42 protein-coding genes and 1 rRNA gene are annotated in these 49,364 nt (G+C 43.6%); 22 read left to right on the top strand and 21 right to left on the bottom strand.

Annotated elements, in window-relative coordinates; translation table 11 throughout:
* Window positions 1-240 (top strand): hypothetical protein (locus tag A3IK_RS21720; protein ID WP_020559581.1); only part of this gene is annotated, 240 nt, incomplete at its 5' end.
* A gap of 90 nt (window positions 241-330) precedes the next feature.
* On the opposite strand, the gene A3IK_RS18940 is transcribed toward A3IK_RS21720, so the two are convergent.
* Window positions 331-3,678 carry a glycoside hydrolase family 3 protein gene (locus tag A3IK_RS18940; RefSeq protein WP_083915703.1) on the bottom strand — a complete coding sequence of 1,116 codons (3,348 nt, stop codon included), beginning with the start codon at window positions 3,676-3,678 and terminating at the stop codon, window positions 331-333.
* Window positions 3,679-4,042: 364 nt separating this feature from the next.
* Between A3IK_RS18940 and A3IK_RS0108595 the strand changes: the two genes are divergently transcribed.
* The 4 genes from A3IK_RS0108595 (at window position 4,043) to A3IK_RS0108580 (ending at window position 9,108) form a co-directional block, all read left to right on the top strand.
* Complete coding sequence (locus A3IK_RS0108595) at window positions 4,043-5,065, top strand: LacI family DNA-binding transcriptional regulator (protein ID WP_020559578.1); 1,023 nt, start codon at window positions 4,043-4,045, stop codon at window positions 5,063-5,065.
* A gap of 228 nt (window positions 5,066-5,293) precedes the next feature.
* Window positions 5,294-7,501: a ribonuclease R gene (gene rnr, locus A3IK_RS0108590; protein WP_020559577.1), complete on the top strand. Its 2,208-nt coding sequence runs from the start codon at window positions 5,294-5,296 to the stop codon at window positions 7,499-7,501.
* Window positions 7,501-8,250, top strand: a complete 750-nt coding sequence (rlmB, locus tag A3IK_RS0108585) for a 23S rRNA (guanosine(2251)-2'-O)-methyltransferase RlmB (RefSeq protein WP_020559576.1) — start codon at window positions 7,501-7,503, stop codon at window positions 8,248-8,250. Before rnr ends, rlmB begins: the two co-directional genes overlap by 1 nt.
* Window positions 8,251-8,292: 42 nt before the next feature.
* The gene (locus tag A3IK_RS0108580) at window positions 8,293-9,108 is read left to right on the top strand and encodes an aldose epimerase family protein (protein ID WP_020559575.1); all 816 of its coding nucleotides are present in this window, start codon (window positions 8,293-8,295) and stop codon (window positions 9,106-9,108) included.
* A gap of 57 nt (window positions 9,109-9,165) precedes the next feature.
* Here A3IK_RS0108580 and A3IK_RS0108575 read toward each other — a convergent pair whose 3' ends face one another.
* Entirely contained in the window at window positions 9,166-10,011 is an 846-nt protein-coding gene (locus A3IK_RS0108575) for an RpnC/YadD family protein (RefSeq protein ID WP_020559574.1), read from the bottom strand.
* 143 nt (window positions 10,012-10,154) lie between these two features.
* Here A3IK_RS0108575 and A3IK_RS21535 point away from each other — a divergent pair, with 143 nt between their 5' ends.
* The 4 genes from A3IK_RS21535 to A3IK_RS20280 all read left to right on the top strand — a co-directional run bounded on the left by A3IK_RS21535 (window position 10,155) and on the right by A3IK_RS20280 (window position 13,559).
* On the top strand, window positions 10,155-10,451 hold the full coding sequence (locus A3IK_RS21535; RefSeq protein ID WP_020559573.1) for a hypothetical protein: 297 nt from the start codon (window positions 10,155-10,157) through the stop codon (window positions 10,449-10,451).
* Window positions 10,438-10,923 (top strand): hypothetical protein, encoded by a 486-nt coding sequence (locus A3IK_RS21530; protein WP_020559572.1) that lies wholly within the window; start codon window positions 10,438-10,440, stop codon window positions 10,921-10,923. The genes A3IK_RS21535 and A3IK_RS21530 overlap by 14 nt, the downstream gene beginning before the upstream one ends.
* Before the next feature lie 211 nt (window positions 10,924-11,134).
* Window positions 11,135-12,451, top strand: a complete 1,317-nt coding sequence (gene fucP / locus A3IK_RS0108565) for an L-fucose:H+ symporter permease (protein WP_020559571.1) — start codon at window positions 11,135-11,137, stop codon at window positions 12,449-12,451.
* A gap of 187 nt (window positions 12,452-12,638) precedes the next feature.
* Window positions 12,639-13,559, top strand: a complete 921-nt coding sequence (locus A3IK_RS20280; RefSeq protein WP_020559570.1) for a penicillin-binding transpeptidase domain-containing protein — start codon at window positions 12,639-12,641, stop codon at window positions 13,557-13,559.
* Window positions 13,560-13,756: 197 nt separating this feature from the next.
* On the opposite strand, the gene A3IK_RS18925 is transcribed toward A3IK_RS20280, so the two are convergent.
* The gene (locus A3IK_RS18925; RefSeq protein ID WP_020559569.1) at window positions 13,757-14,239 is read right to left on the bottom strand and encodes a PIN domain-containing protein; all 483 of its coding nucleotides are present in this window, start codon (window positions 14,237-14,239) and stop codon (window positions 13,757-13,759) included.
* The gene (locus A3IK_RS0108550) at window positions 14,236-14,565 is read right to left on the bottom strand and encodes a UPF0175 family protein (RefSeq protein ID WP_020559568.1); all 330 of its coding nucleotides are present in this window, start codon (window positions 14,563-14,565) and stop codon (window positions 14,236-14,238) included. Before A3IK_RS0108550 ends, A3IK_RS18925 begins: the two co-directional genes overlap by 4 nt.
* A gap of 161 nt (window positions 14,566-14,726) precedes the next feature.
* Here A3IK_RS0108550 and A3IK_RS0108545 point away from each other — a divergent pair, with 161 nt between their 5' ends.
* Together A3IK_RS0108545 and A3IK_RS0108540 are read left to right on the top strand one after the other, a co-directional pair.
* A complete protein-coding gene (locus A3IK_RS0108545) occupies window positions 14,727-15,392 on the top strand; it encodes a Cj0371 family chemotaxis-regulating polar lipoprotein (RefSeq protein ID WP_020559567.1) in 666 nt (221 codons plus the stop codon).
* 3 nt (window positions 15,393-15,395) lie between these two features.
* A complete protein-coding gene (locus A3IK_RS0108540) occupies window positions 15,396-16,574 on the top strand; it encodes a glutathionylspermidine synthase family protein (protein WP_020559566.1) in 1,179 nt (392 codons plus the stop codon).
* 35 nt (window positions 16,575-16,609) lie between these two features.
* On the opposite strand, the gene A3IK_RS0108535 is transcribed toward A3IK_RS0108540, so the two are convergent.
* On the bottom strand, window positions 16,610-17,197 hold the full coding sequence (locus A3IK_RS0108535) for a Uma2 family endonuclease (RefSeq protein WP_020559565.1): 588 nt from the start codon (window positions 17,195-17,197) through the stop codon (window positions 16,610-16,612).
* A gap of 376 nt (window positions 17,198-17,573) precedes the next feature.
* Between A3IK_RS0108535 and A3IK_RS0108530 the strand changes: the two genes are divergently transcribed.
* Window positions 17,574-18,119: a hypothetical protein gene (locus tag A3IK_RS0108530; protein WP_020559564.1), complete on the top strand. Its 546-nt coding sequence runs from the start codon at window positions 17,574-17,576 to the stop codon at window positions 18,117-18,119.
* A gap of 53 nt (window positions 18,120-18,172) precedes the next feature.
* On the opposite strand, the gene mdoH is transcribed toward A3IK_RS0108530, so the two are convergent.
* The 3 genes from mdoH to A3IK_RS18920 form a co-directional block, all read right to left on the bottom strand.
* Window positions 18,173-20,197: a glucans biosynthesis glucosyltransferase MdoH gene (gene mdoH / locus A3IK_RS0108525; RefSeq protein ID WP_020559563.1), complete on the bottom strand. Its 2,025-nt coding sequence runs from the start codon at window positions 20,195-20,197 to the stop codon at window positions 18,173-18,175.
* A 78-nt stretch (window positions 20,198-20,275) separates the two neighbouring features.
* On the bottom strand, window positions 20,276-20,599 hold the full coding sequence (locus A3IK_RS0108520) for a hypothetical protein (RefSeq protein WP_020559562.1): 324 nt from the start codon (window positions 20,597-20,599) through the stop codon (window positions 20,276-20,278).
* Between the two features lie 43 nt (window positions 20,600-20,642).
* The gene (locus A3IK_RS18920; RefSeq protein ID WP_020559561.1) at window positions 20,643-22,253 is read right to left on the bottom strand and encodes an OpgD/OpgG family glucan biosynthesis protein; all 1,611 of its coding nucleotides are present in this window, start codon (window positions 22,251-22,253) and stop codon (window positions 20,643-20,645) included.
* Between the two features lie 107 nt (window positions 22,254-22,360).
* Between A3IK_RS18920 and opgC the strand changes: the two genes are divergently transcribed.
* Window positions 22,361-23,518 carry an OpgC domain-containing protein gene (gene opgC / locus A3IK_RS0108510; RefSeq protein WP_083915700.1) on the top strand — a complete coding sequence of 386 codons (1,158 nt, stop codon included), beginning with the start codon at window positions 22,361-22,363 and terminating at the stop codon, window positions 23,516-23,518.
* Here opgC and A3IK_RS0108505 read toward each other — a convergent pair.
* The 5 genes from A3IK_RS0108505 to nagZ form a co-directional block, all read right to left on the bottom strand.
* Complete coding sequence (locus A3IK_RS0108505; RefSeq protein ID WP_020559559.1) at window positions 23,509-23,805, bottom strand: YjiS-like domain-containing protein; 297 nt, start codon at window positions 23,803-23,805, stop codon at window positions 23,509-23,511. The genes opgC and A3IK_RS0108505 overlap by 10 nt on opposite strands.
* Window positions 23,806-23,937: 132 nt before the next feature.
* The gene (locus tag A3IK_RS0108500; protein ID WP_020559558.1) at window positions 23,938-24,384 is read right to left on the bottom strand and encodes a protein YgfX; all 447 of its coding nucleotides are present in this window, start codon (window positions 24,382-24,384) and stop codon (window positions 23,938-23,940) included.
* Between the two features lie 28 nt (window positions 24,385-24,412).
* On the bottom strand, window positions 24,413-25,150 hold the full coding sequence (locus A3IK_RS0108495) for an S-methyl-5'-thioinosine phosphorylase (RefSeq protein ID WP_020559557.1): 738 nt from the start codon (window positions 25,148-25,150) through the stop codon (window positions 24,413-24,415).
* 2 nt (window positions 25,151-25,152) lie between these two features.
* Window positions 25,153-25,707, bottom strand: a complete 555-nt coding sequence (locus A3IK_RS0108490) for a hypoxanthine-guanine phosphoribosyltransferase (protein WP_020559556.1) — start codon at window positions 25,705-25,707, stop codon at window positions 25,153-25,155.
* Between the two features lie 68 nt (window positions 25,708-25,775).
* Window positions 25,776-26,795, bottom strand: coding sequence for a beta-N-acetylhexosaminidase (gene nagZ, locus A3IK_RS0108485; RefSeq protein WP_020559555.1), 1,020 nt, complete (start codon window positions 26,793-26,795; stop codon window positions 25,776-25,778).
* 221 nt (window positions 26,796-27,016) lie between these two features.
* Between nagZ and A3IK_RS21110 the strand changes: the two genes are divergently transcribed.
* Window positions 27,017-27,799 (top strand): hypothetical protein, encoded by a 783-nt coding sequence (locus A3IK_RS21110; RefSeq protein ID WP_020559554.1) that lies wholly within the window; start codon window positions 27,017-27,019, stop codon window positions 27,797-27,799.
* A gap of 28 nt (window positions 27,800-27,827) precedes the next feature.
* Here the strand turns inward: A3IK_RS21110 and A3IK_RS0108475 are convergent, their stop codons facing one another.
* Window positions 27,828-33,071, bottom strand: a complete 5,244-nt coding sequence (locus tag A3IK_RS0108475) for a CHAT domain-containing protein (RefSeq protein ID WP_020559553.1) — start codon at window positions 33,069-33,071, stop codon at window positions 27,828-27,830.
* A 178-nt stretch (window positions 33,072-33,249) separates the two neighbouring features.
* Between A3IK_RS0108475 and A3IK_RS0108470 the strand changes: the two genes are divergently transcribed.
* The 4 genes from A3IK_RS0108470 (at window position 33,250) to A3IK_RS0108455 (ending at window position 38,292) form a co-directional block, all read left to right on the top strand.
* A complete protein-coding gene (locus A3IK_RS0108470; RefSeq protein WP_020559552.1) occupies window positions 33,250-34,797 on the top strand; it encodes a hypothetical protein in 1,548 nt (515 codons plus the stop codon).
* Between the two features lie 76 nt (window positions 34,798-34,873).
* Window positions 34,874-37,462, top strand: a complete 2,589-nt coding sequence (locus A3IK_RS0108465) for a hypothetical protein (protein ID WP_020559551.1) — start codon at window positions 34,874-34,876, stop codon at window positions 37,460-37,462.
* 123 nt (window positions 37,463-37,585) lie between these two features.
* Window positions 37,586-38,083, top strand: a complete 498-nt coding sequence (locus tag A3IK_RS0108460; RefSeq protein ID WP_020559550.1) for a hypothetical protein — start codon at window positions 37,586-37,588, stop codon at window positions 38,081-38,083.
* 11 nt (window positions 38,084-38,094) lie between these two features.
* On the top strand, window positions 38,095-38,292 hold the full coding sequence (locus A3IK_RS0108455; RefSeq protein WP_020559549.1) for a hypothetical protein: 198 nt from the start codon (window positions 38,095-38,097) through the stop codon (window positions 38,290-38,292).
* A gap of 69 nt (window positions 38,293-38,361) precedes the next feature.
* Here the strand turns inward: A3IK_RS0108455 and groL are convergent, their stop codons facing one another.
* The 4 genes from groL to A3IK_RS0108435 all read right to left on the bottom strand — a co-directional run bounded on the left by groL (window position 38,362) and on the right by A3IK_RS0108435 (window position 43,042).
* Window positions 38,362-39,999 (bottom strand): chaperonin GroEL, encoded by a 1,638-nt coding sequence (gene groL / locus A3IK_RS0108450; RefSeq protein WP_020559548.1) that lies wholly within the window; start codon window positions 39,997-39,999, stop codon window positions 38,362-38,364.
* 57 nt (window positions 40,000-40,056) lie between these two features.
* Window positions 40,057-40,347, bottom strand: coding sequence for a co-chaperone GroES (gene groES, locus A3IK_RS0108445; protein WP_020559547.1), 291 nt, complete (start codon window positions 40,345-40,347; stop codon window positions 40,057-40,059).
* Between the two features lie 145 nt (window positions 40,348-40,492).
* Window positions 40,493-40,978, bottom strand: a complete 486-nt coding sequence (locus A3IK_RS18915; RefSeq protein ID WP_020559546.1) for an FxsA family protein — start codon at window positions 40,976-40,978, stop codon at window positions 40,493-40,495.
* Between the two features lie 96 nt (window positions 40,979-41,074).
* Window positions 41,075-43,042: a putative bifunctional diguanylate cyclase/phosphodiesterase gene (locus A3IK_RS0108435; protein ID WP_020559545.1), complete on the bottom strand. Its 1,968-nt coding sequence runs from the start codon at window positions 43,040-43,042 to the stop codon at window positions 41,075-41,077.
* 474 nt (window positions 43,043-43,516) lie between these two features.
* Here A3IK_RS0108435 and A3IK_RS0108430 point away from each other — a divergent pair, with 474 nt between their 5' ends.
* The 4 genes from A3IK_RS0108430 to A3IK_RS0108415 all read left to right on the top strand — a co-directional run bounded on the left by A3IK_RS0108430 (window position 43,517) and on the right by A3IK_RS0108415 (window position 47,150).
* Window positions 43,517-43,849, top strand: coding sequence for an H-NS histone family protein (locus A3IK_RS0108430; RefSeq protein ID WP_020559544.1), 333 nt, complete (start codon window positions 43,517-43,519; stop codon window positions 43,847-43,849).
* A gap of 246 nt (window positions 43,850-44,095) precedes the next feature.
* Entirely contained in the window at window positions 44,096-44,416 is a 321-nt protein-coding gene (gene cutA, locus A3IK_RS0108425) for a divalent-cation tolerance protein CutA (RefSeq protein WP_020559543.1), read from the top strand.
* Entirely contained in the window at window positions 44,416-46,773 is a 2,358-nt protein-coding gene (locus A3IK_RS0108420; protein WP_020559542.1) for a protein-disulfide reductase DsbD, read from the top strand. Before cutA ends, A3IK_RS0108420 begins: the two co-directional genes overlap by 1 nt.
* A gap of 191 nt (window positions 46,774-46,964) precedes the next feature.
* The gene (locus A3IK_RS0108415) at window positions 46,965-47,150 is read left to right on the top strand and encodes a PA3496 family putative envelope integrity protein (RefSeq protein WP_020559541.1); all 186 of its coding nucleotides are present in this window, start codon (window positions 46,965-46,967) and stop codon (window positions 47,148-47,150) included.
* Here A3IK_RS0108415 and A3IK_RS0108410 read toward each other — a convergent pair.
* From A3IK_RS0108410 to rrf, 3 genes are all read right to left on the bottom strand, one after another.
* Window positions 47,147-47,845: a DnaA ATPase domain-containing protein gene (locus A3IK_RS0108410; RefSeq protein ID WP_020559540.1), complete on the bottom strand. Its 699-nt coding sequence runs from the start codon at window positions 47,843-47,845 to the stop codon at window positions 47,147-47,149. The two genes, A3IK_RS0108415 and A3IK_RS0108410, sit on opposite strands and share 4 nt — an antisense overlap.
* Window positions 47,842-48,918: an AI-2E family transporter gene (locus tag A3IK_RS0108405; RefSeq protein ID WP_020559539.1), complete on the bottom strand. Its 1,077-nt coding sequence runs from the start codon at window positions 48,916-48,918 to the stop codon at window positions 47,842-47,844. The genes A3IK_RS0108410 and A3IK_RS0108405 overlap by 4 nt, the downstream gene beginning before the upstream one ends.
* A gap of 146 nt (window positions 48,919-49,064) precedes the next feature.
* Window positions 49,065-49,180: ribosomal RNA gene (rrf, locus tag A3IK_RS0108400) — 5S ribosomal RNA — on the bottom strand.
* Window positions 49,181-49,364 lie beyond the last annotated feature (184 nt).

Below are 49,364 nucleotides of genomic sequence, written 5' to 3'. Positions count from 1 at the left end.
CATTGGGGGATTGAGAATCGACTCCATTGGGTCTTGGATGTGCTGATGCGTGAGGATCTGGCACGTAATCGTACCAGCGATGGCGCTCACAATTTCTCCCTCCTGCGCCAGATGGCCACCAACTTACTTCGATACAACCAGACGAATAAGCATAGTCTCAAAGTACGACGAAAGCAGGCCGCTTGGTCAACCGATTATCTCGCCGAACTCTTGGAGCCACTTATTCCTCTACACCAATAAAGATTCAAGCGATTGCCCTGGTAAACAATTAAAACGCTGGGCACTATCAACCATCAATAATGCCCAACTTTACTAAAAGATGCTTAAGTATTATTCAAAACTAATATTGTCGATTAAAATATTAGTTCTCAAGTAAGCACCACTGGAGTCTTTAGGATTCCAGAAACCCATTGCTTTAATTTGGCTCATATCGACGCCAACAAAATCTGCTAACGGTACGGAGTATAGTTTCCAAATACCGGAGGTGGTTGAAGGATAATCGAGTAAGTTTTTGCCTAATGCTGCGGTTGTTGCATCATCAAATTTCAGTTCTAAAAACTTTAATGAGCTAGAAGCTGCCACAGCGACTACGATAGTGGAGTAGCTACTGAGATTTAAGACTGGATTAAATTCGGTAAAGAACCCACCCCAATCCGCTCCATTATGACTTAAGAGTAAAGAAGAACCGCCCTCATAAGCTGTCGAACTAGTCTGTAAAGTAGCGCTATTTAAGGCTGTAGCTTCTTGAGCAGTGATGCCTAACGCCGCTGCAGTGGCCGGATTAAAACCCGTCGCTAGTGTCTTATCCTCGGTCACAGTACCTACATCAACAGAATCATCCGTACTATTAGATAGATCACTACAGCTCACGGCATCGGTTGCTGCATCGACACTCTTAGGCACAATGCGAATATTGCCTAAATCAAATTGAGCCGCTCCACCAGTTAGTAATAACAAGGGGGTATTCATAGTAGCGAAGTTCATACCATTTTGAGAAAAACACTGTAATGGTATTTTTAAGGTTGACCAATTAGCAGAGACTGCAGGTAGAACCTTATTCAGAGGTACTTGCCCCACACAAGGCCATACGCAATGTTGGGCAATATTTAAGGTCGCTGTAGGTGCTTGTTGCACACGGATATCAAACTGTAGGGTTGATTCAGCATTCAAATAAGAATTACGATCTTGCCCAGCCTCTGATTGAGTTTGGACATAAATCTGGGCTAAATCATCACCTTTGAAGGTGACATTGACTGCATCATATTGACCTTGATAATTAATCGGGCTAGTGGATACCGAACCTTGTTCATCAGAGGCTTGTTCTTTAGGTACTTCAATCGCAGCCCAACCATTCTTATTACCCGAAACACGCATCACGAACTCATCCGTTGCGTTTCTACCATACACTTCTAAGGGTAGTGTTGCGACTCCGGTATCAGGAGCCGTTTGACCACAACCATAATTACGGCCATCTAGTGGTAAATTACTCAAGTCATGACTGACTGTTGTAGCAGTAGCCGCATAATTTAAACCATAACCATAGGGGAATAAGGGTGCATGTTCTCCACTGATATCTTGCTCATTCACTGGTGTGGCATAATCGGTAATATGTGGTGGTACTCGATTAATACTAGTAGAGCATTTGGTCATAGGCCATGTGTAGGATAATTTGCCTTTAAAATCAGCTCCATCTACCCCATACAGGACATCAGTAATTCCACCTGCTTCTGTTCCTGGTAACCAGGCCGCAACAAAGGCATCAGAATTATTAATTTCCTCATTCACATACAAAGGACGACCTGAGAAGAACACGGTCACTACCTTCAGACCAGCCGCCTTTAAATCCTTAATGGTCTGCAAATCAGCTGCATAGGACGTTTTTAACTCGGAATAGCTCAACGTTTGATGATCTTTAATATCACCCATAAATTCCGCATAAGGATCTTCACCGATTACCACTAGGGCTACTGTATCGGCGGTGGCTTGTGTTTGATCGGTAATCACATTATCCGCACCAATTTGGGCTTCTAATGCCATTTTAACCGTACTGGCACCCGGAAAATCATCCAACGTATTATCTGCTCCCTGCCAAGTGAGCGACCACCCACCTGTTTGCTTAGCAATGCTATTCATCGCACTACCTGCTAAGAGCACTTTTTGGGTCGATTTCAACGGTAGTGTACTATCAGCATTTTTCAATAAGACTAAGGACTCACTCACCGCCTGCCGTGCTAAGGCTCTATGCTCAGAGGCTCCTAGTACTTCTTGTTTACCGGCTAATGAACGTGCAGAAGGTTTAGGCTTATCCCATAATCCTGCCCGCATTTTCACCCGTAAAATGCGAGTCACCGCATCATCAATACGGCTTTGTGGAATAACACCCGACTGAACCTGTTGAATCACATTGTTATAGAACGCCTTCCAGTCCGCCTTGGCAGTGACCATGAAGACATCATTGCCTGCATTAACTGCATCAGGACAGTTAGAAGCCGAACAGCCTGCTATTTCACCATGACCATTCCAATCGGTTACAACAATGCCATCAAAGCCCATTTTGCCTTTCAGTACATCTGTAATCAGATAACGGCTACCATGCAGTTTTTTATTGTAAGTCGTATTACCAGTAGGGGCATAATTGGCATCATTATCCCATGAGTTAAAGGAACTCATCACCACTTGAGCACCAGCTTTTAAACCTGCAAAGTACCCCGTAGCATGTAAATTCATTAAATTGGATTCGGTACTTTGATTGACACCACGATCAACACCATTTTTAGTACCACCATCGCCTAACCAATGCTTCACATTGGAAACCACATGTGTATCAGTTTTTAAACCCTCAGCCCCGCCTTGTAAGCCTTCCACCATTTTTCCGGCATAGCTATACACGATCTCTGGATCTTCGGAGTAACCTTCATACACACGCCCCCAACGGTCATCACGCGGTGTCGCCACGGTAGGTGCAAAAGTCCAATCTAAACCCGTTGCTGCAATTTCTTTAGCGGTTGCTTGACCAATTTTATAAATCAAATCGGGATTATTTGCTGCTCCTAAGCCAATATTATGTGGGAATACAGTAGCTTGATAGACATTATTATGACCATGTACCGCATCGGTTGCCCACATAAAAGGCACTCTAAAACCACGATCTTTATAAGCCGACTCTAACGCTTCCCAATACTTATCCGCCGTGGCTGCCCAATCCGCTGCTGTCGCATGTTTATCATTATTGGGCCAAGATCCGCCCCCATTTAATAATGAACCTAATTTATATTCTGCGGCTTCTTCAGGCGTCACTTGATCCAGATTAGGCTGAATCATTTGCCCTACTTTTTCCTCCAAAGTCATTTGCGCCACAATTGCCGCTACATTGGTTTCAATCGTACTGTCAGGAGGAATAGCACTATTAGCCCCCGCGACTGCAGGCCACTCGGAATAGAACGACAAGGTATCTGGAGTTGGCGTTGGCGTTGGCGTTGGAGTCGGGGTTGGCGTTGGAACAGGCGTCGGGGTTGGGGTCGGTACAGGGGTGGGTGTAGGTGTTGGAACGGGTGTGGGCGTCGGCGTTGGAACGGGTGTGGGCGTCGGGGTTGGAACAGGTGTGGGGGTCGGCGTTGGAGTAGCAGTTACCTCGGTTGAAGAAGAACCACCGCTACATGCTGCTACTAGACTCAACATGATAACTGAACTTATTAGCTTAAATAGCGGCTTTTGAGCAATAAGTACAGGACTCGAATTAGTTAGCTGTTTAGTTATCTTATACGGATGAGCTTTCTCATGTTGATGCCACATAATGTTATCCTCTAGCGAAATAGAATGAGCAGATATCGTATAACATTCGTGTATGTACTAATGTAAACGATTACATTTGATTATGTAATCGTTTACATCAAAAGTAAATAAGTATCTATTTTTAAAAAATTTAATTGTGAATAAAATAAAATAATCTGCAATGCAGTGACTAGGAGTAAATCCTACATCAACCGCTCAGTAGCCTATGTTAAGATAGAGCAATCTGTGTATAACCTTTTGCTATATATTTATGCCGCTTAACTCTCAAAAAATTACTATTCAAGATATAGCTCAGCTCGCAAACGTTTCTGTGGCAACGGTTAGCCGCACCTTAAGTAATCCTGAGAAGGTCTCTGATATCACCCGCCAACAGGTATTAGCTACGATTGAGGCTACAGGCTATAGCGTGAATGAAACCGCTCGCAATCTACGTAAACGCCAAACCGACACTATAGTGGTCATGACACCTAATATTGGTAACCCCTATTTTTCCAGACTGGTCGAAGGTATTGAGGAAGTATTCGCTCACAACCAGATCAGTGTATTGATTGCTGATACTCAAAAAGCGTCCATGAACTCTAGTCATGCGCGTAACTATTTCAGCCGTAACCGTGTTGATGGGATTATTATCTTAGATGGGCTGATCGCTAAGGCTATTATTGAAGATGCCAAAGGCTCCCCTCCTATTCTATTTGCGGGTGAGCGCCATGCTGAACTTAATCTACCCTATATTGGTATTAGTGATGAGCTAGGCATAGAGTTAGCCGTTAAACATTTATATTCCTTAGGGCATACTCGCATTGGGCATATAGCAGGGCCATTAACACATACCCCAGGACAACGTAGATACACCAGTTTTCTAAAAACCTTAAGTCAATTGAACCTACCCACCCAAGAAGCATGGATTCATGAAGGGTTATTTCAATTATCTACCGGGCAACAAGCAGCCTATGCGTGGGCGAACTTAGCGAGTGATCAACGCCCGACTGCGATTTGTAGTGCTGGGGATGAAATAGCCTTTGGTTTTATTGCCACCCTGCACCAATTAGGTTTTAGAGTACCCCATGATGTCTCTGTGGTTGGGTATGATGATCTGCATTTAGCCGCTTGTTATATACCTGCACTGACCACCATTCATCAACCTTGTCGAACACTAGGAAGAAGTGCCGCAAAACAATTACTCAATCTAATAAAAAAACACCCCTTCACCCCCCTACCGCTGCTCGATCCCACTTTAATCATTCGGGATAGTACCGCCCCTTACAACAGATAAGTAGGTATGAGTAGTGTAGTCGAGTATTTCTGGAGCAGTCTTGGCGGCAGGGATGCCGCCTTGTAGCGTACAAGGAGGTATTCACAGCGGCTGCGGAAGAAATACTCGACTACTCTGACTCAAGTACTTAACCGCGCTATTAACATGACAAGTTTTTTTACATACCACTTAGTAAAACTTTGTTATGCTCCCCCCCATATTCCACATAACAATTAATAAGGACATTATATGAAACTCAATGACCCCAATTTTCAACTAGAAGCTGAAAAATACGAAAAACCCATCCCTAGCCGTGATCTCATCTTAAACATCCTCCAAGACAGTCCTAAACCCTTAGAGTTTCAACCCCTAGCCGAGGCCTTAGGCTTACACGAGGAAGATGATATTGAGGCACTCAAAAAACGCCTCCGCGCCATGGAGCGTGATGGGCAACTACTCTTTAATCGCCGCAAACAATACCTCCCCGTCAATCGAGCTGATCTGATTGCAGGACGAGTGATCGGCCATCCTGATGGCTTTGGTTTTCTTCAACCTGATGATGGCTCGCCCGATTTATTTCTCCATGCCAAACAAATGAACATGCTCCTACATGGTGACCGCATTCTAGCGAGTGTACGTGGGCTTGATCCTAAAGGGCGACGTGAAGGAGCCGTCGTGGAAATTCTAGAACGCGGTACTGAACAAGTGGTCGGGCGTTTATTTAATGAACGCGGTCTGCATTATGTTATCCCTGACAACTCCCGCATTGCTCATAATATTATTATTCCCCCCGATGCCTTAGGCGAGGCACACGAGGGGCAAATTGTCGTTGCAGCCATTATTGAGCAACCTACTAAACGCTCTGGCCCCTTGGGTAAAATTGTTGAAATTTTGGGCGATCATATGGCTCCGGGGATGGAAATTGATATTGCCATTCGCAGCCATGAAATCCCCTTTGAATGGCCGCAAGCAGTCACTGAACGTGCTGACCAATTTGGCTATGAAGTCCCCGACGAGGCTAAACAAGGCCGTCTTGATTTAACTGCCATGGATCTTGTCACCATTGATGGTGAGGATGCGAAAGATTTCGATGATGCGGTCTATTGTGAACGTGAAGGCATGGGATGGCGCTTATGGGTCGCCATTGCCGATGTCGCCTATTATGTACGCAATGATAAAGCCTTAGATAAAGAAGCGCGTTTAAGGGGTACCTCGGTTTATTTCCCTGGCAAAGTGATTCCTATGCTACCGGAAATTCTCTCTAATGGACTCTGTTCGCTAAATCCTAAGGTTGACCGCCTCTGCATGGTGTGCGAAATGCACGTTGATGAAAATGGTGCCATTTCAGATTATCGTTTTCATGAAGCCGTGATGCATTCTAAAGCACGTTTGACCTATACCAAAATGGCTCAAATTGTGGTGGATAGAGATCCTATTATTCGCTCCGAGTACTCTGCCCTACTCAATCCTTTAGACGAACTCTATAACCTCTATCAAGTGCTGCGTGAAGCGCGTGACGAGCGTGGTGCTATTGATTTTGAAACCAATGAAACCACTATTATTTTCGGTGCAGATCGTAAGATTGAGTCTATCGTGCCTTTAGAGCGTAATGATGCTCATAAACTGATTGAAGAGTGCATGATTGCTGCTAATGTATGCGCCGCTCAGTTTTTGGCTCAGCATGAAGTCCCCTGCCTACATCGCGTCCATGACAAGCCCTCGCCCGAAAAGATCAAAGACCTGCGTGAATACTTAGCAGGTGTTGGTTTATCGCTCGGCGGTGGCGATGATCCTGAACCGGCTGATTACGCTAAAGTAATGGATTTGATTCAAGAACGTCCTGATCGTCATGTGATTCAAACCGTGTTATTACGCTCCTTATCTCAAGCGCGTTATAGCCCAGAAATCATTGGACATTTTGGCTTGGCTCAAAGTCATTATGCCCACTTTACCTCACCGATTCGACGCTATCCTGACTTACTCGTCCATCGTGCGATTCGTCATATTTTGCGCGGTGGCAAAGCGGAAAACTTCCCTTATGATTTTGCCTCGATGCTAGCTCTAGGCGAACACTGCTCTATGACCGAGCGCCGTGCGGATGAGGCCACCCGTGATGTGGTGGCGTGGCTTAAAACGGAGTATATGCAAGAGCGTGTCGGCGAAGTCTTTGAGGGTGTTATTTCTGCCGTGACTGGATTTGGCTTATTCGTAGCGCTGAATGACATTTATGTCGAAGGTCTGGTTCATGTCACTGCCTTAAGCAGTGATTACTATCGTTTTGACCCAGTACGCCACCGCCTAGTAGGTGAAAACTCTGGGCGTAAATATGGCTTAGGCGATCCGATTACCGTGCAAGTAGCCCGTGTTGATTTAGATGAGCGCAAAATTGACTTTGTACTGCCCGAAGGACAGGATAATGCCTCCTCTAAAAAGCCACGTAAAAAGAAAAAATCGTAATGAGCAAATCCCTGATTTACGGCATTAACGCGGTCGAAAGCGCGTTAAATCATGATGCAGAAAACCTCGTGCGCGTGTGGATAGACAAACGCACGCGTAATGAACGTATTCTCAAACTACAACCGCTGCTGAAAACAGCGGGCATTAGCTGCGCCTTAATTGACCCTACTAAACTGGATGAAATGGCAGGGCGCGATAATCGGCATCAAGGTATTGTCGCCGAATACAAAAGCGCTAAAGAGTATGACGAAAATGATTTATACGACCTACTCGACCGCTTAGACGAGCCTGCCTTTTTATTGATTTTGGATGGCGTGACCGATCCGCATAATTTAGGGGCTTGTTTACGTACCGCCGAAGGTGCGGGAGTACATGCGGTGATTGCTCCGCGTGATAATGCGGTGGGATTAACCCCCACTGTGCGCAAAGTCGCATCGGGGGCCGCCGAGTTAGTCCCATTTATGAGTGTGACCAATTTAGCGCGTACTATGAGCACCCTACGCGAGCGCGGCATTTGGATTACTGGCACCAGTGATAGCGCGACTAAGGATTTATATGAAGCGGATTTAACCGGAGCGGTGGCTTTGGTTATGGGTGCAGAAGGCCAAGGGATTCGGCGTTTGACAGAAGAAAACTGTGATTTTTTAATCAGCATCCCTATGCGTGGTAAAGTATCGAGTCTTAATGTATCGGTCGCCACAGGCGTGTGTTTATATGAAGCCCTACGCCAGCGTCGCCCTAAACTCTAGCCTATTGTAATCACTCTCTAACCCTGTGAGCCGAGTTTCATCATGTATCAACTAACTAATCATGAATTAACCGTCGACATTCTAGACCCGATGGCTGATCAAGCCCGTTTTGGAGTGCGGTACTGTACCGGCGGCTATATTTATCAAGTGACGGATGATCAAAAAGGAGCATTGCTCACGGGGCCTACCTATCCTGATAGTTTTAATTGGTTTGATGGACAAGGTATTCCGGATGCCTTTAATTGGTCGCCCTTGCGTCAGCCACAGGGATCGGATAGTGAGGTTTATATTATTGGGATTGGGCGTTGTGATTTGACGACTAAGCAGGTGCTAGAATTCTGTCAGTGGGATATTGAGGCGAGTCCTACGGCTATTCAAATGAAGACTCACCCGACTTTTGCTGAGTTTGATTTTACCTTACAACGCACTGTTACCTTGAAAGAGCGCACCGTGCGTTCACACACCGTCATCACCAATCATGGGAATACCTTTATTCCTATCGCTTGGTTCCCGCATCCTTTTTACCCTCAGCCCAAGACGAATGAGCTATGCCGTTTGAGCATTCCGCTGTCTATGCCAGAGAATGAGGGCTATGTGATGGCTGACAATGGTTTTATTACGCGCAAAGCTTGGCCTGAGCAAGCAGGGTTTTATCAAGCCTTAGATCATCAGGCGCAAAACCCGGTCACAATTACCCAGCGCCATCCGGTATTGGGTATGGTGAGTGCGAGTTGTAGTTATGTCCCCACCTTTTTCCCAATCTGGGGGAATCAAAATACCTTTTCATGGGAACCGTTTTTTGAACGTATTATTGCACCGAGCCAAAGTTTAAGCTGGTGGATTGATTATGACTTTTGAGTGCTGGCCAGCACAAGAGTAAGCGTACTAGGTACGACTTACTCATAACACAAGTGGTTAATTCAATAACGAGATTTTAAGCTTTTGTATTTCGTCTTCAGTAAGTCCTGTTAGCTCCGCAATCTCAGCAACTTCAAAAGCACCTTTGCTAATAAGTTTCTTAGCCATTTCAGTCGCTTTGATTTGAGCACCTTTTTCAAGCCCCTGCTCTATTCCTTGCTCTAGCCCTGCTTGTAAGCCCCACCGATAGGTGGAAAAACGAGTGACATCAACTTGGGTTAGCATGTGTTTAGCCTCATCTAGTTGTGTTTGTAAATCGCGATTGTCCGCGAGGGTTTCTAACATTTCGTAGTAGTTACGAAATTGGGCTTCATTATCGCCAGTTAACTCTTTCAAGCGCCTGACAATGTAGTTGACGACCTCTTGTGTCGGGCGTACTTTGAAATCACATAAAATAGCGAGTACTAAAGCCTCTGGAGTGTCTTGTGCTAATAATAAACTGCAATCCACCGTGTGCATATCCAATACCCGATATCGGTAGTGAAAATCAGGCAATGCTAACTCGTTAGGCATGTTTAGACGTGCTTTACCGATGTAAACCAAATACTGATAAATGGGTTCGTTTGGATGCAGTAGCAAAATATCGCTGACATAACGCAACATCCGCACAGGCATACTCGCATCATTGGCATTTTGTATTTCAACATGCAGGATAAATTGCTCGCTTGTTTGACGTTTGCGCATTCGAGCCACCATATCGGCACGACGCACCTCAATGCGTTGTTGTTCAGTTTGGAGTAACTCTACCGAATCATGCTCCACATCGAGATGTAACAGGATATTAGCAATATCGGCGGCTAAGTGTTGTAGCACATCTTTACTGACAATGTCTTTTTCAGCCATAACTTAAATTAGGTAGTAATATTAGAGTTATTATAGCACTGATTTAAATGTAATAATTGTATTTTTTATTTGCACAAGGCCTTCTAAGATCTGAAATAGATATGATAATATCAAACATATCTATTTATTAATTACAAAAAATCATGAATATCACTTTAAAAATCACTAGCTTACTCGGCCTTCTACTATTTGGATTTCTGCTGTTATTAATACTTACCTCTCCCGACACTATTGAAGAATCTGCAAAAGGCTTCGTCAGATATCAGATTGAAAAAGAAGTACAAGCTAAGCAAGAAATAATAAGTCAATCTACCACCGCAGAAAAGGCTCTCAATATTGCTACTAAGCTCGGCTTTGAAAAGGAAAAAACCCAGCAAGATCTTAATAATAAACTACCCGAAAAAAATCGCTGCTACGATCGCATCTATGTGTGGTTATAACTGTGAGAAGAAAAAATTACTCGCCGAATCAATAGCCTCAGGCTATAGGGAACGCATCAAAAATATCCAAATTGCTGAACATACCTTGGGTGATATTATAAAAAATAAATATATCGCGATTCTGGATAGTTTAAAAAATGATTTGCAAATATTTCTGGGGGCTAATGTCGCAATGTTTTTTATTTTATTTATTCTATCACTTATTAAGCCTAGTGCTACCTCGCACTTATTCTTACCTGGTTTGCTACTACTGATTGCAACAGTGCTATCTTCCTGCGTATATATCTTTGGTCAGAATTGGTTTTATACCATACTCTATAATGACTATATGGGTTTTTGGTATTTAGCTTATATCGCCGTTATTTTTGGGTTTCTGCTGGATGTGTCTTTGTTTAAAGCTAGAGTTACGACAGAGGTAATCAATACTATCTCTAATCTGATAGGTTCTACTTTTTCGCTCGCTCCCTGCTGATAGGTATTTTACAAATCCTCAACCAATCTTATTAGAAATATTAATGAGCAGATTAATAATATTCCTAGATGATGAAAATATTGCGCAGAAATACACAATTACTTTTTACTAGGTACTTATTTAATTATATTTTTACGGTAACATCGTCTTAACTTCCGAGGGGAGAGATTCGGGAGCCTTCATTCATCATCTTAACGACTAGGAGGATAAGATGAGTCAAGTGATAACCAATACCTATGCCAAAGGTGTGGAAAAACTGCCATTGGTATTCAAAGACATGCGGCTAGCCTTTGTGCTACTGGTAGTCTGTTTTGCGGCTTGGGGTGTTGCTGCCAATATGACCGACCCACTGGTCAAAGTATTCAGTAAAATTTTCACCATGAGCACCCTACAAGCCTCATTAGTACAATTCTGCTATTACGGTGCCTATTTCTGCCTCGCCATTCCGGCTGCTTTTATCAATGAACGCTACTCCTATAAGGTCGGGGTTTTAACCGGACTAGGCTTAGCTATTGTGGGAGCCTTTATGTTTTATCCCGCAAGTAGCAGCATGACCTATGGCTTTTTCCTAGCAGCACTCTTTACCCTAGCCGCTGGATTATCCATTTTAGAAACCTCAGCCAATCCATTCGTCATTTCTATGGGGCCTGAAGGTAATGCCACCCAACGTTTGAATTTAGCACAAGCGTTTAATCCGGTCGGTACCAATTTGGGGGTATTTCTGGCTGCTATGTTGATTCTGCCTAATCTGCACTCAGCTACGGGTGAGGAACGCGCTAGCATGGCACCGGAAGCATTACGCGCCATTCAATCAGCGGAACTCAATGCGGTCATGACACCTTATGTGGGGATGGCATTTGCGCTGATTCTGATCTGGGCCTGCATTGCACTGGTCAAAACCCCCAATACCCGTGAGCAAAGCGCCACTACTTGGAGCGGTATCCATTTTGGAGCTACCTTTAAGCGCTTAATGGCTAATAAATACTATCGCTTTGGTGTAATTGCTCAGTTCTTTAATGTGGCGGGTCAAACTTGTGCTTGGACTTTTACTATTCAGTATGTGATGGCAGCGATTGGTGGTAACGAAGCTCAGGCCGGTATGTACCTGCAATACAGTCTGATTCTGTTTTTACTGTCACGCTTCCTCATGACATGGCTCATGGGCTATATCCGCCCTACTCAACTCCTATTAGGCATGGCACTGTTTGCCTCTACTATGTGCGCGATTGCCGCTTTGAGTCCTAATATGTTAGGGGTCTTCGCTGTTATGTCCATTTCGGTAGGCTTGTCTTTAATGTTCCCAACTATTTATGGTGTGGCACTGCAAGGACTAGGAGATGATACTAAGTTTGGCGCGGCAGGTTTGGTCATGGCGATTCTAGGGGGTGCCTTAATGCCACTGGTGCAAGGTGCTCTGATTGATACCTATGATGCAGCATTCTCTTATATTGTCCCCTTAGGCTGCTTCTTAGTAGTAGCAGGTTATGCCGTGTTTGAACTGAAAAACAAACGTCCAGCCGTACAATAAGCATCCACGACTAGTTGAAATATTTTGTAAATAGCCGGTTACTCACTTTCTAAGCATTTAAGTTATTTAAATCATGTAACCGGCAATCTACTGACTAAAACGCTTGGAAGTAGACTCAACTACTCTATAATCGCCGCTCCTTGCAGACGTTCTGCATATTTTAAAAATTTTCCCTAGGGGCAGTGAATTGAAAACAGGCTATAACATTTCTAAACAAGCAGGCCAACTCCTTTTAGTCTGGGCTTTATTAGGGAGCACTGTAGCTGCTCAAGAACCAACACCAGCCGACCAATATAATAGTGCTAAGGATTGTGATTATCTTGCCTCGCAAGCTGAGCAAGCTACGTTTGTTCTGTATTTGCCAACACAAGAGAAGTGGCTAGTATGTAATCAAGCGCGTGCAGAGCAACCTGTACTGCCAGCCTCTACCTTTAAAATTCCTCATGCACTAATTGCCCTTGAAACAGGTGTTATCGAAGATGAATTCAAGCAAGAACAATCGGATGGAAAAACACGCGCCGTACCCGTGTGGAATCAGCCGACTAGTCTTGCTAGTGGAATGACAAACTCTACCGTGTGGTTTTATCAGCGCTTAGCTGAGCGGATTGGTATTCAGAAAGAACGTGAATGGTTACAACGCTTGGGCTATGGCAATGCGGACATGGGTAAGGATACTGAATTAACCACTTTCTGGCTTACTGGAGCGCTGCGTATATCAGCTCTTGAGCAGGTTCGTTTTATTGACCGACTCCGCCGTCATGATCTGCCTGCCTCTGTTGCAAACCAAAACCGCGTCGCCGCTATGATGGCAGGTCGCATCAGTCCTGACAGCGATGCCGTTTCTAAACTACATGCAAAAAGCGGAGCCGTTTTACCTATCGGAACCGACGGCGACATTAGCAAAGGCGTAGCGGCTGAGCAGATGCTTGCAGGTCTTGATCAAGTGGGCTGGTATGTTGGCTGGGTAGATCGATCAGATGAAAAGGGAGGGGATGCTGTTTTCGCCCTTCATCTAGTGATGTCCACCCCAGATGCATTGGCTAAAAGAAAAGCTCTCGCTGCTTATATGTTGCAAGCCAATGGTGTAGCGACTGAAAAAGCAGAGTAAGGTAAACTAGATACTTGAATCGGCTGGAACAATAAAAAACTCCATGTTATAGCTTGGCTTGGAGCATTTAATAACAGTGGCTTAGCTGCACAGCCGTTAGAAAAGCGAAGCAATGGCTAAATAGGGTGGTTTAATTCACTTTATGACAAAAATTTTTGATAAAACAATAATGTAGATACAAAAAGTGCTATTAATGTTCACTCTAGCATATCTCGCACTTGTTGTTGGAGCGATGGCGCAAGCCTTAATCCATGAGTAATTGCTTGATCTAACATCGCCTGAGCTGTCTGAGTATCTATAAGCTTGCTACGGTGCGCCTGTATCAGCAATCCGGCAAACCCTGTGATACGAATGCCGAACTGCTTAGCAATCTGTCGACCTTTACGCTCATCAATAATCAAAGGCAGATTAAGACTAGCCGCTAACTCGATAGCATTTGCTTCTCCTGCATCTAACAATAGTAAAAGAGCTGTAAGACGCTTTGAAGTGGCTACATCCACCACAGTAAAACAAGGTAGAGGTTCTAGTAGTTGCTTGATATGAGGTGAGCCTGCCTGCAACTCAGCTAATACTACAGCAGGTATCAAAATTTGATCAAATAGCTTACATAATAGTTCTAATGCCGCTAACTTCTCCAACACAATCAAACTCGTGGTGTCACTCACAATGACAGATTTCATGCCACAAACAGCTCATCTAGTGTTTGCAAATCCTCTTGTAAATCATAATCAGCAAAAGGAATATTAAGCTCCCCCAGTAATTCTAAGGTGGCATGTTTAGTTTTTCCTAATACCTTACCCAATTGCCCAAGGCTCAAATCACCACTTTGAAAAGCTTTAAGCGCCATCCAATTTTTCAGCCCGTTTTCGATTAGCTGATCACTAAAAGGTAATGCAACACCTAAAGGCTCACCGCGTCGGGTGATAAGCATATATTCATTATTTTGTAACAAATGGCTTAACTTACCAGGGTTAGTTTGTAATTCTTTAATGCCCATGACGTACATAGCAAATCACCTTGTACTGATATTACGGAGTACTTAAGTATAGCACACTTATCCTACCCGCTTTATGACTCTATCGAATCACCTTCTCCTACGTAGCTAGTAGCTTTTTACCCCTGATTTCACTATCGTTCTAGGCATTTTTTAGAGATGGAGATTTCTATATGCCTTATATTAGAAAAATTGCGTCCTATTCGATGGTAGGTAGCATTGGTGCTGTGATTATGGCGAGTTTACAAGGCTGTGGTGGCGATCAACCCCCACCACCGCCCGAAAAACCCAAGCAAGAGACGATTTCACAGGCGACTAGCGATAAAGAACAAACTTTTGTATTACTGCTCAAACAAACTGCAGCGAATCCAGACACTTACCAGCTCACGGAAAAAATTCCCTCTAGCTCAGGCACTAAAGCCATTGTCACGGGACTCGACGGTAAAGAGCGTGTTTTAACCGAAGAAGAACTCAAGAAAATTGCCGAAGAAGAAGCCAAACGCGTCGAAAATGGCAGCTCTAATCTCACAAAACCTGTGGCTGAAAATCAGGGTTTAAGCTTAGGTGAAACTATTTTAGCCTCAGCCGCCGGGGCTTTAGTGGGTGGCATGATTGCTAATAAGCTGATGGGTAACTCTAACTATCAACAACATCAGCAGCAGCAAAATACTCGCGCTCAATCCACCATGAGCAGTTCTCGTACACCGGGGGCTAGCAATACCAATAGTGCGACTAAACCCTCGACCACCCAACCGCGCAGTGGTTTCTTTGGTGGGGGAAGCAACTCGTCTAGTAGTTCCTCAGGTAGCCGTTCACCTGCTGGCTCGGCAGGAGGCTGATTCATGATTAAAACGGAAAAAGTGCAAGCCATTAGCAATCAGCTCATGGAAGATGTGGGCATGAATTGGCATACCGACCCAGATGGCACGCCCTACATCACCGATGAAATTGTGCCTGTTACCGAAGCAGAAGCGGACGCTTATTACACCGCCGTGAATGAGCTTTATGACATGTATGTCGAGGCTGCACAGTATGTGATTGATAATGATCTCTTTTTTGAATTAGATATTCCTTTTAATCTGATTAATCCTATTAAACGCAGTTGGGAAAATGATGATCGCCATATTTATGGGCGCTTTGATTTAGCCGGTGGCATTGATGGTTTGCCGATTAAATTAATTGAGTTTAATGCCGACACTCCAACTAGCCTATTTGAAACGGCAGTGGTGCAATGGGCCTTACTCAAAGCGAATGGTATGAATGAAGATAAACAATTTAATAATGTTTATCAGGCCATTGGTAATAGTTTTCGGCGCATGATTACGGGTGAAGAAGAACCCGATACGTTTAATGAGTATTATAATTATCAAAATATCCTATTCTCATGCATGAGTAATCTACCTGAAGATGAAAGCACCACGCGCTTTTTACAACAAATAGCTAGTGAAGCAGGCTTTCAAACCGATTTTTGTTATATGCATGAGGTAGGTTTTCAGGAAGAAGCCGGTATTTTTAATCCTGAAGGTACACGCTTTGATTATTGGTTTAAATTGTACCCTTGGGAAGATATTGCGCTACAAAACGATGGTATTGTAGGCATTTTAGATGATATTACCCGTAATCAATTAGGGACTATTTTAAACCCCGCTTATACCCTTATTTTCCAAAGTAAAGGCATTATGAAAGTGCTTTATGAACTATTCCCTGATTCGCCTTATTTATTAGAAACACGTTTTGAACCCTTACAAGGTAAAAAACAAGTCGCTAAAAAAATGTTTGGGCGTGAAGGGGCAAATACTACGATTCTCGATGCAGCAGGCAAAGCACTGCATAGTATTGGTGGTGAATACGAGCGTTATCGCACGGTCTATCAAGAGTTTGCTCAGATGGCTAAAGATGCTGAAGGTCGCACTTATCAGGCCGGGGTCTTTTTTGCATGGGAAGGCTGTGGGTTAGGCTTTAGACGGGGCGGTGAAATTCTCGATAATATGAGTAAATTTGTGAGCCATAGGATTATTTAAATTACTTTTAGCGATCGTGATTTAAAGAAGTTGAATCACGATCCTTCATCCTCTAATGGAATCCCTTCTACTCCCGCATAAATATCCCCCACCAGTAGGATTGTTTCTGGACATGGCAAGGTAATACGCTGTGCTAGCTCCGTAAACCGTGCTACACCCCACGCACCTTCCGCATCTCGATAATATAAAGTGACCTGCACCTTATCCTGTGCCACAACCAAATAAGCTTTTAAGGAGGCCAGTTTCTGATAGGCCAATGCCTTTTCAGTATAATCCCGCCACTCGGTCGATTTAGAAGTCACCTCGACAATCAAACAAGGCTGGCTAAGATAATAAGCGTGATTCTCTGCCTCACAACTAACAATGACATCAGGGTAATAATAAGCTTTTGATTTTTCGGCATAGACTTTCACATCAGCCAAATGAATTTCACAAGCACTCCCCTGTGCGGCTAAGCGCAACTGAAAAGCCGTATTAAAAGCAATCGTACTATGCCGCCGACTCGCACCAGCCATAGCATAGAGCTTACCTGCCACATACTCATGACGCACTGTAGCGAGTTGCTCACCCGCTAAATAAGCCTGTTCGGTGATGCGATCCTCTGCAACTTTTGTCGCCAACATAACCTAACTCTCATAACAACCTATGTGCCCAGTATAGCGCAACTAACCATGCTAAAGCATAATTAAAAGCTTAAAGCATTAAAAACCTACGGAATGCCACCTAGCAAACAGACGGGTATTTAAACTTTAGACAATGTGGTGAAATTCTCGATAATAGGAGCAAATTTGTGAGCCATAGGATTATTTAATTAAGATTAGTATGGTAGTTCAGCCCTTATTTAACTGGCTATTATTTTATACAATTCATTGCTCATTATCCAGCACTCTAATTAATATAACTTTAGAGTGCTTTAAATTTTCTATTAGTCTAATCATAAAAAGTTCTTTATAGTTTTAATTGGCTTAAACAATTATTTACTTAAATAAGGGGGTTTTTATGAGAGTAAAACATATCATTATAGGATTAGTTACTGGACCTCTCTTGCTACTGACTGGCTATGTCCTCGGCGCTAGAATCGCAGTAGCGCACCTAAAGCAGCAGGAAATAGCTAATGAGTTACAGTCTAAAGCCTTAAATACGTTGGGTTATTTAGAGTATCATGAGGGTAATTTTAAAGTTACAGACTCACTTAAGTCAGAAGTACAAACTCTTTTAGCATCACCTGGCTGCTCTTTAGCCAATCAGTCTTTTTCTGCTTATTTATATGATTTCAATAATAAAAAAATAGTTTGGAATAGCATTGAGCTTCAAAAAAACCCTGCTATTCAAGAGCAAAATCTCCAAACATTCAATGCTAATTTACTAGCAAACTCTGAGTTTAATAGCTATAAAGCAAAAATGACTGAACCCAAAATCAATATATTGACTAATATCAGTGATGGGGCAGTAAATTATTTAACTGGAATACAGTTTCTTCGCTACCCAAAAAACTCCAAAACAACTGATTATATTTTTGTAGCTTTAGCCAAGAATGCTCCCTAACCATGAATAAGGGTAGTTAACGCCTAACTACCCTTTTCCAAACTATTATAAATTTACAAATGACTGAGCCACTGTTGCTGAAATTGCTTTTCGGGCAACTGCCAGACTGCTGTATGTAAACGTGCTAATAGTGCTGAATCTTCTAAAAAGATTTGTCGCTCTGCCTCACTTAAATTCACCGGCCCCATACGTAAGGCACGATTAAATAATTCATTCCGTTGTTCGCGCGTTTTAGCCGATACTTGACGGCGCGGAACATAGGCTAAGTGTTGACGCTGAGCAATAGGGTCAACAATGACGCGCGTAAAAGGATCATGCGTGGTGGCATAACTGCGCTCACTTAAATCTAAATGATTAATAGGAAAGGTTTGTAATACATCCAACGGTTGTTTTAAATCTGGCGTCATAAATAAGGCTGTGTGTGGTGCTAACTCATAACTCGTTAATACCGCAACAGGCGCAGCTAAAATCAATCCGAGTAATACGGGAGAAGTCCACCAAAATGCGACGGGATTCACAACAGCCAATGCCAGTGCCCATAAAAATCCCGGAATCATAATCCAAGCATATTCCCGTAAAGCACTTCCCCAGCTCATACGATAGCCTTCGCGCTGTTGTGTGCCCCAATTCGCGCGTTTTCCCATGAGAATCTCAATCACAAAGCGGCTGTAATACATCATCCGAATTGGAGCGATTAAGATGGATATGAGAGTTTCGGTAACAATTCCCATCCATAAATTAGCCAGCCCGCCAAATAGCTGAGTATAACCTCGCCTAATGACATGAATCACACCAAATAATTTATAGACAAAGAGCAATATCAGCGTAATACCTAAAATGGAATCACTAAAAAAGGAGTCTTCAATAATATCCTCTTGCGGATAAGTCAAAGCGGTAATACTTAATACCACTAACCAAAATAACCAAATTAATGACCCTACATAGGACATAATCCCGCCTAGCATTAAAAAACGCTGCATATGGGGAATATCACGCGACCAGATAATTTGCCAATGCTGTAAATTACCCAAGCACCACCGCCGATCCCGTTTTAATGCATCGGTTAAAGTCGGTGGTGGACGCTCAAAACTGCCATCTAAATCAAAAGCGAGCCACGTTTCCCAGCCGGCACGATTCAATAGTGCTGCCTCGACAAAATCATGGCTGAGAATATCGCCCCCTAAGGCACCACTGGCTGCTAAACGGGGTAAATCGCAATGCTCCATAAAGGCTTGGGTACGAATAATGACATTATGCCCCCAATATTGACTGTCACCCATCCACCAATAATGTAATCCGGCAAAAAATACTGGGCCATATAAACGATTCACAAATTGCTGACTACGGGCAAATAAGGTCTGTAAACCCGTCGCATAGAGCGGGGTTTGAATCAGGCCAATACGCGGATTACGCTCCATCGCGGTGACTAAACGGGCAAAGGTTTCGCCCGTTACGAGGCTATCGGCATCCAGCACAATCATATACTCGTGGTGCTTACCCCAGCGGCGGCAAAAATCCATAATATTACCGCTTTTTTTCTTAATGCGATGGCGGCGATGGCGGTAATGAATCTTGCCATGGGCGTCTAGTTCATCGCATAAATCTTGCCAAGCGGCTCCCTCACGTAACCATTGTCGGCTTTTATCGGAGTCGGATAGCACATAAAACTCAAAATGCTCTAACCAGCCCCCTGCTTGCAAGGATTGATACATGCTTTTAATGCCAGCAAACACATAGGCCACATCCTCATTATAAATGGGTAGTAAAATCGCGGTTGTGCTACGCGTAGAGAGCGGTGGCAAGGGTTCATTAGCAGCCGGCAAGATTCTAAAACGCCCACGGCGCATTAAGACCCAAAGCCCCGTGAGTCCGGTCATAAACCCTAATGCTAACCAAAACAATAATATTGCAAAGGGAATCACAATAAGGCTCTTCCACCACCAGGGCAGTGTTTCAGGCAAATTGATTGCCAACCAAGTAACCGACCAAAGCAGCATTAGGGCAATCATGCCAAAAACGAACATTCGACGTTTAAATGCCGTGTGTCGCCAATTCAATAAAGCAAGGGTTTGCAGCATCAAGCAGCCTACTTATCAGGAATCATTAAAGTTGCCAAGCCATAGAAACCATACCTTTTCTATAGCTAGGTTGAATACTTAGAAACGTTCTAAAACCGCTGCCCGAATACTGCTGCGATTTAAGACAGGGCCGGTTTTAGCACGACGATAACCGGGTTGAACAGCGCTAGGGTGTTGAGACGCTGCTAGTGGCGACAAGTGTGACAACTGCACTTGTACTTCATGAATCAACAGTTGAATTAATTCACGCTCGTCAAGACTAGTGCCATAAGTGGCGGCTAGTTTTAAACAAGCCTTGTCTAAGAGTTGTTGCTGATCATATTCATTCAAACAATGAAATTGGCAATATAAAGTGGCGCGTTGCCGAGCTATCTCCCAGCTACTAGGGGCTTGTACTGACATGATAGTTGTTCCTCAAAACACTTGACTGATTAAATTATGATAGTTAATTGCGCTGACAATATTCAGAAGAAATGGGGTAAACCCACATTTCACTTAAAGGCTGTGCGCCAGCCTTTAAACGGGCAAATACAACCATGGGTTCTTGGCAACGTTCAGGTATAGGTTTAGTCACTATCACTAAACGCTGACCGTGCTTTAAGTAAGGATTCTTTAACAACTGGCTTGATTGTATAAGCAAGTTGTCTGATTGACCTATCTCAATCTCAATTGGTTCAGTGGTTGGTAAAATATCCTTAAAGTCGATAAAAAAACGTAATACCCCCTCTTGATTAGGCAGACTATCAACATTTTTTGTCGCAATACGGGTCGCATGAACCTTACCTAGTTGATGCTGAGGTGGGTCTTGTTGTAACCACGTTAAACGGTATTGCCAATGGGTTTGTGGCTGCTCAGGTTGCCAATAAGCAACCACATTATCCAATACATCCGACTGAGTGGGGAAATGCACTAAACGTACCGCACCCGCACCCCAATCATTCAAAGGTGTTACCCATACATTAGTACGCTCCTGATAATGTGCCTCTAAATCTTGGTAATGATCAAAATTACGATCCCGTTGTAATAAACCAAACCCCCGTAAATGTCTGCTCGCAATCGAGTGCGCGGTAAAATGCGCAGGCTGATACAAAGGATGCCATTCCAATCCCATATTACCGTCTATGAGTAAACCATCAGAATCGTGTACCTCAGGTCGATAATCGCCCATAGGATGCTTTGAATTTTCTCCATGAAAATACATGCTAGTTAGGGGCGATACGGCGACATTCAGCGGTGCATTACGCCAATATAACACCGTATCTACATCTGCTGTTGTTTCGTGACCTGGCTTAATAATAAATTCACTCATCCCTGTGACTGAAGGACTATCCAATAAAGCACATAATGTTAAAGTGCTTGCATTAATAGTAGGCTTTTCTATCCAAAAAGCACGATAATCGGGAAACTCTTCTTGTCCCTCAAGGTCTGTATTAATACCTAGACCACGTACCGATAAACCATAAACTTGATCAATACTGCGCGAACGAAAATAGCTAGCCCCCTGAAACACGAAAAATTCGCTATGAAATTCATCTTTTTTTAGTGGATAAAGAATGCGAAAACCTGTAAAACCCAATTCCGTTTTATCGACCCCAGCCAACAGCTCGGCAGACTCAAAATAGTCGGTTTGAAAGGGTAGGACTTTCGCTTCACCTTGCTCCCAAGTATAGAGTGACACAGGACGTCTAAAGCTCAGTCCGGGGGGCAAAGGCTCTAACTGAAAAGGTAGTTGCTCCTGACGCCAAACCGTTTTTTCCGGTCGAAAACGCAAGTGACGATAACCATCATAATCAAGCTTACGTACAGCGGTTTCATCAATCGCAGCAGGTACTTGATAGGGTTTCGTTGCTAAGAGGCGTGCTTGTTCTTGTACATAAGCCTTACATCCCACGGGCTTTACTGTATCGGGACTTGCATAGCCGTTCATGAGGGTCACTGTATAAATCAGTAGTCCTCTGAGCCACCATAACAATAGTGTTCTAATGAGCACAGCATAACGCTCCATAAGATAGTGAGTTAATGGCTTAAGGGTAAATAAGATAGTGGGTGACAACACGATTGGGTTTCGTAGGCCAAGCTTGTGATTACAAACGGCGCGTATCATCGCATAGCTCTAGTTAGCCCGCTAGTGTAGCGGATGAAAATATTATAGGTTACTCAAACATGCAAACATTTCAAACCTCTAACCCCACACTTGCATCGAGGCGTGACATTTCCCTCGACGTATTGCGGGGCATGATGCTCTTCATCATGGCAATGGATCATTTCGGCGAACCCATTATGAAATATACTTGGGAAATGGCAGGATTTGTCAGTGCGGCGGAGGGCTTTGTATTTTTATCCGGCTTACTAGTAGGCTTAATCTATTCCCGTTATATCAATAAGCCACATTGGCAGCTAGAAAAACGGATTTGGCAGCGGGCAGGAACCATTTATCTTTATCACTGGCTGGCCTTATTAGGTGTTTTCATCTTTACCCTCACGAGCCTTAAACTACAAGCCCCGTGGCAAAGTTATGCTATTGCTATGGAGCAAACTCCTTGGTTGGCATGGTTATCGGGTATGCTATTAATCTATCAGCCCCCTATGTTAGATGTTTTGCCTTTATATGTCAGTTTAATGCTAATCGCCCCCCTAGCCTTGCGTTTAATGGCTCAGGGCAGAATACATTGGGTACTCATAGGTTCATTTGTGATCTGGCTAACCGCACAATGGGATTTAAGAAACTATCTCATTCATCTATTTGCTATTGATAAACTCATTGTAGGCTTAGGCTCATTTGATCTATTAGGCTGGCAATTACTATTTGTATTAGGTATGTCGGTAGGCTTTAAACGTTATCAAAACCAAGGCGCACCTTTGCCTATTGTGCCTAGCGCATGGTCATTTGCATTGGTTATGGTGATTGGCTTGTGGCTCTTGCGTCACCACTATATTCAGACCGGTTGGTTAGAAGCTTATGCACATACGGATAGAGAAAGCATTGCGTGGTTACGCTTAATTAATTTCTTGGCGCTTGCCTATGTGATTGCTGGTATAATGCAGGGTTTGATGCGCTTTGTGCCGCAGTTTTTTAATCTGGGTTTTGTGCGTTGGTTGGCATTTTTAGGGCAACATTCGTTACAAGTATTTGCTTTTCATTTAGTGCTACTGTACTGCTATATCCCCTTTCGTTGGGGTGAGTATGGTCTAACTGATTGGCAAAAAGCGGGAGTATTAGTATTATTTTTAGCGAGCCTTACCTTACCAGCTTGGCTACATCAACGTTCCCAAGAACGGCAACGTAGCCAAGTGTCTGTAAAGGCCTCAAACTACACATAGGAGTGACGGGTCGTCATAGTTCCATGTTGAGCTTGGGGAGTTTCTAGTGGTTTACGTGTTACTGCCACTTCAGGTTGAGCAGTGTTCACTTGAGCCACTTGAGCTTCTAATGCTTCAGCCGTTTTCCAAGGAAACGCGCTAGTGCCTTGCTCTAATAGCTCACGGCTCATGCCAAGATCCGCTAATACACGATCATTGAGTTTTAACAGTTGTTGGCGAGTATAGGTACGTTCGATCAATTCTAAACCATGACGAACTGTAGTGGTGATTAAACTTAATATTGTCATTTCGATATTCCTTATATAGGGTTAAACTATTTATTTTTTTTCTTTCTACGCCTATAAGTCTAGTCGCTTTATTGCACTGCAACAAACGACTTATTTCAAGGTATCATGTTAGAAAAACTAAATCATCGCACACTAAGAACTACCGACTGACCAACGCATTATCAAGCTTTGTAATAGGTCTGCATTGAGTGCATCGGGCAAAATAATAGCACTGACATACCCCAGCTTAGGATGAGTGAACCCCAGAATCACGACCCACCGTTTGACAAAGCTTTGCTTGGCTAAGGCAACGGTCTGCCATGGTGAGTCCGTACCTACTTGGATCTGCCACTCACCTGACTCTAGCCAACGAATAGCGTGAATCGAACGCATAGAGCTATGCCAATATTGCAACTTTAACGAGCGCCAAGCCGAAATACCCACGACTATTGCCATGAGTATACGAATCCATAAGGGAAAAGCAGGCGTGCTCAATGCTATTATGGCAACCAACAGATGTATGCCCACAATAAAGCTCAACAAGTAGCGCGAAGGCTTCAGCGTAAGCTCGATAGTTTGGGTAAAACGATTGTTATCCACACCCGACTCCTCCCTGAGTATCCTCTCATTAACACACTAAACTACGCAGCAGGGTACGGACTCGCCCCATACTTTGCGCTAAATTAGCGTAGATTTCGTCCATAGTAATCAGTTGCTCACTCTTACCTGCCGCCCAATTAGCCACCACATTACAACTGGCATAACATAAACCCAGCTCCCGTGCTAACGCAGCCTCTGGCATCGCCGTCATACCCACCACATTACAACCATCCCTCTCCATGCGCTGAATTTCAGCCGCTGTTTCCAAACGAGGGCCTTGGGTAGCGCCATAAGTGGCTCCATCAATTACCCCTAAACTCTTACCGGCTACAAGTAAGGCTTGACGCAGTTCTTCACAGTAAGGCTTAGAAAAATCAATATGGGTAACCTTTTCCAAACCCTCATCAAAATAGGTATGTTTACGCCCATAGGTATAATCAATAATCTGATTGGGAATGACTAATGCTTGCGGCTGCATAGCCGGGGTGATACCTCCTACGGCGGCGATGGCAACCACCTTTTCCACCCCAATACTTTTGAGCGCCCACATATTCGCGCGGTAGTTGATTTGATGTGGAGGGATGGTATGGCTATAGCCATGACGCGCTAAAAACACTATGCGGTGCTCACCAATCCGACCGTGGGTAATTTGCCCGGATGGTTCGCCATAAGGGGTATGTACGACTTCCCGATGGATAATCTCTAAACCCTCCAGAGCTGTTAAGCCTGTGCCCCCGATAACCGCAAAATCAATATAATCAGTCATTATTATTCTCCAGCAGCGTAGATACCATCAGCATTACGCCAATATTCTTTATAATCCATACCAAACCCAAATACATAGCGGTCTGGAACTTGTAGGGCACAAAAATCCACTTGAGCCTCAGGATTACGACGATTATGAATTTTTTCAATTAAGACCGCGACGCGCACCGAAGCTGGCTCTTGAGCCTGACACCAGCGCACAATCTCACGCAAGGTATGCCCTTCATCTAAAATGTCATCAACTAATAATACATGCCGCCCTTTCAGACTATTTTGTGGACGGCACAGCCAATGCACATCAGCCGCCCCCGCTGTCTCACCGCGATAGCGAGTGGCATGCAAATAATCCACCTGTAGCGGAAAAGGTAAATGTGCTAATAAATGCCCCGCCGTGACTAACCCACCATTCATCACACAAATAAAGAGGGGATCTTTATCCGCTAATACCGCAGTAATATCCGCCGCTAAAGATTTAATAGCAGCTTGTACCGCTTCTGCAGAATGCAAACACTCGGCGTGTTGCATGGCTGTTTGGGCTTGTTCGACTGTAATGCTCATAAACTCACTCCGCAAAAGCTTAACAGCATACCGTGAGGCTTAAGCGCTCTCAATCTCTAAGCCACCTTTTACCCTAAAGTACTCATTAAATGATGGGCTTGTTGCCATTGTGTACTCTGCAACAGCGCAGTATGGTTCATAAAGGGCTTACCCTGCATGGCTTGAATGCGTACTTGTGAAGCCGGTGGGACGGTATATTTCAGATGTTCCAAAATATCAATAATCCCCTCCCGTCGATTACAGGCCATAATCATGTCACAGCCTGCGGTTAAAGCAGCCTGAGCACGCTCCGCGTAACTCCCCGCGACAGTCGCCCCTTCCATACTGAGATCATCACTAAAAATTAAACCCTGAAAGCCTAACTCTTGACGCAAAATCGTTTGAATCCAATAACTAGAAAAACCAGCCGGTTTAGGGTCAACCTTTTCATAAATCACATGAGCCGGCATCACCGCATTCAATCCAGCCTGAATCAGCTTTTTAAAGGGCTGAATATCATCCTGCTGAATTTGCTCAAGACTGCGCGAATCAATCGGAATCGCGTGATGTGAATCCGCTTCAATAAAACCATGCCCCGGAAAATGTTTGCCTGTGGAAGCCATGCCTGCCTCACGCATGCCTTGGATATAATCCAGCGCTAATTCACTCACAATAGTCGGATCACGATGTAAAGAGCGATCACCAATCACTAAGCTCACGCCATAATCCAAATCCAATACCGGGGCATAGCTAAAATCAATATCTAACGCCCGCAACTCAGCCGCCATTAACCAACCGGCTTCTTTAGCCTGAGCTTTAGCCTGTGCGGGATTGATAGCATAATACTCACCTAAACGCCGCAAGGAAGGAAGGCGCGTAAACTCGCCACGAAAACGCTGTACCCGCCCACCTTCATGATCAACCGATAACAATAAACGCCGCTTGGAGGCTGCTCTGATCTGAGCAATGAGCGCTTTTAATTGTTCTATTGATTGATAGTTACGACTAAAAAATATAATCCCCCCGATCAAGGGATGATTCACTAGCTCCCGCTCTTCTGCGCTTAACTCTACCCCAGTGAGATCAAGCATTAATGGCCCTAATTCCATACCCTGCACCTTTTTAATTAACCTGTAATGGCATAGCATGATACAAGATTAAGCAAGTGATACTGCATGCTACCTGAAATAAGGCTTTGATAGGGGGGTGAGATGACAGTAATCGGGTATTTCTCGAACCAGATTAATTATGCTTGCTTTTTGATAAGTGCAATATTAGAATATTCTAATATATTACATTATCAATTTTTTATGACGCTAGAGGCTTCATTATGAAACACATTAATATCGCTTTATTGGTTGCTTTATTAGCAACGGCTGGTACAGCTAGTGCAGATTTCTTCAATGGCTTTGATAATGGTGACGGCAATGGAACCGCAACCGGTCAGGGCAATACACAAGGTTCTGCAAATGCTCAGGGTCAAGGCACTGGCAATGGTTCTGGTGATGCTCGTGGTTGGGGACGTGGGCGTGGTACGGGCGATGGTGAAATGGACTTCTCGCTCAACTTTAAAGGTAAAGGTAATACCGATATGAATGCCGATACCTATGGGCAAGGCCGTGGCAATACTCGTGGTAATCTTTATGGTTTAGGGAATGGCTATGGTAACGGCTATGGCTACGGTACAGGTAATACTAGCGGTTATACCGGCGGCTACCCCTATGGTGGTGGTTTTAACCCCTACGGCAGCTACCCTTATGGTGGTGGTTATAACCCCTATATGATGCCCATGCCCGCTCAACCTATGATGATGCCGCAAATGGGCGCTCCCATGATGATGCCACCAGCCGGTGCTATGCCAGCAATGCCAACGCCAAACTTCCAAGCTCAGCAACAACAATTGCAGCAACAACAGCAACAGTTAGAAGCGCAACGTCAGGCTTTCATGAAATATATGGAGGCACAACAACGCCAACTAATGCAAGCTCAACAAGCCCTGCAAGCAGCTCAAGCCCCTACTCCTGCAGCACCTGCGGCAGCGGCACCTGCTACAACAACTGAAACGCCAGCCGCCACTCCTGCACCTGCGGCTGAAACACCTAAAGCGCAATAAATGCTTATTGGCTAACTCTCACTACCTGTTAAGTATTAACAGGTAGTAGTTGCCAGCGTTGTTTTAATTGCCCTTTTAAATCCTGCAAGGCTTGGCGTTCTGCCTCGACAAAAACTGTCTGTTTTAACATAACCGTTAAAAACTCCAGATGCTCGCTTACAAAGCGAATTCTACGCGGGGGTGCTCCGCGTTCTAGTGCCTTTTCATAATATTGAATAATAGTCGCTAAATTAGGCTGACTATCAGGCATTAAATAATGCACTAGCAATACCTCGGCTTGATTCACCGCCGTTAAAAACGTAGGGGCATGCTGTTCCTCACTATTAGCCTCCGCCTCGGCGCGCGCTAGCCATTCTGTTAAAATACCCCAATCGCCCTCGGTCAGTAATTGCTCTTGACGATGATAACGCACTAAACGGCAGGTCAACCAATTGACCAAGGGATAAGGGGCAACTTGCCGCTTGCTATTCCAAAACTCACTATGCGCCCGCCAATAAGCGGCCTCCATCAGTTTTAGCGTATGGGTTTGGGCTTCATTTTGCTCCATCATACTAAGGCGTTTGAAATACTTAGCACGCTCTTCTAAACGGTTTTGGGGCTGCCCTAATGTTGAGCCATTAATAAATCCGGGGGGTGGCGTTACCACTTGCCCTAATTGATCTAGCCAATCGAGTATTTTTAGCGCTTCTGCCATTAGCTCCTGAGCCGTAGTGGCAATAGGATTATGCTCTAATAAGGCTGGAGATTGATGGAGTTGCAACCCATACGCCGTTAAGACACTGACTAAATCATCCCAAGTACTCATGAGATACTCGGCTTTTTCGGCATAGAGGGCTTGTTTATAGGCTTGCAATGCTTGGGGAAACTGATCTAGCTTGCTATACACCCGCCCTAATCGACTTAATAAACCAGCCTCTTTTAGCCAATCGGTGGGTGTTACTTGGGCAATTAAATTAACCTTATTGAGTAACCATTGATACTCACCTAGGCGCAAACTATCGGTAGCATTGATTAAATTATCCAGCTCAGTACTGACCTCAATGGGCGCTATATACTGCGGAACATCGCTATACTCACTGCTATCCTCACCCAAGGCATTGCTTTGTACTAAGCGATAGTCTGGATCACCATAACATTGATAGGCTCCCCAAGTATTAGAATTGGGGTAAACTCGCCACGTATCACGCCGTGCTTGTAATACCGCATCACCAAAACGGCACCCTGTTAATAATGCTCGATAACAAGTTTCTGCAAATAAACGTGCGGCTAAGTCACTAATTGCCCAACCGGCTACAATGACAACTCTCACCCCCATAGCAATCAGGCTTTCTGCAAAGCTGGCGGCAAATTGATGGCGCTCTTCTGTGCTTGCTTGGCTTAAGCTACTAACCTCTTGATCGACTTTGCCCAAATGGCAGCAGTTGACAAATACCAATTCGGGGACTTGGCGCATTTGCTCAATTTCAACGGCGGTTAGAAACTCATTATCACCAATCACCATCCCCGTCACTAACTCACCATCACCACGGTTATAGTGATAGACGCCATGTCCTGCTAAATGCAGAACCCGTACTTCACGATTATGCAGAGCACAAATAATCGATTCAGCCGTGCTCTCAACTTCCCGCACCACTTCATTAAAGCCATATTGCTCTAATAAATTAGCCACACTGTGAGCCTCTTGCCGTGCTGCCGATAGACGTGGCAATAGAGTAAGGACAGGATCTCCCACCACCAAAGCTGAGCGCCCACTGGGATTTAATACCACTTGCCTAAATTGTGTGGTTTGTAATTGGCGTACTAATCCGGTGCGTACCGCTAGCGGAATCTGGTCTGGATCTTGGCGATCTTGTAATAACTCCCAAGGATAAGCAGCGGCCTCACTATTGAGGACTAATACCCAATGCTCAGAGTGTAATGTTTGCTCTTTTAAAGCATTAGGTAATAGCATTTCAAACAATACTTTACCCACCTCGCAACTCTCCGCCGTTGTTGCTTGGTTAATCGCTTTGGAGACAAATTGATCGACTAATTGACGTTGTGTGGGCTGTAAAATCGCTTCAGCCCGCGCCCGCTCGGTCAACACTAAAAAGCTTAAACCCTGCATGCCCCCTATAATTTGCAAACGCTGCCACCAGCCACTAGCCTCACTATACACCACCCGACTATAGCCGCCGGGTAGATTACGTACCCAACTACTGAGACTAAAATCATTCTGAAACTCGCCTTGCTGCACTAATTCTTGTAAGTGCTTAGCAGCCTCAATAGCTTTGTCGGCATATAGCTCGACTAGTTCTAATGATTGAAAACGTAGCGCAGTTTGACTGCCTGCGAGTTTAAGTAAAGCCGTATTGGCTGCTTGCACCGCCCGCAAAATCGCAAGCAAACCCTCGCGCAGGCTTAAACCACTAGCCTGAGTACCGATTAATAAGCTACTGATATTCAATGCCTTAGTAAAATGCCCGGCATCGCCTAAAGCGTGTATCATAGGCATTTGACTCATGGCATAACGTAATAAGCCCTGAGCAAACGTCTGGGTGAGTGCTTGAGTAGTGAGTTTACCCGCTTCACCTAAGCCAATAACCAAAGCACCTGCCGGTTGCTTGCCAGTATTTAAAATCAAATCGGCTGTATTCAAAGCCGCAGGATAGATACCTAAACGGTGTAATTCTCGTAAACGCCCATTTAAACGCTGATCCAAAGCACTTTCAGCACTGACAATCCCATTACCCTCATAATGCCCCACCACTAATATGCGGCTCACATGCTCCAGATTTCCCTGAGTAACCCATAAATCGACGGGGGGCAAAGTAGTTGTTCTGGTTTCAAGGGTGTGATAGCCAAAAGCTGCCGCCCGAATCAGTTCAATAGTGGGGTAAAGACTGAGCGTATAAGGGGGTAAACGCACTAAGCTTTCACTAGCTGTTGTAGGTAATACCCGCTCTAAAGCCGTAGTATGCCCCTGCTCCAATAGTTCGGTGAAGGCGGAAAAATAACGGGCATTATTCAGCATCAACCCATGCTCTAAGGGAACCCGCCATTGTGCCAACACGCTAGGTACACTGCGCCAAGTCACCACACCATCACCAGAGCGGGTCGCTAACCAATTGGCCTCTTGGCTGCGCTGTGCAGGCGTTAAACCACTCTCCCCTTGTACATAGGCGATACGATCTAAACTCAGACTTTGCCCGCTATTGATAGTATTCTGCAAGGTTTGCGCGGATTGTAGGCGCTCTTGCAAAGTTGCATCCTTGTTAAGCTGATCTGTCCAGTTCTCTGGGGTTAAAAACTCTGCGGGGAGTAAATCGACTAGTCCTTGATAGCTAGCTAATTGGGTGGCAATAGTCTCGCGCTGGTTATTTCTCCCTGCCACACTACTCAGATATTCAATGAAACGCTCTTCACTATATAGCCATTGAGCTATATGTGCTGTCCCCTGCAAAGGCGCACCTAATAATAAAATCCGCGTATCCGCCTCTACGGTTAAACGCTGCCATAACAGCGGCTCCGTTTGTACTAAGCTCCACGCAATAAAACCACCGGCTGAATGGGCAACAATCCGAATCGGATAGCTCAACCCTTGCTGTTTACGTTCTTGTAATAATGACTTTAATAAGGTCGCTAATTGATTGACCACCACCGAGGTGGCTTGCCGCCAGTCATAAGCAAAGGGAATAACTTGATAATGGGTACTGAGATACTCTAACCATGGGGTATAGTGCTCACTGATGACAGCACCCACCTGTACCTTAGCATTGCTCATAGTAAGCTTGGCAAAATCACCCCAATGTAAGGCGGACTCATCCAACCATACCGGATTTTCACCAACTAATAGCTCAGAGCCTAATAGCCCCGGAATAAAGATCGCTATGCCTTGGGTAGCGGGCATTGTGGCTATAGGAGCGGAACGATAAGCAGCCTTAGGCGGCTCTGGTAATTGCCAATAGGTATCCAATATAGGCGTTTGTAAGGCTGACACTATCCGCTCTAATACACTATTATCCCAGCCATAATTAAAATGCTGAGTTTTACCCTGTGCTATATAAGCATAATGCCCTTCACTACGTTGCGCACCGCCATAAGCTGCTTGTAGGCTAACCACACCATCATAAGCCTCTGAGCTAACCAGTGTACTGATATTATCCGCTAACCACTGATCTAAAGTATCAGCTTGTTTATGACTAACTAATTGCGCAGCCTGCCCTATGAGTTGAGTTTGTGGATTATTCAGAAGACGAATCAAATCACTATGGGGCTGCAGCGCCAGTAAACCTTCAAGATCACTAGGGATGAGTTTTAAGGCTACAGCTAGCCCTAGCCATGTGACTCGATAATCAAGATTAGGTGTCGCGGAGGGATCTGCCTGTTGCTGTACAGCATTCAACCAGCTCACTAATTCACTGAATTCTAAATTCACCAAGCCCCAGCCCCGCAAAGGCGCACCTAAAGTGACCACTTTGCTAACGGTAATCTGCTTACTTTGCAGGTGTTGGGTTAAGGTTTTTAGTGCTTTAGCTAACTCGGCTGCCCCAGCGCTTTCAAGCTCAGTCAAGCTATTATCCCAGCTTGCTTGACTGCCTTGCGCGAGTAATTCAGCCAGTACGCCCCCCACCCCATAGCCAATACAATGCAGCTCCACCTCTTGTGGTAACCATTGCACTAATTGCTGCAAGGTCTGTAGAGGGTGAGTAATAAAAGCAGAATATTGTAGGCCAAACACCTGCTGACCATAGGGACGCAGTAAACGCTCTAGATAACTATTAGGATTATAATTAGGGCGTGCCTCCCACCAAGTAGCAAAACTATCGGTGAGATTTTGCAATGCATCTGGAAACAACAATAAGACGGGCTGAGTACGCTTAATTAAGGGCGCTGAATTAATAGGCTTTAAGCTAAAGGGTAAATGAGGAGCAAATTGATATAGACCTAAACGTGCATATTGCTGTTCTAGATTAAGCAAAGTGGTCAGTGGCGCGGTTGTGTGAGTAATCTCAAGCTGAAACACCCGCAAAGTCACCAAAGCCGGGGGGGGATTGGTAAAATCTAATTGATAACGCCTTTCTGCCTCAGCAATACTTAAATACTGACTACGCCCCTCATTAAACTCTAATTGAATCAGGGCTGTTGTAGGTAAGGTAATGAGCTGACGCTCTTGCCCTTCACTAACCGACCATTGCCCTAGCAATGTCCAATCCATCAGGTCAGTCGTTGTCATAATCGGTAAGGTATATGCAGTAGTGATCACACTACCACTCAGTACTAACTGACTCATTAATCTTCCTTATTAATAGAAGCGACGAAACAATAGGCATAGCCCTATGAAATAGTCTTTAATTCTACCTTTCATCTGGAAAATTGCCCATTTTAGCTAATTACCCCAAGCTCTCAATGGTAAAAGGATACATCCGCAGCTATAGCAAGCCCTATACTGCTTTTATTAGGATCTCAGGATGTATCAGCCTCGTACTTATCACGAAGTGGCTCACTCTATGGCTTTACACTGCCCACAACCGCCCTCATTGGCTCAGCTCACGGAGGAGGAAGCTAATCAGTGGATGGCACAAAACCCTCATTTGCAATACGCACGCCCTTTACCTGCTTCTCACTATCAGCTCAATTTACCTGCGATTCATTCCCTATGGCATGATAACGGAATCAAAAGCTCATCTGAATTATTTAATAAGATCTTATTACTCGATAAGCAAACCCGTTTGATTACTACTTTGTTGCCAGCAGAGCAAGCACTACATCTCATTGCTTTTAAAAATAATTGGCGCTCTAAACAGCGTGATGTATTGCGTTATATTACCCCCGGAGAATGGTATTTAGGTACTTCACACCGTAATCCTATTGAGCGTTTTATCACCCGTCAAACCTTACAAGACCCCATTTTAAGCCGATCTTTACTAAATTTCAGTATCGATCATGTGCGTCATTATATCGGTGTCTGTGATACCTCCCAGCGCGCGGGTGTTGTTGCCGTGGATACCCCGCGCCACTATGCCTCAGAACAAGCTGCAGGACATATTAACCCTAAAGACCATCCCGCTCTACTGTGGCGTTTACGCTTTCCTAGCCCTATCTCCCCTGCTCAACAACGGGCTTACCTCAACAATATCCGCACCTGGACTATGCTATTGCATAAAGTGGTACGCTTTGCCGCCCAACCGAGTGGCTCTGATGTATTGCAATATGATACTTGGCCTAAGGTTCAAGCGTTAGGCCAGCAGGTTTTAGCCATTTTGCAACAACGCGGGCGCGACTCCATAGCACTCATTGAAGCCACTCAAGTGCAACTAATGGAGGCTAGTGTCTATTTACCCCTTAATTTAGGTTTGAATGTCCCCCTGAATAAAGCCACCATTACGCAGCTCTATGGTCAGGACGCGTGGTTTACAATACAGCGTTTGGTGCGTGAAGGCCGCCGTATTTGGCGGGCGGGACGGATTCCCGATATTTATGGACTAGGCTCTCATCAGTATGTGCAACACTCCGAACAACATCGGATGGTGCAATTAGAGTTAGCGCCGGATTGGCTAACCCCTTTTAAACAAGAATTGGTATTACAACCTTGGCGGGTGGGTGAGGTATTAATGCAGTTCTTACAATGCCTTGAGCCGCATTGGGATACCCAAGACTGGCATACAACTAATCAACAAGCGGATATCTTAAGCTACTTAAAGCCCACTTTATTCAAAGCGCTAGGTGTATCAGAGCCATCACTCGCTCCTCCTGAGTTAGTGTTAAACTTTGATGAACTGATTAGTACGCTGCGTACTCGTCAGCCGTCTTACCCTGCACTTTTAACCCAACTACAACCTATTTTTGCAAAAATAGAGCAGGTTCTTAAAGTAAATCAATTAAGTGGTGGTGCTTATTTACCTGTCGCTTACTTATTATCCTTAACGCAAAAAGCCAGCTCGGAACTAGCCTTAGAGGCCGTTGGGCAAATGCTGCATATTGATTTACTCCAATCTATTGACCATAGATCGTCCTAATTCATGCGGTAGTCTGTTAGATAATGGCAAGATTTATACAAAGTAATTCTTAGCTTGTTGTTGCGAGGCCACCTAAATGGTATCGGATTTGTCTACTACTACGCCACTGCATCCTATGATGGGTTGGCGTTATTCTTTAACACGTTGTTTAGGACGTACCGCCCTAGCGGATGTTTATTGGGCGCGTGATTTAGAAGTAAAGGACACTGCAACGCCCGATGCTCATGTCCTATTACTCAAAGTCAGTTCTGCACTGAGTCAATTGAATGGTTTTGAGGATGCACTTTATGAAGTGCTTATGCCCTTTACCGAGTCTAGTTCCTCTATTTTACCTATCGTAACCGATAGCGGTAATGATAATGGTAATTTATGGTTAGTGTTACCGCATACGGAAGGTAAACTCTTTAGCGAATATTTACATGGTGGTAAAGATACCCACCGACTTTTACAAGAGCTAAAAGTTTATCTCAGTGTTATATCCTCTAGCCTCAACCAGTTATTGCCACCGACTTATGGCTTTTTAGAACCTGCGGCATTGCAATTGCATAATGGTTCAGTACGGCTATTAAATGCACCTTTGGTTTATGCCCTTCGGCACTATATTGAAAAAACCGCTCATCATGTGGATTATCGTCTCACCTTAAATTCGAGTTATATCAGCCCGGCTGTAGCCGTAGGTGATGTGCCTAAAGCAGAGGATGATGTTTTTTCCTTGGCAGCGATGGCTTATCACTTTTTAACAGGCGAAGCGCCTTTTAAAAAGCAACATACCCTAGAAGCGGTGGTGCGTCATACTCAAGTAAGCCCTATTAAAGGCTTATCTACACACGCCCAAGAAACTTTACAACAAGGGTTAACGCTCCAACCAGGGCAGCGCCAAGCATCACCTGCACTGTTTATTAAGCAACTCACTAAACGTTCAACCACTAATATACTACTATCCACAGCAGTTGCCGCAGCAGTGACTATTACTGGTTTAGCCGTTCACCATTTAGCCCAACGGGCTGAGACCTATTTAGATCCACACACAACCGTGATGGCTAGTGTTAAACCGGGTACTAATAATGAGTCAGCCGCCAATACTAAAGCTGAGCCAGCGACTCATACGCCCCCTCAAAGTGCTGAAGCACAACCACCCATTGCTCCAGCACCTGTAGAGATAGATCCGACTACAGCTACTTTTAACGCCCTGAGCAACGAATTAAAACAACAATTTGTTTTCGGTAGCTCGGCTAATCTCACGCCTATTGTTGACAAGATCCGCAGCCAACTCAGTAGCTCCACCCAACGCGAAACTTGGTTGCCACTACTAGACCAAGCCATACAACATGAGCATACTCAAGCACAGAGCTTGCTGGACGCTAAAGACCTCGTTCATGCCAATACTTTGCTCAATCAAACAAACCAATGGATTAAAGAATTCAGTTTAACCCAGTACGATATGAAACAAGCCTCTTTAGAGCAGCTATTGAAATCTACTCAAGCAGAACAATTAGCAGTAGAACGCTTATTAGCTCAAGCTCAAGATGCCCTCTCTGAACAGCGTTGGACTGCCGCCAATGGTGAGCAAAATGCAGCCTTGTTTTTAACGCAAGTCTTAACCCGTCAACCTGAGCATCCTGAGGCGAACTATTTACTCTTAGAAACAGTAAAAAAACAACAGGCCGCGATTCAACAACAAATCAGTGCTAAAACGATTCAAGATACACAAAGCTTATTGACTGATACGTCTGAGCTGATCAATCAGTATAAGTTAGAATTAGTCGCGAGCAATCAAGCGCAGTTAGAAGCCTCCTATCAAACTTTAAAAACGGCACAACCGGAATTAGTAGTCGTACCTAATACCGAAGTTGCTGAGACGACCGAGGTGGTGTCAGAGCAAGCCGCAACAGATAACACTTCAACGGAAACGGATATCTCTTCAAAAGCGCTTTCCGCACAGGATATTACCCAAGCGCTTGCACAAGCGGCTAGTTTGCCAACTACAGCTACAGCCGTAGTCGCCACACCAACACCGGCTACTATCAACACCATAAAAACTACTGCTAAGGCTGAAACACCGACTACCGTTTATAAAGCTAAAACGGAGGCAGCAGCGCCAACTAGAGACCGAACTGATCGCAATAAACCCGAAGTAGTCGCAAGCACGAATAGAGCCGCAACAGCGTCTAGAGATAGAGTGGGTAGAGATAAAACAGAGACACCTAGAGTTCAGAAAACTGTTATTTCTGAGGCTACTACAGCCAAAAGAATACCCGTAGCCCGTCCCAAACCGGATATACAACCCACGGCGGTAACGCGGCGTCCTGTTGTCTCACGTCAACCAGAACCTGTACCTAAAGCCGAACCGGCTAGACCACCACGTACCACCGTAGCGCGTCCTGCCACTCGTCGCGCTGCTCCCAGCCGACCAGCACAACAGCCTAGCTATGCGGCAACACCGATAAGACCTCGTTATAATAGGGCTGAACCGGCGGTAGAAGAAGACTATATGGACACCATGCGGCGGGCAGATAGGGCGCGAATCATACCTGTACAAACAACAAGAAGACCCATCATTCCGCCCCAGTATCGCAGAGCTGAAGCACCTAGGCGTCCCATTTATTCGGCTCCTGATCCGGCGGATGAGCTCATAGAAGTACCTTTATCGACGCTTTTAGATTAGTTTTTAACTAATTGTCGATAAGCTTCGGGTTATTTGACACTTTTGCGTCATCTCTTGGTCTATTATTGCGTTACATATATAGATCTAGCCAACTGATTACGAGGCTTTGACCAAGGGATGAACATGCACACAAGCACTTCTGGTGACGAAATCTTAAGAGGGATTATTACTGATTTACAGCGTCAAGCACATTGGGCGGAGATTATTCCATTTTTAGAGCAATATTCGCCCGATATTTTGCTTAAAAAACGGCAATCTCCGGCATTATATGCTAAACATAAGCGTTGGTTACTCAATACGGAACGCTTAACAATTGCTCAAGTATTGGTATTCAGACGCTTGACTGGGCAACTCCCTCTATCACAAGGTGAATTTGTCCGCCTGCTGGGTGGAAACCCGTACTGTGAGGGAATCACAGCACAAGAAAAACGCGAGATACAATCCCACATACAATACTGGACTAACCAGATTCGCAATAATATCCGCCCGATCATGGCAGACTATTTTGGGCTGATGAATATCTACTGGCAAGAAGGTGAGAAACCAGGTGGAGGTGAATATTCCATTCAAGCCTCTGATTTGTTACTCGAGTTTTTTCAGACCCGACTCTATGCTATTTAAGAGATATGCCCATGACTCAGAAATGTTATGCTCTAATGATGTCAATTAGTATGCTAATGACTAGTTACCCACTATTTGCCGTAGACTCCGAAGCCTTAGGCGAGGAGCTTAAAAAAGGGCAAAGCCATGCTGAGACTCAAAAACCTAGCCCCAAAAAGTCCACACAAGACGAATGGGCTTGTATTCCAAAGGTACAAAAGCACAATTAGCGCTTTTCTTTACAACAAAAAGCCCGCAATGCGGGCTTTTTGTTAGGGAATCATTGAGTAATCAGGCGATTACATCATGCCGCCCATACCACCCATGCCGCCCATATCAGGCATTGCAGGAGCATCTTTCTTCGGTAATTCAGCAACCATTGCTTCTGTTGTAATAATTAAACCAGCAACAGAGGCTGCATTTTGTAATGCAGTACGGGTAACTTTAGTCGGATCTAAGATACCCATAGTGATCATATCACCGTACTCAGAGGTACGAGCATTATAACCATAGTTACCTTGACCCGCTTTAACTGCATTTAATACTACAGATGGCTCATCACCTGCGTTGTCGCAGATTTGACGTAAAGGCTCTTCCATTGCACGTAGAGCAATTTGAATACCTGCATCTTGATCGTGGTTTTCGCCTTTTAAGCTACCGATAGCTTGTAAAGCACGTACTAAGGCAACACCGCCGCCTGGTACGACACCTTCTTCAACTGCTGCACGAGTCGCATGTAACGCATCTTCTACACGAGCTTTCTTCTCTTTCATTTCAACTTCAGTAGCCGCACCGACTTTAATAACCGCGACACCGCCGGCTAATTTAGCCACACGTTCTTGTAATTTTTCACGGTCATAGTCAGAAGTAGTGACTTCAATTTGAGCACGGATTTGATCAACACGGGCTTTAATATCTTCCGCATTACCAGCACCATCGATAATGGTAGTATCTTCTTTCGTAATCACTACGCGTTTGGCTTGACCTAGATCATTTAAAGTCACTTGATCTAAGTTCATACCAACTTCGTCAGAGATCACGGTGCCACCGGTCAGAGTAGCAATATCTTGTAGCATCGCTTTACGACGATCACCAAAGCCTGGCGCTTTAACGGCTGCTACTTTCACAATACCGCGAATATTATTAACGACTAGCGTTGCTAATGCTTCACCTTCAATATCTTCAGCTACGATCACTAAAGGACGGCCTGCTTTAGCAGCACCTTCTAGCGCTGGCAGCATGTCACGGATATTAGAGATTTTTTTATCGTGTAATAGAATGAAAGGATTCTCTAATTCAGCACTCATACTTTGTTGATTATTTACAAAGTAAGGAGAGAGGTAACCACGGTCGAATTGCATACCTTCAACCACGGCTAATTCATTCTCTAAAGAGTTACCTTCTTCAACAGTAATAACCCCTTCTTTGCCTACTTTGTCCATGGCTTCAGCAATAATATTACCGATATTCTCATCCGAGTTGGCAGAAATAGTGCCCACTTGAGCAATGGCATTATTATCCGCACAAGGGATAGACAGACCGTGTAATTGTGCTACGGCTGCAATAACTGCTTTATCAATACCGCGTTTTAAATCCATAGGATTCATACCGGCAGTCACTGATTTCATACCTTCACGCACGATAGCTTGTGCTAATACGGTCGCAGTTGTTGTACCATCACCGGCAGCATCAGAAGTTTTAGAGGATACTTCTTTTACTAATTGAGCGCCCATGTTCTCGAATTTATCTTCTAATTCGATTTCTTTGGCAACAGACACACCGTCTTTAGTAACAGTAGGCGCACCGAATGATTTTTCTAGCACCACATTACGGCCTTTAGGGCCTAGGGTTACTTTTACTGCATTCGCTAAAACATTAATACCACGCACCATACGGGCACGCGCATCATCACCAAAACGTACTTCTTTAGCACTCATCTTTTATTCCTTTCTAAGCCTGATTTTTAAACGTATTAAATAAAATAGCAGTCACTATTACGCTTCAATCACAGCTAAAATATCTTCTTCACGCATGATTAATAACTCTTCGCCATCCACGCGAACAGTAGTACCTGCGTATTTACCGAATAATACCGTGTCGCCTTCTCTGACTTGTAAAGCAGCACGTTGATTGTCATTACCTAATTTGCCAGGGCCTGTAGCTAATACTTGACCACGATCAGGTTTTTCAGTCGCATTGTCGGGGATAATAATGCCGCCAGCGGTTTTGCGCTCTTCTTCTAAACGACGCACCACAACGCGATCATGTAGGGGACGAATGTTCATGGATGACTCCTCTAAACTTCAAAATAAAGTAGTTAAATACTAAAAACACTACGATGAAGCTTGTAATCATGGATTAGCACTCATCGGTAACGAGTGCTAATAATAAGGATCAACCATCCGATGTCAAGGGTAGGATTATAATTTTTTAGTCTTTACGCACATACTCACCCTCATAATCATAGTGAGTTTGCCCCTGTGGTTTCATCACAATTTGCTCAGGTGGAACGACCTTAGCACTAGTGCGTAGATTGGCTGCTATATCTTGTACATTCTTCAATTTACGCCCTAACCAGAACTTTAATAGGGCACGTCGGGTGAAAGGGATTAACAGTGTTAAGCCAATGATATCGCTCACAAATCCGGGGATAAGCAAAAACAAAGCAGCAACACCCACCATCAAGCCTTCTAATACTTCCATAGCAGGGGGCTGCCCAGCGGCAACACTGCTCACAACCCGGCTCACGGTGGCGAGTCCCTCCCTGCGCAATAAATAACTGCCCAGTAAGGTCATTAGAATCAGCACTAATAAAGCAGGTAAATACCCAATACTTTGCCCCACTTGTACAAAAGTAAAAATTTCAATGGTGGGAACAAGAATCAAAATCACCGCTAACAGGGAAAAACGGCTCACAACACTATCCTTAACTTAAGAGTTCGCTAATTAGTCAATAACCGCTACCTTAAGATTAAGCGGGTTTGTTAAGCAAGTTTACCTTACAAAACCTGTTTATTCACGTCGCGCGACGGTACTTGGGTGAATACCCTTGCTACATAGTTCTAAAAAGGGATAAGGCTTACCACAGTAATAACCTTGGGCAAAATTAATTCCTATGGCACGTAATTGATCTAAAGTTTCCCCATCCTCAACCAATTCGGCAACCGTGTACAGATTCATCACTTGCCCCACCTCATGCACAGCCTTAATCATCGCGGCATCAATGGGACTAGAGACTAAATTATGTACAAAATTACCATCGATTTTTAAGTAGCTTAAGGGTAGATCACGAATATAACTTAAGGATGAAAAACCACTGCCGAAATCATCTAATACTAAGCTGACCCCTAGTTGACTCAGGGATTTCATTAGTCGCTTAGTCTGTACAAAATTAGCGATAGCTACCGACTCAGAAATTTCAAAACACAGTAATTTAGGATTGGTCTGCCAGTGGTTAATTTGCCCTTTGATATAATCAAATAGGTCGATATCTTGTACCGCTTGAGAGGATAAATTAATCATAAAGCGTGGCTCTATGCCATTGGCTACCTTCAGATTATGTTGTGCCATGAGTTGGAAGACACGCCGAATAATCCAACGATCAATACGCGCCATCATATCGAGCCGATCCGCTGCAGGTAGGAAACTGCCGGGGCTGAGTAAAGTTTTGCGGTAGGGTAAACGTAATAATATTTCAAAATGTACGTAGGGGCTGGACACTTGTTCTTGTAAAGGAAATATGGGTTGTACAAACAATACAAAATGATCATGCTCCATGGCATCTTGCAGCAATTTAGCCCAATCCGTACCCATTGATTCTGACTCAATCACTTTTGCACTCATAGGCTCAGCCATATGAACCGAAATTTGATTGCGCCCTAATGCCTTAGCGGCATAGCAAGCTTTGTCCACCACGGCAAAGGTTTCACTAATATCGGCTTTATAATCGGGTTTAATCTCTAATACCCCAATACTCGCCGCGAGATTAAATACTTGCCCCTGCCAGCTAAAACGAAAACCACGTAGCTCTTGCTGAATAGACTCCATAATATGAATGCCTTTATCCAGCGCACATTTTTCCAACAAAATAGCAAACTCATCACCGCCCATACGAGCCACTTTATCACTACGGCGCACGGCACGTAGGAATATCTGTGCCACTTGTTTTAAGAGTTCATCTCCCGCTTGATGCCCACTGGTATCATTCACGACTTTAAAATTATCCAAATCAAGCGAGGCCAAGATATGAGTATTGGGACTGCCGTTACCATTTTGAATCAGTTGCCCCACATATTGCTCAAAGCTACGTCTATTCATCAAGCCTGTTAATGGATCATGTGCCGCTTGACGATATAGGCGGCTAATGACTTTACGCTCCGAACTAATATCCCTAAAAATAAAAATTATTAAATCTGTTTGTATCGATAAGCGGGTCGTATGCAGTTCTAAAAAACAAACCTGTCCCTTTTTAGTCGTTAGCCTAATGTGCTCAAACTGAAAATGTTGCTCTGGATCACCTTGGCGATTTAGCTCCAAAATTTGTTTAGTTGAGAGGTGATTCGCCTCTAATTTCATTATCAAATCAATAGGTTTGAGTTTAGCCTCATTATAGTTAAACTCAGTCAGTTGCTGGGCATGATTATTAATATATAAAATAGTGCCCTCTAGGGTAGTAGCGATGACCCCACCCGCTAAAGCATCCAATATCCATTCGGCTTGATGCGCGGAGTTAACATCTTTAAAAGCCAAAGGGATACCATTGAGTTTATCTAGCTCCAGCTCACTAGTGAAACTTTGTGAGGAAGTGCTATAAAAACGATTCAGCGTTAAAATGATATAAGTCGCTAGGCATAAAAGAGCGATGCCCTGTATCACCCATGCTACATCCGATAGACTTTGGAAGTTGAAAGCTAAACTAACTCCTCCAGCCACTAGACCTAACAGCCCGATAATAGCCAAAATAGCTTTAAACACCTGCATTATATCACCAGAATCGTTGTTATTGTTATCCACTAGAGCCAGTATAGCAGCTTAATCTACTAAGAGAGGGAGTAGCGGGGTAAACGGTCATAAAGGTAGTTTTGATAATAATTTAAACTTAATCAAGCACTCTCACAACAGCAAAGCATAGTGACTCCGTTTTAGTTAGCCCGACTAGCGCATTCTTCGTTAGCTACTAATAGCGAACAGCCAATTAATTAGAGATTGATTAACCGATCTCATACTATTTTTGTCTAGAAATCTGTCTTATCATCAATACACCAAATATTAAAAGTACTTTAAGCGCCCATGTATTTCGCAAAAGCTACCCACTTAAACTAATCCACTAGAGAATAATTGCACGAGTTTGCATTATTTCATAATTCGTTTGCTATTAAATCTTGACAATTTGAAAACGCCATGATGATATTAATAGGCCAATCTAAATATCTTTTTTAAATTAGGGTAGAAATTGTGAGTGAACTAGAGCAAAAAATTAAGGATTTAACTGTTGCTGAGTTAAATGAGTTAAAAGGTAGTATTGAAGTGGTAATTGAACGGCGTAAACGTGAGGAAATAGCCGAGTTACGTCGTCAAATCGATGGTTTACTAGGCAATAGTGGTATTACTTTGGAAGAGATTCAAAGTGCTAAAGCGCCTAGTAAAATTGTACGTCCTAAATACCGTAATCCTGAAGATCCTTCACAAACGTGGACAGGTCGTGGACGTCGTCCTACTTGGCTGGATCAAAAAATTTCCTCAGGTCGTGAACTCAATGAGTTCCTGATTCCTGAAGATCAGCAATAGCCAATTGATAGAAGCCTTTAATTTTTATTAAAAGGCTCCGTAAAGAGCCACACTACTAAATATTTAGTGTGGCTCTTTGTTTTCGATGCATTAATAACTCCTGTCGCATAACCACAACACTTATTTACCAAAGTGGTAAGAAAACCATATGGTTTTCCGGGGTCGATTCGATTAAGATTTTCCCCATCTAAGATTCATGGTCTCCACTATCTTGTCACCTCGCTCTATAGGGTTTGAACAAAGCTAATGACAGCAAATCACCTTATACTATTTTCTAGTTGGCCTGATTTAATTGCAGCACAACAAGCCGCTAAGCTCCTAGTAGAGCAACATTTAGCTGCTTGTGTTAAATTACTACCTCAAGCCCAATCATTTTATATTTGGGAAGAACAACTAGAAGAAAGCACTGAAGTTATTTTAATAATAAAAACAACACGGCAACAGTATACAGCTCTACAAGCGGCTCTTGTAAAAATACATCCTTATCAAGTACCTGAATTAATTGGATATTCTGCAAGCCATGGCCTACCTGCTTACTTAGCCTGGATCGAAAAGAGTACTCAATAATGCGAATAATAATAATACTCGCCTTATGGTTATGCAGCTACGGCATCCATAGTGCTCATGCTGAGAATAAATTAATTCCACCTGAACAAGCATTCAAATTAACGGTTGCTGAAACTTTTGGTGGGTTAGATGCGTACTGGGAAATAGCGCCGGGCTATTACCTTTATAAAGAGAAAATTGAATTTAGTGTTGAAACCCCCGGAATACAAGTAGCAGACATTGAGTTCCCAGAGCCTAAAGTTAAACAAGATCCAACTTTTGGCAATGTGCCCGTCTATCATGAGTCCTTTTCCCTCACAGTACCGCTAAAGCGCCAGAGGGAAGCTCGTAAGCCACTCGAACTTGCTTTAAAAATCAAATACCAAGGCTGTGCCGATATTGGTATATGTTACCCACCTATTAATAAGACGCTTAAAGTTAATCTTGGTGCGGATATTGGGGAGTCTGAAGGCACAACCTCCACGAGCAGTATTCCATCACAGCCTACTCCAGCAGACTCTGTTATTGCTGCACCAACGTCTTCCCCCACCACACAGGCCGAGACGGTAGCTAGTAGCACAGACCCCATTGCTAAAATTAAAAACGCTAAAAATGCCCTTGATGTAGAACGAGCGTTTCCCTTTGAACTTACCGCTATTGATAAACATACCCTACAAGCTAGCTGGAAAATCGGCAAAGGTTATCATCTTTATAAGAATAAAATTAAATTTGCCTTAGATGAAAACGCTACCCCAGTCACTTTAGGCGAAATTACTTATCCCAAAGGTGAGCTGGTAGATGATGAGTTTTTTGGTCAGATCGAAGTTTACCCCAGAGATGTTAGTATCATTATTCCTATCAATTATCAGGGGAATACGCCGGCTGTTAATCTAATTACCCACTATCAAGGCTGCTCGAATGATAATGGAGTCTGTTACCCCCCTCAAACGATACGCTCTACTATTGATCTTGCCGCACTTAATATCCCAGAAGCCAGCCCCGAAAAACCTGTCTCTAAATTAGCAGTACCTGTACCTAGCCCTACTGCTGCCGAAACCGAGGCAGAAGAAGTGTCGTCCTTATTAGAGACACGTAGCTTTTTAGGTGTATTGACAGGCTTTCTCTTAATGGGTTTAGCACTAGTCTTTACCCCCTGCATTTTCCCTATGATCCCGATTTTATCCGGTATTATTGCGGGTTCTGGCAATATCTCTTCACGTAAGGCGTTCTTATTATCGCTAGTTTATATTCTGGCTAGTGCGACAGCCTACGCATTTATAGGGGTCATGTTTGGCTTCTTTGGGCAAAATATCCAAGCCACCCTACAACATCCTGCCGTTATTTCAGCCTTTGCGGCTTTGTTTGTGCTGTTATCGCTCTCCATGTTCGGTTTTTATGAGCTACAGATGCCTACTAGCATTCAAAATCGGCTGAGTGAGGTCAGTAATAAACAACAAGGTGGCAGTTTTCTAGGTGCAGCCATGATGGGCTTTCTCTCCACCTTGATCGTAGGCCCTTGTACTGGCCCCGTACTCACGGGTGCCTTGACCTATATCGCCGATAGCCATGATGCGATTTTAGGTGGCACGGCTTTATTTACCATGGGCTTTGCCATGGGCTTACCGTTATTAATTGTGGGAACCTCTGCTGGACATTTATTGCCACGTGCAGGGGCTTGGATGGATACCACCAAAGCGATATTTGGCATTATGATGCTGGGTATGGCGATTTACATGTTAAAGCGTATTGTACCTTATGAAGTCACCATGGCTTTAACCAGCATCCTATTGATTACTTCCGGTATTTATATGGGGGCTTTGGATAAACTTCATGATGAGGTGAATGGCTGGAATCGTTTCTGGAAAAGTATCGGATTAATTATTTTCATCTACGGTTTATTGATTTTATTCGGTGTAGCGAGTGGTAGCCAATATTTACTACAACCCCTCAAAGGTGTTTTTAACTCCCCTGCTAATAATTTCTCTACCCTACCTAGTAGCTTAGAATTTAAGTCTGTGCGTAATTTAGATGAGCTAGAGGCTGCATTAAATAATGCAAGTTCGAATAAAAAAGTCATTATGCTAGACTTCACAGCAGAGTGGTGTATTGAATGCAAACGTCTGGAAGCTAACGTTTTTAGCTCTCCTGCTGTGATTGAAGCAACAACGAAGATGGGCATGGTATTGCTGAAGGCAGATGTAACAGCTAACACCGAAAGCGATATAGAGCTTCAAGCAGCCTTTAAAGTTATAGGCCCACCTACCATTTTGTTTTTTGGAATCGATGGATTAGAGTCATCCGAGCATCGGATTACCGGCTATATGCCACCTGAACGCTTTTTAGCTCATATCAATAGTCTGAAAAAAGCCATGCAATAATAATTTTTCTTGCTTCAGCGTTGAACATCACCTAAAAAGAGCACTCAAAAGTTATGATTAAATAGAGCTAATAGGTACTCAGTGCCTATTCAGCTTTGTTTTCTATACTGAGTAAAAGTCTACTTCTTGTGACTATCATAATGTGTGTGGTTAGCTTTGCCTAAGAGAAAAGCTTTATCGGAGAAGGTATCATGCGTGATAATAATAACGATGAGTACATCGAAGAAGCTGAAATTGATACTGAAAAATTAGTATCGAATGATGCGAGTAAAAGTAAACCGCATGTTGTTAGACGGAATATTGAAGATTTAATTGAACGTCAAGCACTGCGTAAACGGTTAAAAGACATCTATGATGATGATTTTTTAATGGATTAACATTTAAAATCTTGGAGTACTTGCTGAGCAAACGAACGGGTAATTTTCTTGCCTTCTTTTAAACTGCGTCGGTCTAAGTACTCCAATACTGCATTTAAGCAAGACATATTGTCAGCATAATGCTTAGTAATATAGTCCACTACACTATCTGCTAGTTCAAATCCTCGTTGTAAGCTGAGCCACTTTAATGCTAAAGGTAAATCCTGCGGGGTAAGATGTTCCACTTCATAGGTTACACCCCACTTTAAACGCTGTACTAAATCATCTAATTCACAGATTAAGGTATTAGGCGCTTGGGTAGTACATAGAATTAATTGCTGCTTGCGATAATAACGCTCATTAATAAGACCATATAAGGTTTCTTCCCAAGTGATATCTCCCAAAATACGCTCAAAATCATCAATCACTAAAGCATCAAAATGCTCCATTCCCACCAATACCTTAGATCCATAAGCGGCTAATGTCTTTAAAGGAACATAAAAAACCCGCTTTTGATGCACGTAAGAACGATTACAGAACGCTTGTAATAAGTGAGACTTTCCAGCCCCATGTGCCCCCCACACTAATAACTGATTAAAACGGGGAGCCTCCACTTGTTTAAGCAATTCAAATAATTCACGATTAGCATCGGTCAGATAGAAATTATCAAACGAGTAATGTGTCTGTAGATTCAGATTAAGAGGAATTTGATTCATGGCTGCGTATCATCATCTAACTCTTCATAGAAGGAGCTTTGTTTATAAATAGTTATAACATAGCGTAACACAACTGCAATAACAGCCGTCACTGGTAAAGCAAGTAGTACTCCCACAAAACCAAATAACGTCCCTCCTGCCATAATAGCAAAAATCACTACCACAGGATGTAAACCAATTTTATCTCCTACTAATATCGGCGTAAGGATAAAACTTTCAATGAGTTGACCAGCCCCAAAAACGGCAAAAACCCACATTAGGTCACCTAAGCTTTGGGTTTGAAAAATAACAGCTAAACAAGCGAGCAATAAGCCAATGATAACCCCTAAATAAGGTACAAAGCTGACTAGTCCTGCAATAACTCCTATTAAAACACCAAAATCTAAACCTACTAATGATAAACCTAAGGCATAGATAAAACTTAAAACTACCATAACAGAAAGCTGACCACGCAAAAAAGCGCCTAATACCTGATCAGACTCTAGTGTTAGTTTAGTAACAATAGGCTCAATTGTTCGGGGCAATAAATCATGTAAATAAGCAACTAACCTATCCCAATCTCGTAATAAATAAAAACTAATCAAGGGGATAAGTGCTAAGTTTGCAATCCATTCTAATACCACAAAACTCGACTTAGAGACTGTTTGTAAGGTATTTTTAATCAGACCACCTGTACTGCGCCAATTAGATGTAATAATTTCTTTTAAGCGATCAACTTCAAAAACACTTAGATTAATATTAAAATTTTTCTCTAAAAAAGGACCCAAGGTACTGATTCCCCAGCTAATATAGTTAGGAAGTACTTCCAATAGCTTTCTTAACTGTGTCTCAATAATAGGAATAATTAATAATAAAACAATCAAAACAGCTAAAAAACCTAAAAGAAAAACCACAACTACAGCAGAAATACGAGACAATCTTTTGGTCTCAAGGTAATCTGCGACAGGGTCTAATAAGTAGGCAATTAAAGCTCCCACAAGAAAGGGGGTTAGGACAGGGTTTAATAAATAAACTAGGCTCAAGAACATAACTAAGAGTATTAGCCATAAGCTAGTCTTATCATTTAGCAACATACAGTTGTTACTCTCAAGTCAAACCCTTTAATACTGATAATTTCTGAGAATATACCACAAACAAAGGAGCAATAATGATGTATTTAAATCACCCCAGAAACAAAAAAGCCTCGTTAGACGTTCATCCAACGAGGCTCAGAAATTAAGCTTGGCACTGACCTACTCTCACATGGGGAAACCCCACACTACCATCGGCGATACTGCGTTTCACTTCTGAGTTCGGGATGGGATCAGGTGGTTCCACAGCTCTATGGGTGCCAAGCAAACTACTAGGGTATACGATGCAGGTTCTTGGTCTTCTCGTAGTGGTTTTGAGTTATGCATGAATCATCTATCAATGATCCACCACTCTCGTCACTACAGGGCCTACATCACCCAATTCAGGAAAGTCATCAAACTCGTGTACTGTATACTGTATCAATCTCTTGCGTAAACCGCTACGGGTT

Origin of the sequence: Thiofilum flexile DSM 14609 (assembly GCF_000380185.1) — a bacterium.
In the GTDB taxonomy this organism is placed as follows: domain Bacteria; phylum Pseudomonadota; class Gammaproteobacteria; order Thiotrichales; family Thiotrichaceae; genus Thiofilum; species Thiofilum flexile.
The sequence above is the reverse complement of the archived record's forward strand: the minus strand, read 5'-3'. Positions and strand labels throughout refer to the sequence as shown.

Excerpts from the sequence above, each read along its gene's own strand:
- A3IK_RS18925 (WP_020559569.1), bottom strand. The coding sequence starts at position 14,239 with ATGAAATCTGTCATTGTGAGTGACACCACGAGTTTGATTGTGTTGGAG.
- nagZ (WP_020559555.1), bottom strand. The coding sequence starts at position 26,795 with ATGGAATTAGGGCCATTAATGCTTGATCTCACTGGGGTAGAGTTAAGC.
- A3IK_RS0108545 (WP_020559567.1), top strand. The coding sequence starts at position 14,727 with ATGCCTTATATTAGAAAAATTGCGTCCTATTCGATGGTAGGTAGCATT.
- mdoH (WP_020559563.1), bottom strand. The coding sequence starts at position 20,197 with ATGCTGCAAACCCTTGCTTTATTGAATTGGCGACACACGGCATTTAAA.
- A3IK_RS0108530 (WP_020559564.1), top strand. The coding sequence starts at position 17,574 with ATGAGAGTAAAACATATCATTATAGGATTAGTTACTGGACCTCTCTTG.
- A3IK_RS0108550 (WP_020559568.1), bottom strand. The coding sequence starts at position 14,565 with ATGTACGTCATGGGCATTAAAGAATTACAAACTAACCCTGGTAAGTTA.
- rnr (WP_020559577.1), top strand. The coding sequence starts at position 5,294 with ATGAAACTCAATGACCCCAATTTTCAACTAGAAGCTGAAAAATACGAA.
- fucP (WP_020559571.1), top strand. The coding sequence starts at position 11,135 with ATGAGTCAAGTGATAACCAATACCTATGCCAAAGGTGTGGAAAAACTG.
- A3IK_RS0108460 (WP_020559550.1), top strand. The coding sequence starts at position 37,586 with ATGCACACAAGCACTTCTGGTGACGAAATCTTAAGAGGGATTATTACT.
- A3IK_RS0108415 (WP_020559541.1), top strand. The coding sequence starts at position 46,965 with ATGCGTGATAATAATAACGATGAGTACATCGAAGAAGCTGAAATTGAT.
- A3IK_RS21530 (WP_020559572.1), top strand. The coding sequence starts at position 10,438 with ATGTGTGGTTATAACTGTGAGAAGAAAAAATTACTCGCCGAATCAATA.
- A3IK_RS18940 (WP_083915703.1), bottom strand. The coding sequence starts at position 3,678 with ATGTTGAGTCTAGTAGCAGCATGTAGCGGTGGTTCTTCTTCAACCGAG.
- A3IK_RS0108535 (WP_020559565.1), bottom strand. The coding sequence starts at position 17,197 with ATGTTGGCGACAAAAGTTGCAGAGGATCGCATCACCGAACAGGCTTAT.
- A3IK_RS0108420 (WP_020559542.1), top strand. The coding sequence starts at position 44,416 with ATGCGAATAATAATAATACTCGCCTTATGGTTATGCAGCTACGGCATC.
- A3IK_RS0108495 (WP_020559557.1), bottom strand. The coding sequence starts at position 25,150 with ATGACTGATTATATTGATTTTGCGGTTATCGGGGGCACAGGCTTAACA.
- A3IK_RS0108575 (WP_020559574.1), bottom strand. The coding sequence starts at position 10,011 with ATGGCTGAAAAAGACATTGTCAGTAAAGATGTGCTACAACACTTAGCC.
- A3IK_RS0108520 (WP_020559562.1), bottom strand. The coding sequence starts at position 20,599 with ATGTCAGTACAAGCCCCTAGTAGCTGGGAGATAGCTCGGCAACGCGCC.
- A3IK_RS21535 (WP_020559573.1), top strand. The coding sequence starts at position 10,155 with ATGAATATCACTTTAAAAATCACTAGCTTACTCGGCCTTCTACTATTT.
- A3IK_RS0108410 (WP_020559540.1), bottom strand. The coding sequence starts at position 47,845 with ATGAATCAAATTCCTCTTAATCTGAATCTACAGACACATTACTCGTTT.
- A3IK_RS0108490 (WP_020559556.1), bottom strand. The coding sequence starts at position 25,707 with ATGAGCATTACAGTCGAACAAGCCCAAACAGCCATGCAACACGCCGAG.
- rlmB (WP_020559576.1), top strand. The coding sequence starts at position 7,501 with ATGAGCAAATCCCTGATTTACGGCATTAACGCGGTCGAAAGCGCGTTA.
- opgC (WP_083915700.1), top strand. The coding sequence starts at position 22,361 with ATGCAAACATTTCAAACCTCTAACCCCACACTTGCATCGAGGCGTGAC.
- A3IK_RS0108455 (WP_020559549.1), top strand. The coding sequence starts at position 38,095 with ATGACTCAGAAATGTTATGCTCTAATGATGTCAATTAGTATGCTAATG.
- A3IK_RS0108435 (WP_020559545.1), bottom strand. The coding sequence starts at position 43,042 with ATGCAGGTGTTTAAAGCTATTTTGGCTATTATCGGGCTGTTAGGTCTA.
- A3IK_RS0108470 (WP_020559552.1), top strand. The coding sequence starts at position 33,250 with ATGTATCAGCCTCGTACTTATCACGAAGTGGCTCACTCTATGGCTTTA.
- cutA (WP_020559543.1), top strand. The coding sequence starts at position 44,096 with ATGACAGCAAATCACCTTATACTATTTTCTAGTTGGCCTGATTTAATT.
- A3IK_RS0108540 (WP_020559566.1), top strand. The coding sequence starts at position 15,396 with ATGATTAAAACGGAAAAAGTGCAAGCCATTAGCAATCAGCTCATGGAA.
- A3IK_RS21110 (WP_020559554.1), top strand. The coding sequence starts at position 27,017 with ATGAAACACATTAATATCGCTTTATTGGTTGCTTTATTAGCAACGGCT.
- groES (WP_020559547.1), bottom strand. The coding sequence starts at position 40,347 with ATGAACATTCGTCCCCTACATGATCGCGTTGTGGTGCGTCGTTTAGAA.
- A3IK_RS0108465 (WP_020559551.1), top strand. The coding sequence starts at position 34,874 with ATGGTATCGGATTTGTCTACTACTACGCCACTGCATCCTATGATGGGT.
- A3IK_RS0108595 (WP_020559578.1), top strand. The coding sequence starts at position 4,043 with ATGCCGCTTAACTCTCAAAAAATTACTATTCAAGATATAGCTCAGCTC.
- A3IK_RS0108580 (WP_020559575.1), top strand. The coding sequence starts at position 8,293 with ATGTATCAACTAACTAATCATGAATTAACCGTCGACATTCTAGACCCG.
- A3IK_RS0108475 (WP_020559553.1), bottom strand. The coding sequence starts at position 33,071 with ATGAGTCAGTTAGTACTGAGTGGTAGTGTGATCACTACTGCATATACC.
- A3IK_RS0108505 (WP_020559559.1), bottom strand. The coding sequence starts at position 23,805 with ATGACAATATTAAGTTTAATCACCACTACAGTTCGTCATGGTTTAGAA.
- A3IK_RS0108405 (WP_020559539.1), bottom strand. The coding sequence starts at position 48,918 with ATGTTGCTAAATGATAAGACTAGCTTATGGCTAATACTCTTAGTTATG.
- groL (WP_020559548.1), bottom strand. The coding sequence starts at position 39,999 with ATGAGTGCTAAAGAAGTACGTTTTGGTGATGATGCGCGTGCCCGTATG.